This is a genomic window from Paracoccus limosus (assembly GCF_009711185.1).
GTDB classification, from domain to species: Bacteria; Pseudomonadota; Alphaproteobacteria; order Rhodobacterales; family Rhodobacteraceae; genus Paracoccus; species Paracoccus limosus.
In genome coordinates, this window is sequence record NZ_WMIF01000007.1 from 1 (window position 1) to 55,632 (window position 55,632).

Here is a 55,632-nt window from a genome sequence, read left to right on the forward strand (position 1 = left end):
AAGGTGACCAAGCAGAACAAGCCCGAGGCCGAGGCCCGCATCATGGCCGTGGTCGAGGATACCGGCGCCGAGCTGATCGTGCTGGCGCGCTACATGCAGGTGCTGTCGGACGAGATGTGCCGCAAGATGTCGGGGCGGATCATCAACATCCACCACTCGTTCCTGCCCAGCTTCAAGGGGGCGAACCCCTACAAGCAGGCCTATGAGCGCGGCGTGAAGCTGATCGGGGCGACCAGCCACTACGTCACCGCCGATCTGGACGAGGGCCCGATCATCGAGCAGGACACCATCCGCGTGACCCATGCCCAGTCGCCCGAGGATTACGTCAGCCTTGGCCGCGACGTGGAAAGCCAGGTGTTGGCACGGGCGATCCACGCCCATATCCACCGCCGCGTGTTCCTGAACGGCAACAAGACCGTGGTCTTCCCGGCCTCGCCCGGCAGCTACGCCAGCGAGCGCATGGGCTGAGCCACGACGGGGGCGCCCCTCGCGCCCCCTCATTCTTCCCGACGGGTGGCTTCTTTCGTGCCAAAATATCCCCGCCGGAGGCACCCAAGGCCCGTCCCGGGCGCCCCCCGCGCCGCCTAGGACAAAGGCCCCCGATCATCCCCGCAATGCGATAAGGCTGAACCAATGCTGTCGGCGTGGGCAAGGATCGCCACTAGTTGCATCAGCCAGAGTGGCCGGGCATCACCGGCTGCGGTTCACGCTTGATCCTGCGTAGAAATTGCATGTGTATGAGATGCATGCCGTTCTGACCCCAAAGGGCGCAGGAATATGGATATGCACGCCAGACAGGAACGTGATCCGCCACGACAAGCGGCCGGCCAATGGATCATGGCTGCCCAAACAAGGGCGTCATCATAACAGATCGATCCCGGCGCCATTCCCGTATCGCGGTATTTTCGCTGGTCGCGGCGGTTCTCATCGCTTTGGCCGGTGTCGTGGGCCATGCGCTGGGGCGTGCCAGAGCCACCGAGGCGCTGCGAGCAGATACCGCCCATCGGCTGGACCTGTTCACCAGCACTGCCGTTCTGATGATCAACCGGCTCGCCAGCATCCCCGGCACCATCGAGCTCAATCAGGACACCGTTGCCCTGCTGAGCGGCCGGGGCGACGTCACCACCTCGACCAACGTCAACCGCTTTCTGGCCCGGCTGAACGCGCAGCTTGGCAGCGATGCGATCTTTGTTGCCGACGAGCGCGGCGAGGTCATCGGCTCCAGCAATGCGGCCCAGCAGGACGACAGCCGGCTGGGCGAGGATATCGCCGCGCGCCCCTATTTTCAGGACGCGCTTTCGGGCTTTGTCGGGCGGCATTTTTCCTTGGGCGAGGCGCCGGATACGCCGGGGTATTTCGTCTCTTATCCCGTCCATGACGGCGACCGCGTCGTCGGAACCGCCACGACCAAGATCAGCCTCAGGCCGGTCGTCGAGGCGTTTTCGCTGCTGGGGAAACCGGCGCTGATCGCAGATCGGGACAATGTGGTGATCCTGTCGTCGCAACCCGAGTGGCTCTATACGTCACTGGCGCCGATCACCGTCGCGCAGCGGGTCGATCTGGAGCTGACCGGCGTTTACGGACACCACCGCGTGACCCAGTTCCCCTTGGCGATCCGCCTTGGCATCGACGATCCCGCGCTGGGGCTGGACCGGGTCGTGCCCGCGCAGCGCAGCGGCACGGTGACCCTGCCCGAGCGGCTGGTTCAGGGTCAGGTGCTGAACGGCATGGACTGGAAACTGCTGGTGTTTTCCGATCTTGCCGATGTGCGGCGTCAGGGCCTGATCGCGGCAGCGCTGGCCTCGCTGCTGACCGCCCTTGTGCTGACCTTGGCGCTGTACCTGATGCAGCGCCGCCGCGCCGCCCGGCTGATCCGCGCGGCAAGGGACGCGCTGGAACTGGCCAATGTCAGGCTGGAAATCACCGTGGCCAGACGGACGCAGGCGCTGACACAAACCAACGCCGACCTGCGCCGCGAGATGGATGAGCGGATCCGCACCGAGGCAACCTTGCGCGCGACCCAGGACGATCTGGTGCAGGCGGCCAAGCTGACCGCTCTGGGCGAGTTGGGCGCCGGGATCATGCACGAACTGGCCCAGCCGCTGGGCGCCTTGCAGACGCATGCGGGGAATGCGGAGGAATTCCTGCGCCGGGGCGATGTCGCCAGCGCGCAAGGCAATCTGGCGATCATCGGTGGAATCGTCGAAAAGATCGACGGCATTATCTTTCCGCTGCGCTCCTTCCTGCGCAAGTCCCCTGCCAAGTCCGAGGCGGTCGAGGTTGCGCAGGCGGTGCAAAACGCGCTGCTGCTGCTGGACGCCCGGCTGCGCGCCGCAGACATCACGGTCGAGAATGCCTGCGACGGCTTTGTCACGCCGGTCTGGTGCAACCCAAACCGGATCGAGCAGGTGCTGGTCAACCTGATCGCCAATGCCTGCGATGCGATGCAGGGCAGCGCGCGCCGGACCTTGGGCATTCGCGCCGAACTGCAGGCGGATGGCGATGTCGTCATCACGGTCGAGGACAGCGGCCCGGGCCTTGAGCCGCAGCAGATCGACAGGCTGTTCGTCCCCTTCAATACCAGCAAGCAGACCGGGCTGGGGTTGGGGCTTGCGATTTCGCGCGGCATCGCGCGGGAATATGGCGGCGACCTGATCGCGCAGAACCGCCCCGCAGGCGGCGCCGCCTTTCTGCTGCGGCTGCCGCAAGCGCAATCACGGAGGACCGCATGGACGAGCGGCTGACGGTCATCGTCATCGAGGACGATCCCAACCTGCGGCTGGGCTGCGTTCAGGCGATCCAGCTGGCCGGTATGGAGGTGTTTGGCTTTGACAATGCCGAAGAGGCGCTGCGCCTGATCAAGCCCGTCTTTACCGGGCTGGTCGTCACCGATCTGAAGCTGCCGGGCATGGATGGTCTGGCCGTGGTCCGCCATTGCGCCGAACTGGATTCCGGCCTGCCGGTGATCGTCATTTCGGGCCATGCCGATGTCGCCGTGGCCGTCGAGGCGATGCGCAGCGGCGCCTATGATTTCGTTACCAAACCCTTTGGCCCCGAGCGGCTGATCGAGGTGGTGCAGCGCGCAGCCGAAAAACGGCGGCTGACGCTGGAACTGTCCGATCTGCGCCAGCGGCTGGCGCGGCTGGAAAACGTCGAGCACAATCTGATCGGCGATTCCGCGCAGATCCGCAAGGTCCGCAGTCTGGTCGCCGATGTCGCCGATTCCAATGTCGATGTGCTGCTTTTGGGCGAAACCGGGGTCGGCAAGGAGCTGGTGGCGCGGATGCTGCACCGGCATTCGCGCCGGCGGAACGCGGCCTTCGTCTCGATCAATTGCACCGGCATTTCCGAAGACCTGCTTTACAGCGAATTGTTCGGCCATGAGGCGGGCGCATTCGCCGGGGCGCGCAAGCGCCGGATCGGCAAGACCGAGCACGCCGGCCGCGGCACCCTGTTTCTGGACGAGATGGACGCCATCCCGGCCAAGGTGCAGATCACGCTGTTCCGGCTGTTGCAGGATCGGGTAATCGAGCGGCTGGGCTCGAACCAGCGGATCGGGGTCGATTGCCGGATCGTGGCCGCTGCCGGTCCCGACCTTTTTGAACGGGTGCAAGCCGGCCGGTTCCGCAGCGATCTGTTCTATCGCCTGAACGCCGTCACCATCGAGCTGCCACCCCTGCGCGAGCGGCGCGAGGACATTCCGATCATGCTGGAACATTTCCTGCTGGCCGCCGCCGAGCGGTTCCGAAAGCCCCATCCCACCGTCACGGCCGAGCAGATGAACCGGCTGATGGCGCATGGCTGGCCGGGCAATATCCGCGAATTGCAGACCGTCGCCGAATGTCTGGTGCTGGGCGTCGCCAAGGACGGGCTGACCGGAGAGGCCCCCTCGGAACAAGGGCCGCCGCAATCCCTGGCCGAATGGGTCCGGGATTTCGAGCGCAACCTGATCGCCCGCGAGCTGCGCCGCCATGACGGCAGTCTGGCGCGCACCGCCGAGGCGCTGAACGTGCCCAAGACCACCCTGCATGACAAGATCCGCAAATATGGTCTGACCGAGGGCACACAGGGCTGAAGGCTGCGGCACGCGTCATTCGGTTTTCCGAACGTGAAAATCCCATGACGTTCGGATAACCGAATGGCCTGCCGCGCAGAAATCGACATTCCGGTAACCATTGCAAGGTGTTACCCGATCCCGCCCGTGATCCATTTTTGCTGATGCAATCCTGTCCGACCCCATGGCACAGTGATCGCAACAATAAAGACAACACAGGGGGTTTCCAAAATGCGGTAGGGCATCGCGTCCCGCCCGGCCCCGTGATGTCATCCGCAACAGCGAGGGATATGATGGGCAAATCGCACATGTCCGTTCTCATGGGCGCAGTGCTCGCCGGGCTGACATGGCCGGCATGGGGGCAGGACAGCGCGACTCTGGACCGGATCGCCGCCACTGCCACGATCCGGATCGGGCAGCGCGTGTCCTCGGTGCCGTTTTCCTATTACTCCGACGACCGCCGGGTCATCGGCTATTCTCAGGACATCATGATGCAGATCGTCGCTGCCGTCCGCGATCAGCTGAAGCTGCCGGCGCTGACGATCTCGCTGGCGCCGATCACCTCGCAGAACTGGATCCCGCTGCTGATCAACGGCAATCTGGACATGGAATGCAGCTCGACCAGCCATACCGTGGACCGCGAGAAAAAGGTCGCCTTTTCCAACACCATCTTCGTCATCGGCACCCGGCTGCTGACGCGCGCCGATGCCGGCATCCGCGATTTCGCCGATCTGGCGCAAAAGCAGGTCGTCGTCACCGCCGGCACCACGGCCGAACGCGCGCTGCACCGCTTCAACGAGGAACATGGGATCGGCATGACCATTCTGGCCGTCAAGGAACACGACCTTGCCTTTCAGGAGTTGCAGGCCGGCCGCGCCGCAGCCTTTGTCATGGATGATGCGCTGCTTTACGGCGCGCGGGCCGAGGCGCCCCGGCCCGAGGACTGGATCGTCACCGGAACGCCCCTGACGCGCGAGGCCTATGCCTGCACCATGCGCCGCGACGATCCCGCCTTCAAGGCGCTGGTGGACGCGGCCATTGCCCGGCTGATGACCTCGGGCGAGGCGCGGGCGCTTTACGACAAATGGTTCACGCAGCCGATCCCGCCCAATGGCATGAACCTCGACTGGCCGATCTCGGCGGCGCAGGCCGCGCTTTACGCCGCCCCCAACGATCGGCCGATCGAATGAGCCGGCGAATGCCGCCCCCCGCAGGGCCCGCCTGCCGGGCCGGCATCCGCAGCCGTCCGCCCGACGGCATTCCCTAGCCCCCCGGGCCGCGCCTGAAGGCGAGCCCGCAAACGAAACCAGCCCGGAACGATGATCTTGCCGCCCCGCCGACCCCGGCGCGGGTGCCGGGGAACTGTGCGGCCTCTGGCCGACAAGGATAAAGGAGAACCCATTGACGACGGTAAACACGGAACCCGCGGCAGAGGTCGCCGGACAGCTCGACAAAAGGCAATGGCTTGAATCGCATGAAGAGGGCTACCACAAGACGCTTGGCAATCGTCAGGTGCAGATGATCGCCATTGGCGGCGCCATCGGCACGGGGTTGTTTCTGGGCGCCGGCGCCCGGCTGCAGGTCGCGGGACCGTCGCTTGCCATCGTCTATCTGGTCTGCGGCGTCTTTGCCTTCCTGATCCTGCGTGCCTTGGGCGAGCTGGTGATGCACCGCCCAAGCAGCGGCAGCTTTGTGTCCTATGCCCGTGAATTTCTCGGTGAAAGGGCATCCTTTATCGCCGGCTGGATGTATTTCCTGAACTGGGCGATGACCGGGATCGTCGATATCACCGCCGTTGCCCTTTACATGCATTACTGGGACAGTTTCGCCCATCTGCCGCAATGGGTTTCAGCCCTTGGCGCGCTGGTGGTCGTCGGCTCGATGAACCTGATCGGCGTGAAATGGTTCGCCGAGATGGAGTTCTGGTTCGCGCTGATCAAGGTCGCGGCGATCTCGCTGTTTCTGGTGGTCGGCACCGCGCTGCTGGGCGGCGGTTTCGACGTTGCGGGCCGGGCCACGGGCCTGCATCTGGTCACCGAGAACGGCGGCCTGTTCCCCAATGGCCTGATGCCGGCGCTGGTGCTGGTGCAGGGCGTGGTCTTTGCCTTTGCCGGGGTCGAGCTGGTCGGCACGGCGGCGGGCGAATGCAAGGATGCGCGCAAGATCCTGCCGCGCGCGATCAACAGCGTGATCTGGCGGATCGCACTGTTCTATGTCGGCGCGGTGACGCTGCTGGTGCTGCTCTTGCCGTGGAACGCCTATAAATCCGGCGAAAGCCCCTTCGTGACCTTCTTTGGCGCGCTGGGTGTGCCGGGGATCGGCAGCGTCATGAACATCGTCGTGCTGACCGCCGCGCTGTCCAGCCTGAACTCGGGCCTCTATTCGACCGGGCGGGTGCTGCGTTCGCTGGCCCAAGGCGGTTCGGCGCCGCAATTCCTGTCAAGGATGAGCGCGCAGGCCGTGCCCTATGCCGGCATCCTCGTAACGCTGGCGATCTATGTCTTTGGCGTCCTGCTGAACTATCTGGTGCCCTCCAGCGTCTTCGAGATCGTGCTGAACATCGCCTCGCTGGGCATTCTCAGCACATGGGGCTTTATCGTGGTCTGCCAGATCATGTTCCGCCGGGCCGTCAAGCGCGGCGAGGTCGAGGATGTGCCCTTCAAGATGCCGGGCGCGCCGGTGACCTCGTGGCTGACGCTGGGGTTCCTTGTCGGCGTGCTGGTGCTGATGGCCTTTGACTATCCCAACGGCACCTACACGGTCGCGGCGATCCCGTTTGTCGCGCTGCTCTTGTGGGCAGGCTGGAAGTGGACGGCGAGGCACCGCCAGATGCTGATGCCGACCACCATCCCCTCGGTCGCGCTGACGCAGAACATTCTGGAGTGACGGCGATCTGGCCCGCATTCCAACATGGCGGATGAACCTGCACCATCTGCCTCGACACCGCCGGTCAGCCAACCGGCGGTGTTTCATTTTGACAGACCCGGCCACCGGGGCCGCCGTGTTGGGGCCCCTGCGGCGGGCTTGCAATCCACGGCGGATGTTTCTATCAGCCCCGCACCGGTCGCAGCCTACCCGGTCATCAAAACAAGGGTTCACATCATGAAGACGACACTGGTCTGCTCTGGCGGACTCGATTCCGTTTCGCTGGCGCATGTGCTGGCGGGGGACGGCGCGCTGGCGCGCGTGGTTTCCTTTGACTATGGCCAGCGCCACCGCAAGGAGCTGGGCTTTGCCCGCGCCTGCGCCGCGCGTCTGGGCGTGCCATTCCATCTGATCGACATGCGCAGCATCGGCGCCAGCCTGACCGGCTCGGCGCTGACCGACGACATCGACGTGCCGGACGGGCATTATGCGCAAGAGACCATGCGCATCACCGTGGTTCCGAACCGCAACGCGATCATGCTGGCCATCGCCTTTGGCGTGGCGGCGGCGCAGGGCGACACGGCGGTGGCCGCAGCCGTCCATGGCGGCGATCATTTCATCTATCCCGACTGCCGCCCCGGCTTTACCAAGGCCTTTGCCGAAATGCAGCGCCACGCCCTGCAGGGTCATGCCGATGTGGCGCTGCACGTGCCCTTCGTCCACCGGACCAAGGCCGATATCGTCACGGCTGGCGCCCGTGCCGGCACGCCATTCGCGGAAACATGGTCCTGCTACAAGGGCGGCGATCTGCATTGCGGCCGCTGCGGCACCTGCGTCGAGCGGCGCGAGGCCTTCGATCTGGCCGGGATCGCCGATCCCACCGCCTATGCCGACCCGGATTTCTGGCGCGCCGCCGTGGCCGGCGCTACCAAGCGGGGGCAGGCCTGATGTTTCGCATCTCCAAGGAATTCCATTTCTCGGCCTCGCACCAGCTGGAACATCTGCCCGCCGATCACCAATGCGCCCGGCTGCATGGGCATAATTACATCGTCGTGGTCGAACTGGCCGCCGTCGGGCTGAACCCCGATGGTTTCGTGCGCGATTACCACGATCTGGCCGCGCTCAAGGATCACATCGACCGCGATTTCGACCACCGGCACCTGAACGACGTGCTGGCCTGCCCGGCCACGGCAGAACATCTCGCGCATTATTTCTATCATTGGGCGCGAGAGCGCTGGCCCGAGGTGGCGGCGGCCAGCGTCTCGGAAACGCCGAAAACCTGGGCCGAGTATCGGCCATGAGCGGACTGCGCATCGCCGAGATCTTCGGCCCGACCATTCAGGGCGAGGGCGCGCTGATCGGCGAGCCCACGCTGTTCGTGCGCGCCGGCGGCTGCGATTATCGCTGTGTCTGGTGCGACAGCCCGCATGCCGTGGACAACCGCCATCGCCACGGCTGGGCCATGATGACGACCGCAGAGGTCATGGCGCAGCTGGTCGCGCTGTCGGGCGGGCAGCCGATGCTGGTGTCACTGTCGGGCGGCAATCCGGCGATTCAGGATTTCGGCCCGCTGATCGGGCTGGGCCATGGCCAAGGCTATCGCTTTGCCTGCGAGACGCAGGGCTCGGTCGCGCGCGACTGGTTCGCGGCGCTTGACATGCTGGTGCTGTCGCCCAAACCGCCCTCCAGCGGCGAAGTGGTGGACTGGGCGCGGTTCGATGCCTGTCTTGCGGCGGCGGGCGACGCGCCCAAAGGGCTGAAGATCGTGGTCTTTGACCAGACCGATCTGGACTGGGCGCGCGAGGTCGCCGGGCGCTATCCGCAGCTTGCTTTGTGCCTGCAGCCGGGCAATCCCGACAGCGATCCCGCCATGCCCGTCGATCCCGGCGCGCTGGCACAAAGGCTGGACTGGCTGGTCGCGGCGACCCTTGGCCGCGGCTGGCTGCGCCCGCGCATCCTGCCGCAACTGCATGTGCTGATCTGGGGCAACAAGCGCGGCGTCTAGCCCTGCCTTCCCTTTCCCGAAAGGACCACCGATGTCGGAAAATATCTATGCCGGGCTGCAACAGCTGGGCGCCACGACCGCGCTGCCGGACAGTCCCGAAACCGCCGTGCTGGAGCGCGTGCGCAATCCGCAGGCCGATGTGGATTACAACGTCCGCTTCACCGCACCCGAGTTCACCTCGCTTTGTCCGATGACCGGCCAGCCGGATTTCGCGCATCTGGTGATCGACTATGTGCCCGGCGAATGGCTGATCGAGTCGAAATCGCTGAAGCTGTTTCTGGGCGCCTTTCGCAACCACGGCGCCTTTCACGAGGATTGCACCATCTCGATTGCGCGGCGGCTGGTGGCGGTCCTGACGCCGCGCTGGCTGCGGATCGGCGGCTATTGGTATCCGCGCGGCGGCATGCCGATCGACGTGTTCTGGCAGACCGGCGCCATGCCCGGCAACGTCTGGATCCCCGATCAGGGCGTGCCGCCCTATCGCGGACGCGGCTAGGGCGCGGTCCGGGGCGGCGTCATATCTGGCGCAGGCGCGGATTGCGGCATATGCAACCGGCATGAGCACCCCCTCCGACGCCAGCGGCGATTCCCCCCGTGGCCTGACCCTTGTGATCCTGGCCTATGTCCTCTGGGGCTTTCTGCCCCTTTACATGAAGGCGCTGGCCCATGTGCCGCCGGTCGAGGTGGTCGCACACCGCGTGATCTGGTCGCTGCCGATCGCGGCGGCGGTGCTGATCTGGCAGCGCCGCACGACCGAGGTGGTCGCCGCCCTGCGCAATCCGCGCCTGCTGGCGATGGCGGCGCTGACGGCGGCGCTGATCTCGGCCAACTGGATGATCTATGTCTGGGCCATCGCCAATGGTCACGCGATGGAGGCGGCGCTGGGGTATTACATCAACCCGCTGTTCAGCGTCTTCCTTGGCGCGGTGCTGCTGAAGGAACGGCTGGGGCGGCTGCAACTTGTGGCCATCGCGCTGGCGGCGGTGGCGGTCGTGATCATGACCGTGCAGGCGGGCCGGCTGCCGCTGGTGGCACTGGGGCTGACCTTCAGCTGGGGCTTTTACGCCTATTGCAAGAAAAGCCTGCCGCTGGGCCCCAATCAGGGCTTCACGCTGGAGGTGCTGGTGCTGTGCCCCTTTGCGCTTGGCACGCTGCTGTGGCTGGCGCTCAGCGGGCAGTCGCATTTCGGCCCGGGCGCCGGGCCCGACACGCTGCTGCTGCTGGGCTGCGGCGCGGTCACTGCGGTGCCGCTGATGCTTTATGCCAATGGCGCCAAGCTGGTGCGCCTGTCCACTGTCGGCATCCTGCAATATATCGCGCCGACGCTGATATTCCTGTGCGCGGTGCTGGTCTTTGGCGAGCCCTTCGACCAGTCGCGCCGGATCGCATTCCCGCTGATCTGGGCGGCGCTGGCGCTGTTCTCGCTGGGCCTGTGGCGGCAATACGGCGCCGCCCGGCGCCGGCCCGCCACGCCGGGGCGGGCACGATAGGCGCCGCAACGGCGCGTGCGCGACGGCCGGTTTACAGCAGGAAATCGCCGGCACCCAGCCGCGCGGCGCCGTTGACCTGAATCTCGAAATCAAAGACGGCATCGCCGTTGGTATCGCCCCGGATCAGGGTCACGGCGCCGCTTTGAACTTGCCAGACGGCATGCGCCCGCGCCGTGCTTCCCGAAAATTGCAGCGCCTGCTGGCCCGCGACGGCGGCATTGGCGTCGATCCCGCGCAGGTCCAGATCGTCGATGCCGCGTTGAAAATCGGTGATCTGGTCGCGATAGATGCCCCTGCCGGTGGTTCCGGTGGCAAAGACGAACAGATCGGCGCCGGCCCCGCCAGCCATGGTATCGGCACCAAATCCGCCGTCGAGCGTGTCATTGCCGTTGCCCCCGAAAAGGCGGTCGGCCCCGATCCGGCCCAGCAAAAGGTCGTTGCCGTCCTGACCATACAACATGTCATTGTCGGCGCCGCCGTCCAATGTGTCATGCCCGCCGCCACCAAACAGCGTGTCATTGCCGAAATTGCTGGTGATCCGGTTGGCGAGATGGTTGCCCGTGATATGGTCGTCCAGTCCCAAATAGGCCGCAACCCCCTCGATGTCGCGCAGCACGATGCCGGTGCGGCCATTGATATCCTGCGGGCCGGTCTGCGCAAGATTGACCCGGCCGTCGGCATAGCTCGTATCAAAGCCGGGGCCGCCGTCCAGGATCAGGTTGGACGCCGAGGCGCCCAGAGAGTCATTGCCAGCGCCGCCGCGCAGGATCTGGCCGTCTTGGCCGCCAATCAGGACGTCGTCTCCGCCCATGCCCTCGATCACCTCGATCGAGGTGATCTTGCTGCCGTCGAATGTGTTCCTGCCGTTGTCGCCGCGCAGCGTATCTATCCCCGCTCCACCGTCGACAATATCGCGGTGGAGCGCATAATTGCCTCCCATAATCAGCAGGTCGTTTCCGGCCCCGCCCTGCAGGAAATCCAGATCGCCGCCGCTGATCAGCGTGTCATTGCCGCTGCCGCCCTGCAGGGTTTCGCTGATGCCCCGGCTGCCGCGAATCCAGAAATTCGCCGTCCCGACGGCCTTGACCACTTCAAAGCCGATGATCACATCCCGGCCCTGTCCGGTATCCTGCCGCTGCGTGCTCGACAGATCGATGCGGTAGGTGCCCTGATCCGCCCGGATCAGCAATGTGTCCACCTGCGAGCCGCCATAAAGATCGTCATCGCCCGGCCCGCCCGAGATGGTATCGCGCCCCTCGCCGCCATAGATCGTGTCATTGCCCGGCCCGCCATAAATCAGGTCAAGCCCGCTCAGCCCGTAGATCAGGTCGTTGCCGGCAAAGCCGTTGATCGTTTCGCGGTGGCCCTCGTCGCCCCAGATGTCACGGATGACATCATCGCCGGCGGTTCCATTCAGGGGCATGGTGTATCCTTTCGTCATCGAAAGGGAATAGATGTCCGGGCAGGCCGGCCCATGCAATGTGAAATGGCCAGAACGCGGCATTTTCCGGCCGGCTGTTGCCCATCGTGACAGCCACCCGGCCATTTCCCCGTCGCCATCGTGCAAATCACCCGCCCGGATCGTTCAAGACCCGCCGGGTCGCGCGCCCCTACCCTTGCCCGGCTTCGGGTCATTCCGACGCCACGGAGAGGAGGACTCCGTGCAGGTCTCACAAGGGAGGAAGACATGGAAACAGCGGTCGCTCGGGCACAACGTCAACGGGCAGGCGGACAGCCCGTGGTGCTGGATGCCCTGGTCATCGGTGCCGGTGTGGCGGGGCTTTACGAGCTTTACCAGCTGCGGCGCGACGGGCTGACGGTCGCGGCGGTCGATACCGCCAGCGATGTCGGCGGGACATGGTATTGGAACCGCTATCCCGGTGCGAAATTCGACAGCGAAAGCTATATCTACCAGTATCTCTTCGATGAAGAGCTCTACAAAGGCTGGACCTGGTCCGAACGCTTTCCCGCCCAGCCCGAGATCGAGCGCTGGATGCATTACATCGCCGACCGGCTGGACCTGCGCAAGGATATCCTGTTCTCGACCACCGTGACCTCGGCCGAATATGATGCCGGGCGCGGACGCTGGACGGTGCGCACCAAGGAAGGCGACGTTTTCGACACGCAATTCCTGATCGGCTGCACCGGGATGCACCGCTGGAAGACCGCTTTCCGGGGCAGGCCAGCTTTCACGGCCCGATCTTTCACACCGCCCGCTGGCCGCGCGGCCCGCTGCAATTGCAGGGCAAGCGCGTCGGCGTCGTCGGCATCGGCGCGACGGGGATTCAGGTCATCCAGACCATCGCCGATCAGGTGGGCGAGCTGAAGGTCTTTGTCCGCACGCCGCAATATGTGCTGCCGATGAAGAACCCGAAATACGGCCCCGACGAGGAGCGCCGCTACAAGGCACGTTTCGACGAGCTGAAATCGAACCTGCCCCATACCTTCACCGGCTTCGAATATGATTTCCAACACCAATGGGCGGCGCTGACCCCCGAGCGGCGCCTGGAAATCCTTGAGGAAATCCACGCCGACGGCTCGCTGAAACTGTGGCTTGCGTCCTTTGCCGAGATGTTCTTCGACGAGGCGGTCAGCGAGGAAATCTCGGAATTCGTTCGTGGCAAGATGCGCGCCCGGCTGAATGATCCGGCGCTGATCGACCTGCTGGTGCCCAAGCCCGGCGATTACGGCTTTGGCACCCATCGCGTGCCGCTGGAGACGAATTACCTTGAGGTCTATCACCGTCCGAACGTCACGGCGGTCAGCCTGCGCGACAACCCCATCGCCGAGATCGTCGAGCAAGGCATCAAACTGGCCGATGGCACCGTGCACGAGCTGGACGTCATCATCCTTGCAACCGGCTTTGACGCAGGATCGGGAGCGCTGTCGCGCATCGACATCCGCGGCCGCGACGGGCGCAGTCTGGCCGAGGAATGGCGCCGCGACATCCGCACCACCTATGGTCTGGCCAAAGAGGGCTTTCCGAACCTGTTCATGACCGGCGCGCCGCTCGCGCCTTCGGCGGCGCTGTGCAACATGACCACCTGCCTGCAACAGCAGACCGAATGGATCAGCCGCTGCATCCGCGACCTGCGCGCGACCGGCAAATCGGTGATCGAGCCCACGCCCGAGGGCGAGGCGGATTGGGTCCGCCACCATGACGAGGTCGCCGGCCAGAACCTGATCTCGCGCACCAACAGCTGGTATGTCGGCGCGAACGTGCCGGGCAAGCCGCGCCGGGTGCTGTCCTATACCGGCGGCGTCGGCACCTATCGCCAGAAATGCGACGAGGCCGCGAATGACGGCTATCGCGGTTTCCGCATGGGCTGATGCCGGGGACCGGGGGCTGCGCATCGCGGCCCCCGATGCCGCCGCTCAGTTCAGGGCGCGGCGATAGGCAGCGGGCGTCACGCCGGTTTCGCGCGCGAACAGCCGCGTCAGATGCGCCTGATCGGCAAAGCCGCAATCCACGGCGATCGCCTTGATCGAGGCGCCGGTTTCGCCCAGCAGCCGCCGGGCGCGTTCCAGCCGGCGCGCGGTCACCCAGGCATAGGCCGGAAGGCCAAAGCTGATGCGGAAGCGGCGCGCGAACAGACAGGGCGTCATCCCCAGCTGCGCCGCCATCCCGGCAAGGTCCAGCCGCTCGGCCAGATTGGCGTCGATATGTTCGCGGATGATCCGGCATTGCGCCGGGCTCAGCCCCGAGGACGGCACGGGCCTGTCGCGCGTGATCGCGGCATAGCGGCGCAGCAGATGGATGATCAGCCCGCGCGCCACGGTTTCCACATAAAGCGGCCCGCCCATCGCCTGCTGCGCGGCCTCGTGCCGGATCGCGGCCATCGCGGCGGTCATCACCGGATCGTCGGTGCGCAGCACATCGGCCAGACAGACCTCGGTCACCAGACAATCCATCACCTCGCTGGCGACCTCGGCCATCAGCGCCGCCGACAGATAGACATGGGTGACGTCAATCGGTTCGTTCCACGTCCAATGCGCCTTTTGCGCCCGCGTCAGCAGCGAGGCGGCGCCGGGCGACATCTGTTCGCGCGTCCAGCGCCCGTCGAAGCGCCGCCGCATCGGGGTGATGCCGCTTTGATAGCCGACCAGCATGAAATCGCGCATCGCGGGCACGATCACCTCTTGGCCGGGATAGTGATAGGACCGCAGGCCGACATGGCGCCAGCCCAGATCGTCGCTGGACAGCAGCACGCGGCCCGGCACCCAATGCGGCAGGTCTTCGGGGGGACAAAGCGCGGTCATGGTCTTTCTCCGGTTGGCTGCGGGCGGGAAAGACATCCCCGCCCGCGCTGTCCTGCAACGGGTCACAGGCCGCCGCCGCACCCGCCATGGCGCGGCAAACGGCGGTTTCGAACTGCATGTAGCCCGTGAACGAGACCGGATCGCCAAAGGGCAGGATCTGCGTCGCCCAATAGCCGCCGATGCCATTGCGGCGGTCGATCCAGTAAAACAGGTTCGCAAGCCCCGCCCAGCCAAGGGCGCCGGCAGGCCGGCCGGTGGGGGCGTCGTCCTCGACGGTCATGAAGCTGTAGGACCAGCCCTTTTCCAGCCCCGGAAAGAACTCGGCATCATTCGACAGCGCCGGGATGACGCCCGGCAGCATCCCCACCTTTTGATGCGGCTCCAGCTTGTTCGTTACCGCCATGGCGACGGTTTCGGGCCGCAGCACCCGGCCTTGCGGACCGGCGCCGTCGTTCAGCCACATGCGGATGAATTTCATATATTCCGGCACGGTCGCATAAAGCCCATGCCCACCGCAGTCGATCTCGGGCGCGTCGGGCAGGAAAAATCCCATGTCGGTCAGGCCGCCATCCGCCCCCCGGGCATGGACCGCCGCCGTGCGTTCGCGCATCGAGGCCGTGCGGGTAAAACCAATGTCGACCATGCCCAAAGGATCAAAGACGCGCTCGCGCAGCACCTCGCCCAGACGCTTGCCGCGGATGCCCTCGACTACCTGCCCGACCCAGTCGATATTGGTGCCATATTCCCATTTCGTGCCGGGATCGAACAGCAGCGGGGTTTCCAGCGCGGCGCGCGAACAGGTGACGACGCTGGGCTGGCCATGTTCCTCGGCCAGACGCCGGTAGTTCTCGTTGAAGAAATCATAGCCGAAGCCGGCAGTATGGGTCAGCAGCTGGCGCGTGGTGATGTCGGATTTCGGCGCCCGCAGGATCGGATCGCCCGCGGCGTCGAACCCGTCCAGCACCTGCAAGCCGCCGATGGCCGGGGCATAGTCGCGGGCCGGCGCGTCCAGATCCAGAAGCCCCTCCTCGACGCATTGCAGCGCGGCCGTGCCGGCAATGGCCTTGGTGGTGGAAAAGATGGCAAAGACGGTGTCCTCGGTCATCGGCGCCCCGCCAAGGACGCGCGCGCCGGCCGCGCCGGAATAGATGTCGCGCTGGTGGTCCGTCACCATGGCAACGACCCCCGGCACGCGCGGATTGCCCGAAACGACGCCGTTCAGCACCCCGTCCAGAGTGGTCTTCAAGTCGGTCATGACGTTCCTCCCTTGGTCAGACGACAGGGAAAACATGCGCGGCGGCGATGCCTGCCGCCATTCGGGATCGGCAGGGGCCGTTCGGGATCGGCGGCGAAAGCACGGGTCAACGCCCGACCCGGCCGGCGGCCAGCGTCCGGGCCGGCGTCTCGCCAAAGCGGTCGCGATAGACCTGCGCCAGCGCGCCCAGATTGACATAGCCCCAATCCGCCGCGACCGAGGTCACGCTGTCGCCCGGCCCCGCGCCCTGCAAGGCCGCGCGCAGGCCATCAAGCCGGCGGGCGCGCAGAAACTCGCGCGGTGTCATGCCGCGAAAGCGCCGGAACCCTTCGGAGAGGGTGCGGACCGAAACACCGATGCGCGCGGCGATCTCGGCCATGCTGGGCGGGTCGAGGGCCTCGCTGGTCATGATTTCCTCGGCCTCGCGGACATGGCGGGGGGCGGCCATGCGCGCGCCGTCGCGCAGGCAGATCCCCGCACCCTCGGCCCAGATCTGCAACAGGTCCATGCAGACCAGCTCCTCCAGATGCCGCGCCATCGGGGCCGCACCGCGCACGCGGCCGCTGGCCTCAAGCGCATGCACCACATAGGCCAGCAGCGCCTGCCAGCGCGAGCCGTTGCCGCCAAAGGCCAGCCGCCGCGTCCACAGCCGGTCATCGGGCACGAAGCCCAGCCAGCGCATGGCGATCTCGGCCATGGCATCATGGGGGATGGTCAGGTTCAGCTGCAGGTGATCGCGGTCGCCGTCCAGCCAGTAATCGGTGCGCGAGCAATCGACGACGAAACTGTCGCCGGCGCGGGTGGTCGCCGTTCTGGTGCCGTCCTGCTGGTGGCGCAGCGCGCCGCGCAGGGTGTTCAGCACAAGGATATTGCCGGCCTCGGGGTCGAAGCGGTCCAGATGGATCGGCACGCCATAGGAAAACCGCGTCAGCGTGATGCGCCCGATCTGCGCCATCCGCATGGTCGCCGCCGGCAAAAGCCGCGGCGCGCCGGGGCGGACGCGATAGGGCATGTAAACCTTGCGGCAAAAGGCCTGAACCTCGTCCCAATCGCGAGACGAGGTCGGGCCGCTTTGCCTGATGGGACGGCCTTGGCCATCCGTCAGCAATGCCCGGTCAAGTATCGTGGCGTCCTCCCAGCGCAACAATGCTTGCGCCATGATGACAGGCCCGGCGGCGAATGACAGCACTGCTTTCGTCGCGGTCGGGGGTCGCGGCGATGCCGCCTCGGCCGGTGCCTTCAGGCGTGCCCGGTCCGGCCATCGTCGGGCACGGGCGCATCGCGCGCCCTGCCCCCGCCTCAGCGGAAATGCAGCGCGCCGCCGGCGTCCTGCTGGCGCGACACCGCGATGCCATAAAGCTGCGACAGATTGGCGGCGGTCATCGTTCCGTCCACCGTGCCGCTGGCGATGACGCCATGGCGGCCCATGAGCAGCACCTGATCGGCCAGCGCGGCGGCATGGTCGGGGTCGTGGCTGGACAGGATGATGCCGTGGCCGGCCCCGGCCAGATCGCGGATCGCCTGACCGACCCGGCGGCGGTTGGCAAAGTCCAGACTGGCGGTGGGCTCGTCCATGATCAGGGCGGCGGCCTGTTGCGCCAGAGCGCGGGCGATCAGCACCAGCTGGCGCTGGCCGCCCGACAGCTGGCCGATCCGGGCCTGAGCCAGATCGGCGATGCCCAGCCGTTGCAGCGCGGCCATGGCGCGGGCGGTCTCGGGCGGGCCGGGGCGGGCCAGCGGCCCCAGCCGCGCCGCCGCCCCCATCAGCACGATGTCCAGCGCGGCAAAGGCAAAGGGATTGGCCAGCGCCTGCGGCACATGCGCCAGCCGCGCCGCGATCCGGCGCCGCGACAATTGCGCCAGCGGCGCACCCGCCAGCAGCACCTCGCCCGCGACGGGCGGGATCAGGCCCAGAAGCGTGCGGAACAGCGTCGTCTTGCCGGCACCGTTCGGGCCCAGCACGCAGAGCACCTGCCCCGGCGGCAGCCGCAACTCCAGCCCGGCGATCAGCGCCCGGCCGCCATGGCCGACCGCCAGCCCCCGCGTGGCCAGCAGCGGCGTCATGCCGCCCAGCCGGCGCGGGCGCCCCGCCCCAAGAGACCGATAAAGACCGGCGCGCCCAGCACGGCGGTCAGGATGCCCAATGGCAGCTCGATGCCGGCGATGCTGCGCGCGGCGGTATCGACCAGCACCATGAACCCCGCCCCGATCAGCAGCGCCGCCGGCAGCAGCCGGTCGAAACGCGGCCCGGTCATAAGCCGCGCCATATGCGGCACCATCAGCCCGACCCAGCCGATCACCCCGGCCATGGACACGGCCGCCGAGGTCATCAGCGTGGCGCAGGCGATCACCAGCAGCCGCAGCGCCCGCGCATTGACGCCCATGGCCTGCGCCTCGTCCTCGCCCATGGCGAGCAGGCCGATGCGCCAGCGCAGCACGATCAGCGGCGCAAGCCCGACCAGCACCGCCGGCAGCGCCAGCGCAATGTCGGCGCGCTTGATCCCCGCCAGACTGCCCATCAGCCAGAAGGTGATCGCCGGCAATTGCTGCTCGGGGTCGGCCAGAAGCTTGACCAGCGAAATGCCCGCCCCTGCCAGCGCGCCGATGGCGATGCCGCACAGCACCATGACCAGCACCTGACCGCCGCCGCGCAGCACAAGGCCCAAAGCCAGCACCAGCCCGACGGTGACCAGCCCGGTGGCAAAGCCCAGCAATTGGATGGCGATGACCGGCAGGCCCAGCAGGATGCCCAGCACCGCGCCAAAGCCCGCCCCGGCCGAGACGCCCAGAATATCTGGCGACACCAGCGGGTTGCGGAACACGGTCTGATAGGCCGCCCCGGCCGAGGCCAGCGCCGCGCCCAGAACCGCCGCCGCCAGCACCCGCGGCAGGCGGATGTTGATCAGCACCGTCGCCGCCTGCGGATCGCTGCGATCGCCCGTCAGGATGGCAAGGATCTGGCCGGGCGACAGCCCATAGGGCCCGCTCGCCACCGCCAGAAGCAGCGCCAGCCCCAGCGCCGCCGCCAGCACCGGGGTCAGCACCGGCGGGGTCAGCCCACGCTCAGCCACCCAGCAGGGCCCGGACGGTGGCCTCATCGGGACGCGGGCCATAGAACAGCTCGTAGAAATCGGCGATCTGGCGGTGCAGATCGCCCTTGGCCGCCTGCGGATACAGCTTGTGCGACAGCCAGATCACCCCGGCCAGCCGGTTGACCGAGGGCGGCGCGTCGATAAAACCGAAGGGGGCGGCGGGCGCCAGATAGACCCGGCCGCGTTCGACCGCCGGGATGCCGCGCCATTCCGGCATCTGCCCGACATTGGCGGCAAAATCGCGGTCCAGCGTGATGATCACCTCGGGCGCCCAGGCCTGCACCTGTTCGGGCGAGACATTGGCCAGCCCGTCGCCGGGCGCCTCGACCACATTGCGCGCGCCGACGCGGGCGATGATCTCGGCATTGATCGAGCCGGGGCCGGCGGTCTCGGTCCCCTCGGGGCCGCGCGCCAGATAGACGCCGGGCCGCTCGGCCTTGGGAATAGTCGCCAGCATGGCGTCCAGATCAGCCAGCGTGGTCTCGGCATGGCGGGCCAGTTTCTCGCCACGTTCGGGCACGTCCAGCACGCGGGCCATCTGCCGGATCGCCTGCGGCATGGCGGCAAAGCTGCCATCCACCAGCACATAGGGCACGCCGGCCTGTTCCTGCACGCGGGCGGCCAGATCGGCATAGGTGGCATTGACGCTGCCATAATCGACGATCAGGTCGGGCTTGGCCGCCAGCAGCACCTCAAGGTTCAAGGTATCGCCCTTGCCGGTCAGGCGGCCCAGAACCGGCAGCTTGACCACCTCGGGGCGCAGAAAGGGCAGATCTGCAGGTTTAGGCGCGCGCACCCAGCCGACCATCGCCTGCGGCTTCAGCGCATAAAGCAGCGTCGCAGCCGGGGGCCCGGCGGCAAAGACGCGGCGGGGATCGGCGGGCAGGCGCAACAGCCGCCCGGTGGCATCGGCAAAGGGCGCGCCCTCCTGCGCCAGCGCAGGCGCTGCGGCCAGAGCCGCCAGCAGCAGGCCGGCGAATTGCCGGCGGGTCGGGTGCATCATGCGAGGGCTCCGAAGGCGGCCTTGATGTCGATCAGCGGCGTGCCGTCCAGACAGTCCAGCCCGCGCACGGTCAGGACCGTCCCCTCGACCGCCAGAAGCCGCACCACCGACGAGGCGACGGGATTGGGCCGCACCGGCGATCGCAGGGCAAAGGTGCCGGTGGCGCCCGCGCCGAATTTCGGGTTTTGCAGCACTAGATCGCGGCGCGCCTGATCCATCCAGTAAAGGATCTGCAGGCGCTCATGCGCCTCGATGCCGGTCAGCGCCACCTGCCAGCGGGGCGACAGCTCGATCCGGCAATCGGGGCCGGCCTCGGCATCGCCGCGATGCGGGCAATCGCCGCGCCGGGTCCATGGCGTGCGGATGCGCCCGATGAACCACAACCCGGCGTCGAAGCCCTGCGGCGTCTCGACAGCCAGCTCATGCGGCCGCAGGGCATCGGCGGTCTCACTCATCCACGCCGACCATCACATCCGAGGCCTTGATCACCGCCGAGGCTTTGCTGCCGACTTTCAGCCCCAGCTCCTTGACCGCCTCATTGGTGATCGAGGCCGTGACGGTGCTGCCGCCCAGATCAATGCGGACATGGCTGGTGACGGCGCCGGTCACGATTTCGGTCACGGTGCCGGGAAGCACGTTTCTTGCACTCAGTTTCATGGGATTTCCTTTGCGTTCGGTTGAGGATGTCAGATGCGGGCAAGACAGCTCTGGCGCAGCCAGTCCAGGGCCAGCCCCGCGTCATCGGGCAATGGCAGGGCGGCATCGCCGGCAAAGCCCAGAAAGGCCTCGCGCCATTGCGGGGCGACACCGACCAGCACCGGCAGGCCGCGCGCGCAGGCCTCGCCGATGACCGGCACCAGCGCGCGCCCGGCTGCCTCTTGTTTGCCGAATTTGTTGACCAGCAGCGCCTGCGCGCCCTCCAGCCGGGACTGCACCTCGGCCACCACCTGCTCCAGCGCCCCGGCATCCAGCCGGCACCCGACCGTGCCCGGCGGCAATTCAAGGCTGATGCTGCGGCGCTGGAAATCGGGCAGCAGCGCCAGCACGATGTCGCAATGTCCGGCATCGGGCCGGTCGACCGGCTGCACCGTGCCGCAGAGCCGCAGGCCCAAATCCTCCGCGCCTTCGGCGACGGCGCTCAGCACGGCATCGGTCCTGCGTTCCTCATCGGAACAGATGTAACGGATCTGCATGCGATTCCTCTGGCTGCGGGGCGCGTTCGATGTGAATGATGGAGCATATCGAGGGGCGCTGGCAAGCCGGCTTCGACGCAGTCGCACCGCAGTGCGACGTTTTGCGGCGGGGCGTGAGAAGCATCTTGAAAGGTGGGATTGGGGCGCAGGCCGGGCGGGATCATGCCCCGAGCCCTGTCCCCGGCCTCCGGCAGCGGGCCGCCGAAGGCCAGTGCCGTTACTTTTCGGCGATGCCCTTGATGCCGGCAAGGCCGTCGTCGATGAACTTCTCCATCGCGGCGACAGCGGCCTCGTCATTATATTCCTCGGCCGGCTCGTTGGTGGTGTCGGCGCGGTAAAGGCTCGCGTGCCATGTCACCTCTGACCCGCCATCCTTGGGCGCCACGGTGATGTCATTGGTGTAGAAGCTTGCCGGGAACACGGCGATGTCCTCTTTCGACAGGCGCCAGCGGATGTTCATCTTGCCGGCGTCGATCTTGTCGATGCCATCGACGATGCTGCCGCCTGTCTTGAACTCGACCGTGCGCTTGGCGCCGCGTCCTTCGCCCTGCATGGTGACCTTGGCGATCTCGGGTTGCCACTCGGGCATGCGGGCCGGATCAGAGAGCACGGCCCAGACCTTGTCGGGCGGGGCCGCGATCTGGACCACCTTGGTCAGTTGCTGCGGCGTCGGGCCATGCGCCAGTGCCGCTGTGGCGGCGAGCGTGGCGAAAGCGGTGGCGAGAAATGCTCTGCGGATCATCTCCAGATCTCCTTTCCTGCTGAGCGAGGGGCGGGGGCGCGCCAGCCGGCAAGCCAGGCGGCGGCCAAAAGGATCAGGGCCAGCGCCGCCAGAACAGGCGCAAGGCTGCGGCGGGCGGTGGTTTCGCGCGCGGGCACATGCTGCGCCAGCGCCGCATTCAGCGCCGGCGCGCCATCGGTCAGGCGCTGGAACCCCATGCCGCGCGCCCCGGCCAGCGTGGTCAGATAGTCCGCGCGCAGCGCCGACAGGTGCTCGTTGCCGGTCAGGTCGGATTCGCCATAGGGATTGTTGCGCGGGTTGTAGCCCGGGCGGCTTTCGGCATCTGCGGGCGGCGGGCCGATGCGGGCGGGGGCGTTCTGCACGTCGCCTGCCTCGTAAAAGCCCACCTCGCGGCCCAGATCGTCGAATTTCGGGATCGGTGCCGGGGTGTCGCCGCCGACGCCCAGGATGACCCCGCCGGGGCTGGTGCCGCGCAGCGCATCGGGGCCGGAATAGGGCAGCGGCGGCGCCTCTTGCCCGTCGGTGACAAAGACCAGACCGGCGTGCAGATCGGCGGCGCGGCGCAGGGCGTGGTTCAATCCCTTCGAGATCATGCTGTCGCCTTCCCATGCCATGCGCCAGTCCAGCGCATCCAGCGTGCCGGCAAGGGCGGCGTAATCGGTGCAGATCTCGACCGGGTCGAGCAGGGTCAGGCTGCGCCGCTCGGTGAAAAAGCCAAGGCCGACACGGCTGCCGCAGGGCAGGCCTGCAATCCAGCCTTTCAGCATGGCGCGCGCCGCATCCAGCCGCGAGGCGCTGTCCATGTCGCGCACATTCATCGAGCGGCTGATGTCAACGACGACCAGCACATCGCGCAGCGCCTGCCGGCTGGTCACACCGGGGCCGATCGCCGCCAGCAGGGCCAGCGCGCTGGCCGCCAGCGGCAGGATCAGGCGCAACTTCATGGCGCGCCCCTCATGGTGCACCCCGCGGCAGGCCCGGCAGGTCGGTCCACAGCCGCTGCGGCTGGACCTCGGGGTCTTCCTCGCCGTTGCCCTCGCGCGGGAGATCGCGCACCAGCCGCATCGCAAGATCGAGGTTGACCTTGCTGTCGTAATGCCCGGGCAGCGCGTCCAGCGCCTGACGATAGGCGGTCTTGGCGAGGTTCACCTCGGTCGTGGCATCGTCGATGCGGTTGGCTTCGAGCTGATCAAAGGCGCGGCGCATGCGGGCATTGCCGATGGCATAGTGGAATTCCGCCTGCAAAAGCGGGCTGGCGCGGTCCAGTCCCCCAGCCTGCGCCTCGGCCTCGGGGATGCGGCCGCGCCATGCAAGGTAAAGCGCGCGCGCCTCATGGGCGCGGGGGTCGGCGCCCGCACGCAGCGGCAGGTCGGTGCCGGCGGCAAGGCTGCGGATGGCGCGGTTGTCCTGCACCTGTCCCCAAAGCATCAGCCCGGCCTGCGCCAGTGCCGCAAGGCCCGCCAGAACCCAGATCAGCAACAGGGCAGGGAGAAGCCGTCTCATGGCAGCACCAGCAGGGGTTTCACCCGCGCCTCGGCCCAAGGGCGTTCCAGCGCGCGGGCGGCGGTCAGGCCGGCGGCGGCCAATGCGGCGATCAGGTAGCACAGCCAGCCCAGCTCGCGGCGCGGCACCGGGCGGCGGGTCAGGATCGGGCGCGATTCCATGCGGCCTATTTCCGCGACGGCGGCCTCGACTGCGCCGGGGCTGTCGGCCTCGAAAGCGTGATAGGGCAGGCGCAGGCTTTGCAGAAAGATGTGCAGATGCCGTTCGGGGCGCAGTTGCGGGGTGTCGGCCTCGCCCGGCTGCGGCTGCTCGAAAATGCCTTTCGAGCCCTTGCTGCGCAGGTAAAGCCAGTAAAGGTTCATCGGCTGCTGCGCGGCAAGGTTGCGCAGCATGACCTGTACCTCGGGCGAGATCACGGCAGCGCCGTCGCTGACCAGCACCACCGCCCGCGCGCCGGTCGCGGCTTCCTGCGCGGCCATCCCCATGGCCAGCGTCAGCCCGCGCCCGACATCGGTCTGCGACAGGCCGGGCTCGGCCAGCGCCGAGACGGCAGAGGCGATGGCGCTGCGGCTTTCGGTCATCGGCAGCACCAGCATGGGTGCGGTCGAAAAGGCGGCGATGCCGATGCGGTCATCTGGCCGCCCAGCAATGAAATCCATCAGGATGCGCCGGGCCGCGCTGGCCTTGCTTTCCTCGGCCCCCGAGGGCGAGCGGCCGGCGAACGTGTCATCCATGCTGGACGAGCGGTCGATCAGCAGCACGAGATTGGTGCCGATGCCGCGATGCACCACGCTGCCCCCGCGCAGATAGGGCTGCGCCAGCCCCAGGACCAGCGCGCCGAGACCAAGGATGCCGAGCGCCTTCAGCCCGTGATCGACCGCGCGCGAGGCGCCGTCCACCGGGCGCAGGTCCAGCCGCGGCACCGCCGAGGCGCGCAGCCAGCGCAGAAACAGCGGCAGCGCCGCCAAGGGCAGCAGCGCCAGAGCCCATGGCTGTGTGAGGCCGATCATCGCCGCCCCCGCTCGATGGCGCCAAGGTCGCGGGCCAGCGCGGCAATGTCCTGATCGGGCGCGCTGCCCGCGCCGAAGAACCGCGCGTCCGAGGCGGCAAAAAAGCCGCGCAGCCGTTCGGCCAGGGGTGCGAATTGCGGCTTTTGTGCCAGAAACCTGTCCAGATCGGCGCCGATCAGCACCCGGCCAAAGGCCGCGTCAAAGGCGCGGTGCAGGCTGCGGCGGGCCTCGGGTTCGGGCAGGCGGCGCAGGCGGCGGGCGGCCCGGGTAAAGGGGCGCGCTGCGCGGGCATGGAACGGGAACCAGCCCTGATGCCGGCTGAGCATCAGAAGCCCGGCCAGCAGGGCCACGCCCGAGAGCGCCAGCCGCATCAGCGTCGGGCGGCTGTCGATCAGGTGATAGGGCGGATCGGGCTGCAACTGATCGGGCCTTGAGGGCGCAAGGATCGGTCGCAGCGGCGAGGTCACATAGCTGAACCCCGGCAAGTCCAGCCGGCTGCCATCCATCAGCCGCATCGGAAAGTGCGGCACCTGACGCGTGCTGGGCTCGAGCGCCGCATAGAAGTTCTGATAGCGCAGGGTCAGGCTGATGCGGTTGCCGTCGTCCTGCCGCTCGACCGCGCGCAGGTCCAGCCAGTAATCGACCGCGCGGGCACGCGGCAGCGAGGCCGGGTCCAGCGCCGCGCCGGGCGGCAGGGTGACCTGCACCTGCTGCACCAGCTCGTCGCCCAGCCACCAGCCATAGGCGCGCGGGTTCTGCACGCTGATGTCTTGCGCCATGGCGGGCGCGGCCAGCAGCAGGATCGGCAGCGCGCGGATCACAGCGGCGCCTCGTCCAGACGCGCGGCAAGCTCCGCCACCTCGATGCTGTCGGCGATCTCGACCGGGCGCAGGCCATGTTCGGAAAAGACGGCGCGCAGGGCGGCGCGGGCGGCGGTGGCGGCTGCGGCCTGTCGCGCAGCCCAGCGTCGGGCGGCCAGCTGCGTGCGGCGGCGGCCGGTTTCGGGATCCTGCGCGTCGATCAGGCCAAAGCGCGGCGCGGGCTGTTCCAGCGCCCGGTCGCGCAGCCAGATCGGCAGCACCGGGCGCGGGCGCAGTGCGGTCAGGATCTGTTGCAGCTCGGCGGGCGTCAGTTCGAAATCCGACACCAGCACCACAAGGATACGCTCGGTCGGCAGTTCTGCCGTCGCGGCCAGCAGGGCGTCGATGCCGCGCCCCTGCGGGTGCAGGCCGGAAAGCGTCGCCAGCAGCTCTTGCGCCAGACCGGGGCGGCGGCTTGGCGGTTCCTGATGGGCGATGCCCGCGCCGCAGCACAGGCTTGCCGCGCACAGATCCTGACCGCGCCGCGCGGCCTGCGCAAAGCCCGCCGCCAGAAGCCGCATCAGCCCCCAGCGGTCGGCGCTGCCCGATGCGGCAAGCGAGGCCGAGCCGTCCAGCAGCAGATGCAGCCGCAGATCGGTGCGGGCCTGAAAACGGCGGGTGCTGAGCGTGCCGAACGGGTCGCTGATCGAGCGGCGCAGGTCCAGCCGCCGGGGATCGGGATGCGCCAGAAGCGGGGCCACATCGGCAAAGATCTCGCCCGCGCCGCGCATCCGGCCCAGATGCCCGCCCGAGCGCAGCCCCGGCAGCGCCCGCGCCAGACGCCAGGCCAGCACATCGAAAAGATGCAGCCCGGCGGCGTCCAGAGGCGCGTCAAAGCTCATGCCGCAGGCACCGGAACTCGGGCGAAGGCCGCCTCGATCAGCGCGGGCACCAGCGTGTCGCGGCGTGGCTCATGCGCCGGGGTCAGAAAGATGCGATGCGCCATGACCGGCACAAACACCGCGCGCACATCCTGCGGCAGCACGGCATCGCGTCCCTCGGCCCAGGCGCAGGCGCGGGCGGCGCGCACCAGATATTGCATGCCGCGCGGGCTGAGCCCGCCCCGGATCAGTCGCGCGGTATCGGCGCCCTCGATCTTCAGATCGTGCGGGTCACGGATAATCTGGCACAGATCGTAGACATAGCGTTGCAGCGCCGGGCTGGTATGGGTGCCGGTCTGGATCGCCTGCGCCAGATCGTTCAGCCCGCGATAGGGCAGGACGCCCGGCACCACGTCCGAGATCAGCCGGGTGGTGTCGTGAAAGCGCGGGTCAAAGGCCAGCGCCATGCGGTCATCGGCCGTCTCGGGCGCCTCGACGCTGATTTCCATCAGGAAACGGTCGCGGGCGGCGGCGGGCAGCTCGAATGTCTCGTCGCGCTCGATCTGGTTGCGGTCGGCAAAGACCTGAAGATGCGGGAAATGCCATTCGCGCCGGAATGCGGTCAGGCTGCGTTCGGCCATCAGCCGCAACAGCAGCGCATGGACCTGCGGGCGGGCGCGGTTGATCTCGTTGAAAAAGAACACCGCCAGATCCTCGCCCTGCTCCAGCACGGGGCCGGGTTCGATGCGCGGGCGGCCATCCTCGGCGATATGGGCGGCGTAGATCAGATCGGTCGGCAGCAGGTCCACCGTGCCCTCGACCCGGGCATAGGGGCCGCCAAGGGCACGGGCCATGGCGCGCAAAAGCGTGGTCTTGCCGGTGCCCACATCGCCCGCCAGCAGCACATGGCCCCGGCACAGCGCCGAAAGCAGCAGCAGGCGGATGGTGCGGGACTGGCCCAGCACGACGTCATTCAGCCGGGCTTCGGCCTCGGCAAGGCGCGCGCGCCAATCGGAAAGGGGCAGGTCAGTCATGATCTGGTCCGGGCTGGTGCGCTGCGCGTGGTCTGGAGTGCACGCGCAGCGCCTCGCGACCACCCTTAAAGGGCGGGCGGAGCCTTGGTTTCGTCGTAGCCGTCGATCTTTTTCACGTCATATTCGAACGTGCCGGTCTTTTTGAAATTATAGGCGCGCCAGGCGTTGCGGGCTTCCATCGCGGTCAGGGACTCGCCTTGTTTCGACAGCTCGGCCGGATCGTGCTGCGGGTCGTATTGCGAGCCCTCGACCTTTTCGGGGTAGCCGGGCTTGGGTTCCCAGCAATTGCCGGGCGCCTTGCAGTTGGTGCCGTCATAGGCCAGCGCCGGGCTTGCCAGCGCCAGGGCGGCGATCGTCAGGGTCAGGATGCGTTTCATGGTTCCTCCTCCACTCGCTCCCAGCCGGGGGGCCGGCTGTGTCCTTGCCGGCGGACCGGCGAACGCTAGGGCCGGGGCAGTCGCACCGCCCCGGCCGGTCTTGTCACGACGGGTCCGGGTCCTTGGCCGCATGGACCGGCGGGGCAAAGGGCTTGAACCGTGCCTGCTGGTCCTTGGTCAGCCAGACCGCGTCCTTGGGATCGCCGGTGTACAGGTGCCGCACCCAGGCCATCGTTTTCAGCATCTCGTCCATGGTCAGGCTGCCGGTCATCGGGCCCATCTGGCCGGTCGCGCCGCCAAACAGCGTCGAGAACAGGCCGACATCGTTTTCGTTGCTGGGATAGGTCCAGTAGCTGTCGTTGAGCCCCGGCCCGATCTTGCCCTCGCCGTAATGGCCATGGCAGCCCGAGCACATGCCGGCGAAAAGCTCCTCGCCCTCTTTCAGCGCGGCCGGGTCCTCGACATAGATGTTCTCGCCGGTGTCGAGGAAGTGCTTCACCGCCTCGGTATCGCGGCCCTCTTCCATGGCGTCGTCGAAATTCAGGGGCGAGCCGTCGATGGTGTTGTAGAATTGCGGGGCGGCCATCGCCGTCAGCGGCACCAGCGTCAGCGCCAGCACGGCGAGGATTTGGGGCTTCGTCATTCCATTTCCTTCAGTTCAGCGGCAGGACCGGGATGCCTTCCTCGGCAAGGATGGCGTCGATTTTGGTCTTGCCGGATTTCAGCGCCGCATTGATCGGCGCGACCAGCTCGGGGTGGGTCTTGGCGATGCCGACCGACTGGTCGTATTGCAGCGGGATGATGACCCCGTCCGAGCGTTCCAGTTCGTTCGAGATCAGCGTCATCTTCAGCGGCTCGCGGGAATCGCGGACATAGCGCGCCGCCTCGGGGGCGAAGATGATGCCCAGATCGGCATTGCCCGCCGCCACCTCGGACACCACGCGGTCGGCATCGACCTGGGTGTATTTGTTGCGGCGTTCCTCGAAATTGGTCAGCGAGGCCTGATAGATCAGGTTGTATTCGTAGCGGCCGGTATATTTCAGGATGGTTTCGGCCGGGGAATACAGCCGATAGGCAAAGGTGTTGAAACCGTCCTGATCGACGTCCTGCCACTTGTCGCCGTTGAACCCGCGCGAGGCCTTGCTGATGAAGGCATAGCCGGTGCGGTAATAGGGGGTGCTGGTCAGCAGGCGGTTGTCGCCGTCATCGACGCCCACCAGCACGTCGCACAGGTTCTTGTCGATGCCGTCGCGCACCAGATAGATCGCCTCTTTCGGGATCATCACCAGTTCCAGCTTGCGGCCGGTTTCCTCGGCCAGAACCCTGGCGATCTTGTTTTCAAAGCCGGTGCCGTCCTGGCTGGAATAGGGGGCGTCCTTGGTCGAGGCGCAGATGCGCAGCGTGTCGGAGTTTGCTTCCTGATTGGTGGCGGCCAGCGCAGGGGTGGCTACGGCAAGGGCGGCGCCCAGCGAGGCGAGCCGCAGCAGGGAATGGGTCATTTTCATGTCTCCAGACAGAAAGGGGGTGTCGGCTGGCCCGCGAGGGGGCCCGTGGCCAGCCGATCTGCGTCAGGCGGGATCGCCCGGCGCATATTCGCCAAGGTTCGGGTCCGAATACGGGCCGTCGCCATCCAGCGAGAACACCATTACGCCGCCACCCATCTGGGTGTATTCCTGCAGCCGCTTGAAGGCGCCCACCGAGCCCAGACCGGCGGTCGGGTCGGCGAGGTCAAAGACCAGACCCACGCCCGGCCAGCCGCCGACGCCGTAGTTGATGGCGATATACTGGCGTCCGTCATGCTTGTAGGTCATCGGGTGCCCGATCACGCCCGAGGGCAGCTTGAACTTCCACAGCAGATCGCCGGTGTCGCTGTCGCGCGCCTTCAGGAAGCCGTCGAGCGTGCCGTAGAAGGTGACGCCGCCCGCCGTGGCCATGGTGCCGCCCCAGACGGCGAACCGCTCCATGTGTTCCCATTTCATCTGGCCGGTGATGGCGTCATAGGCCTTGATCTGACCCAGACCCAGCGCGTTCTGCCGATCGCCTTTGGGGCCGGGATACATGGTCAGCGTGGCGCCGACAAAGAACTGGCCCGCGCGATAGGGCAGCATGAAGGGTTCCCAATCCATACAGATATGGTTGATACCCATCATGAACAGCCGGCGCTCCGGATCGTAGCTGTCGTGGCCCTGGTTGTGATAACCCATGGCCGAGGGGCAGATGTCGCGGCCCTTGTGGTCCATGCGGGTGCCGAATTCCGGGTCACGCTGCGGCAGGCCGGTTTTCAGGTCCACCTGCTTTACCCAGTTGACGGTGTCGTCCATCTTGTCGGCCGAGATCAGATCGCCGTTCGAGCGGTCCAGCGTATAGACGATGCCGTTGCGGTCGGGGTGGGTCAAAAGCTTGCGCTCTTTGCCCTCTTTGTCCTTTTGCACCGACAGCATCATCACGTTGACGCCGGCATAGTCCCATTCGTCATGCGGGGTTTTCTGATAGGCGAACTTGGCCTTGCCGGTCGATGCCTCGCGGCCCCAGATCGACATAGTCCATTTGTTGTCGCCCGGCCGCATTGTCTCGTTCCAGGGCGCCGGGTTGCCCGAGCCGTAATAGAACATGTCCAGATCCGGGTCATAGGCATACCAGCCCCAGTTGGTGCCGCCGCCGATCTTCCAGGCGTCGCCTTCCCAGGTTTCGGTGCCAAGGTTCTTCTGGCCGTATTGCGGGTTCGGTGCGTTGAAGTCATCGGCCAGCAGCAGCTCTTCGTCCGGGCCGGTGGCGAATGCGCGCCATTTCTTCTCGCCGGTCTTGACGTCATAGGCGGTGACATAGCCGCGCACGCCCAGTTCCGCCCCCGAGCTGCCGACCAGCACCATGTCCTTGATGACATAGGGCGCGATGGTCAGGGTCGAGCCGACCTTGATGTCCGAGTTCTCCATCATCCAGCGCGTCTGGCCGGTGTCGGCATCCATGGCGACGATATTGCCTTCAAGCTGGGTGCGAAAGATCAGCGGCTTGACCTGATCGTCGCCCGGCCAATAGGCCAGACCACGGTTGACCACGTCGCAGCAGGCGACCGTGCGCGCGGTCGGGTTCTGCTTGGGCTTGTTCTGCCACAGGATATGGCCGGGCTCGTTCAGGTCCAGCGCAAAGGTGGTGTTCGGGAACGGAGTGTGGACGAACATCTTGTCGCCGACGACCAGGGGCGTGCCCTCGTGCCCGTGCAAGACCCCGGTCGAGAAGGACCAGGCCGGGCGCAGGCGCTTGACCGTTTCCTTGTTGATGTCCGTCATCTCGGAGTAGTTCTGTTCGTTGTAGTCGCGCCCGGTCATGACCCAGTTCGCCGGATCCTTGGCCAGTTCGACCAGCTTGTCATTGGCCACCGCCGGCGCGGCGGTCAGAATGGCTGTGCCCATGGCCACGGCCATGGCAAGGGCCGATGCGCCCCTTGCACTTGGGGTGTTCGTTATCATGGCGATCTCGCTCCCTCTCGCTGTCTTGCGCGGATCGCAGCGGCCTGATGGCGGGCTGCGGTCTCGGCTCGCTGCGGCTGGGCCTCCACTCCCGTCGCCGCTGCAACACTGATTAAGGCACCCCGGAATCGGCTTGTCTGCGGGCGCTCGGTCCCGACTTTCCCGGGACAATTCCCCCGACGCGGACGGGGGTAAGCACATGCGTTTGCGCAAAGCGCCAGACCAATGTCGCAAGCCGCGCCGGTTGTCCCATACCTAAGGCGGGCCTAGTCTGACGATGAGGGAAGCCGCCGCGTCCGAATCAGCGCAGCGCAGCAATTTTCGAGGAGGAGCATGCCGCAGCGCCGAACCGCCCCGTGGCTTTGCCGCGCCTTGGCCGTGGCGGCTGTGCTGTGTCTGGCCGCCTGCTATGAGGAAGAGGACGAGACGATTTCCCAAGCCGATTCAACGGCCGGCGCACAGGTTCAGCCCGGCGCCCCCGCAGGCGGTCAGGATGCCGGCAAGGTGGCGGGGACCGGGATCGAATGGCTTCAGGTCGATGACACGCGCGACCCGGTCGCGGTGGTGGCCGGTGCCTCGGGTGTGGCGCCCGATCTGCTGGCGCAGCGGCTGGAGGCGCTTTCGGCGCGCTACCGCGAAAGCCCGCGCATGATCGCAAACCGCCTCCTGCAACTGTGGCAGGATCATCCCGAGGTCGCGCTGACGCAGATGATAGCCGATCTGGTGCCGCACACCCCCGGCGACGAGCACAGCCTTGGACCCGTCGCGCAGCAATATCGCGTGCTGCGCGATCAGGGCCGCAGCCATGCCGAGGCGGTGGCGGCGGTGATCGGGTCCGGTCCATGACCGCGCCGGCCGAGGGCCTTGGCTATGCCGCGCACACCCGCGCCGATGCCGGGTCGGGGGCGGGCTGGCTGCCGCGCCGCCTGCCGATGCGGCGGCTGGCGCTGGCGCTGGCCTGCACCGTCAGCATGGCGCTGTGTCTGGTCGTCGCTGCGGTGCTGATCCTGAACGCCGGCAATGCCGTGCGCGAGGAAACCGAATCCTCGTTCCGCATCGCCAGCGATACGGTGCGCCAGCGCATGCCGCCCAGCTTTGGCGGGCGCGACACCATGGGGGACGCGATCCGCCTGACCGAGGAAATCGACGGGCTGCGGCATGTCTCGGCGCAGATCCTCGACAGCAACGGCCAACCGCTGCAACTGCGCGCGCATGGCCATCAGCGGGCCGAGCCGGCGGCGCCGCGCTGGTTTTCGGCGCTGATCACGCCCGAGCCCCTGCAAGAGCTGGTGCCGATCACGCATTACCCGAACGTGCTCGGCATGTTGCGCGTGGCCTCGGACCCGACCGACGAGATCGCCGAGGTCTGGGAGGATTTCAGCATCATCCTGCCGGTGCTGTTTCTGACCGGGCTTGCCATGGTGCTGCTGACGCTGGGGCTGATCTCGGTCGTCAGCCACCGGCTGCGGCTGGTGCAAGAGGCCATGGACCGGATGCGGCAGGGTGAGCTGTCGGTGCGCGCGCCGGGTGCCCGGCTGACGGAACTGGCCGAGCTGGCCGAGGGGGTCAACGCGCTCGCCTCGCATCTGCAGGCCGAGCGGGCCGAGAACGACCTGTTGCAGACCCGGCTGATCGGCAGCTCCGAGGCCGAGCGCTCGCGCATCGCGCTGGACCTGCATGACGAGATGGGCCCCGAACTGTTTGCCCTGCGCGCCGCCGTCAGCCACGCGCAAAGCATGGCGGCCGAGGTCGAGGCGCCGATGGGCCCGGCGCTTGCCGACACGCTGGAGGCCATTGCCCGCCACGCGGGCGCGGTGCAGAAAAGCGCCCGCACCGCCATCAACGACCTGCGCCCGATGCTTCTGGGCGAGGCCACGCTGACCGAACTGCTGGCCGAACTGGTCGCGGGCTTTCGCGATGTCTCGCCGCAGACGCGCGTCGTGCTGGATCTGGACCCCGATACGGATATCGCCAGTCCCGGCGAGCTGGCCGAGCTGTCGATCTATCGCTTCGTGCGCGAAAGCGTGCTGAATGCCATGCGCCATGGCCGCGCCGGTCTGGTCCGCATCAGTCTGGAAACCGCGCCCGGCACTGCGTCCGGTGCTGGGCCCGAAATCGTGGTGCGGGTAACCGACAACGGCGGCGGTCCCAAACCCGCGCCGGATCAGGATCGGGTGATGCCGAGCTTTGGCCAGATCGGCATGCAGGACCGTGCCCGCGCGCTGGGGGCCACCTATCTGCCGCTGTGGCGGGAAAACCGTCTGACCCACACCGAACTGAGGATGCCGCTGCCATGACCGCTGCCATGAAATCCGCCCCCGCTGCCGCCCGGCCCAAGGTCCAGATCCTGATCGTTGACGACCACCCGGTCGTGGCCGAGGGCTGGGGCCGCATCATCCGCGCGCGCGTGGATTGCGAGATCAGCTCGGCGGCCTCGGCCTCGGAAGGCTGGCGGCAATGGCGGCAGGCCCGGCCGGCGATGATGGTCATCGACCTGAGCATCGGGCGCAACAAGATCGCCGGCATCCGCCTGATCGAGCGCCTGCGCCGGGTCGATCCCGACCTGCCGATCCTTGTCTTTACCATGCACCGCAGCCCGGTGCTGGCGCGGCGCGCGCTGCTGTCGGGCGCAAATGGCATCATCAACAAGGACAGTCCGCCCGCCGAGATCTGCGACGCCTTCGCCGAGGTTGCCAAGGGCGGAAACTATGTCGACACGCGGCTGGCGATGCAGATCGCGCTGCTGAACGTGCCGCGTCCCGGTTCCAGCGCCGTGCGCCTGACCGGGCGCGAGGAAGAGATCCTTGGCATGATCGCCGAGGGCATGTCCTATCGCGACATCGCCGACCGCGCCTGCATCAGCTACAAGACGGTGTCGAATGTCAGTCTGGTCCTGAAGGACAAGCTGGGCGCCGGCAATCTGGCCGATCTGGTGGTCAAGGGCATCCGCTATTTCGACGGCGAATAGGCCGGGCCGGCCAGCGTCCGGGCGAATTGGTCGGCGGTGATCCCGATCACCTCGGCCGCCGATGACCGGCTGGGCTGGTAGACGTTGAACATGTGGTCACCGCCCGGAATGACCAGCGCGCGCTTGTCCTGACCCGCAGCCGCCTGCAACAGCGCCGGCGCATATTTCAGATAGGGGTCGTCGCTGCCGTTGATGGTCAGAAAGGCCCCCGGATAGCGCGCCAACGCCGCCGGCAGGTCGTGGCGGTCCAGACTGTCGAAAAACGCCTGCTTCAGCGCCAGCGTCCGCCAGCCAAGGTCGATGCCCACGATCCCGTCACGCGCCGCACGCCGAAAGATGGCGGGCCCCATGCTGTCCAGCATATCGGCGCGATAATCACCGACCGGCGCCCATGTCACCAGCGCCCCGATCCGGTCCGGCTGCGCGCCCGCCAGCTCGATCGCCGCCGCCGCGCCAAAGGAAAACCCCATGACGCCGATCCGCTTGGCATCCACGCCGGGGGTCGCGGCCAGCGCCTCCAGCGCGGTCAGCGCGTCCTGGTTCTGCCGCTCCAGCGTAAAGGCGCCGGTATCGCCGTCGGATTTGCCAAAGCCCCGGAAATCGAACCGAAGCGAGGCGATGCCGCGTTCCGCCAAGGCGTCGGCAGCATCCAGAAACAGGTTTCCGACCTCGTCCCGGTTGGAGCCCAGCCCGTGCAGCATGATGACCGCCGGGAACGGGCGCGGCGCATCGGGTGTGACCAGCGTGGCGGCGATGCCGCCATCCAGCGTCAGGGCGGTCTCGGCCGCAGCTGCGGGAAAGGCGGAGAAGGCCGCGATGAGGGCGATGACGACGGCGGCGGTCATGATCTGCATGCCGGATCCTGTGCTTGCAGGGATGCCCTGCGCATTATCGCGATGACCGGCTCCGAAACCATAGGCCTTTGGGACCAGCCCTGCCCCGCAGCCCGCAGGCGCTGCAACCGTGCACCGAGGCCCCTAGGATCGGCCCCGCTTTTCACGATATGTTCATGCAAACATAACGATTCGTGAGAGGGACGGATGGCATTTCGAGGGATGATGGGGATATTCGCGCTGGCCTTGGCCGGGCTGGTGCCGGGGGCGGGTCAGGCGCAGGACGCGGCGGCCGAGCCCGGCCGCGCATTCACGCTGGGCACGGTGGTGATCAAAAGCCGCGCCGATGCGCAGGGCGGCACCGCCAGCACGGTCGATGCCGAACAGATCGCCCGGCAGAACCGGCAGACGCTGGATGATGCGCTGGCCGTGGTGCCGGGGGTCGCGATCGGCAACACCGGCGGCAGCCGCAATGAGCGGCTGGTCTATGTGCGCGGCTTTGACCGCTTTCAGGTGCCGCTGTCGATCGATGGCATCCGGGTCTATCTGCCCGCCGACAACCGGCTGGATTATGGCCGCTTCCTGACGCCCGATCTGGCCGAAATCCAGATTCAGAAAGGCTATGTTTCGGTGCTGAACGGGCCGGGTGGCATGGGCGGCGCGATCAACCTGGTCACCCGCCAGCCCACGCAACCCTTCGAAGGCGAGGCCCGGCTGGGCGTCGAGGCCGGCAATCGCGGCGACATCACCGCGCGCACCGGCTATCTGTCGCTGGGCATGAAGCGCGACCAGTTCTGGCTGCAGGGCAGCTATCTGAAGCGCGACAACGACGGTTTTTACCTGTCGCGTGATTACCAGCCTCGCCCGCAACAGGGCGCGGGCCTGCGCGATTATTCCGACAGCGACGATTCCCGTCTGAACCTGAAAGCGGGCTGGACGCCGAATGCCACCGACGAATATGTCCTCAGCTATACCCGCCAGACCGGCCAGAAGAACGCGCCCTATAACGTCGACCAACCGATCCGCGGCCTGACCGAACCCCCGGCCGAGGGGCAAAGCTGGCAGCGCGACTGGACCTGGCCGGAATGGGACATCGACAGCCTTGCCTTCTATTCGCATACCGATCTGGGCGGCGGCTATCTGAAGACCAAGGCCTACTACAACCGCTTCGACAACCTGCTGTCGGCCTGGGATGATTATACCCATTCCGCCCAGACCGAACGGCGCAGCTTTGACAGCCGCTACAAGGACCGGTCATGGGGCCTGAGCCTCGAGGCGGGGGCCGATCTGGGCGATCACACCCTGCGCAGCGCAGCGCATTTCCGCCGCGACCGGCACGAATCCATCCAGTTCTCGCAGCCGGGACTTGGCGGCAGTGCCGATCCGGCCGAGATCAGCAAAGAGGAAACCTGGTCCGTCGCGCTGGAGGATACCTGGCGGCTGCGCGAGGATCTGCGCGTCGTCGCCGGCCTCAGCTATGACAAGGCGCGTGTGCTGGACGCCGACCGGACCGAGGATGACGCCGGCCTGCCGACCGGCAGCTCGGATGCGGTGAACTGGCAGCTGGCGGCGATCTGGCAGCCGGGCGACCTTGGCGAATACCATGCCAGCCTGTCGTCGCGTACGCGGTTCCCGACGCTCTTTGACCGCTACAGCACCCGCTTTGGCACCGCCGTGCCAAACCCGGACCTGAAATCGGAACGCGCACTGAATGCCGAGTTGGGCTATAGCGGCGATCTTGGCCCCGCAACCATCGAGGCGGCGCTGTTCTACAGCAAGGTCCGCGACATGATCCAATCGGTGCCGACCGGCGCGCTGGATGACGAAGGCGACCAGATCACCCAGAACCGCAATGTCGGCGATGGCGTCTATAAAGGTCTTGAACTGGCCGCGAACTGGCAGCTGACCGATGGCCTGACGCTGATGGCAAATTACACCTGGCTGCACCGCACGATCACCGATCCGCTGCGGGCCGATTACCGCCCGACCAACACGCCGCGCCACAATGCCTATCTGCGGCTGGACTGGCAGGCGATGCCCGCGCTGACCGTCTCGCCCTCGTTGCAGGTCGCCAGCTCGCGGCTATCGGAAAGTGCCATCCAGCCCGAGGATCCCGCCGCCATCGCCTATAGCCGCATGGGCGGCTTTACGCTGGCAAATCTGGATTTCGCATGGACGATCAGCGACCAGGCCGAGGTGCTGTTCGGGGTCCGCAACGTCTTTGACCGGGATTACGCGCTGGTCGAGGGCTATCCCGAACCCGGCCGCAGCTTTTTCCTGACCACCAGCCTGCGGTTCTGACCAAGGCTCCGGGGCGCCGCGCGGCGGCGTCCCGGGACATGATCCTGACCGGTGCCTGCTGGTCTGGTTGCAGATTCTGCGCCGGCCTGCTGACGCTCCCCGGTCCTGTTCACCGCCTCCTGTCGGGACCCGGCGGGTGCCGCCAGCACGAGGGTGATTCCCGCCCGACATCCCGGCCCGAACCGGGTCTGCCTTTGGACTGCGACACCATTCGCGCGTTGCGCAATGCTGTCCCCCCGAACTCCGTCCGGGTCACCAGCCCCGCGCGCTGATCCCGCTGCGCTAGAATTCCCGGGAAATCCGACGGTTCTGAACCCTGCCTCCGGCGTCGATTGCTGCGCCAGACCACGCGCACCGCTGCAACTGCAGCGGATAAATTTCTTGACAGAAAGCCGTGCACGATTTTCCATCAGGAAAATAAGTTGTCGGATAAGAAACTAAAGCTTGGTCCGGGCGCGCTATCCGACTCAAGAATCGGACCTCTAGGGGAGGAAGTAACGTGTCGGATCTGGCTTGCCGGATCGAGGTCATGCATCGTCGCGACATGGCGGTTGCCTGGGCCTTTGTCCTGGGACTCTGGTTTTCAATCATCTTCGTCGCATGGGCCACCTGGTCGCTGGCCCCCAGCGGCACCGCGCGGACCGTGCTTTTGGTCGGGGGCAGCGTGGTGCTGTTGTTCAACACCGCGGCGATCATGGCCATGCTGCGCCATTACCGCGAGGACCGCGACTTCATGTATGGGCTCGATATCCAGTTTCTGGATGCAGCGCGGGCCCTGAAACAGGAGCGCCGGCCATGACACGCTATCGTCCGCCCGTGCAGGGCAAGCTGGGGCAGGTGATCGATGTCATCGTGCTGCTGATCATGGCGATCGGCGCGCTCTATATCCCGCTTTGGATGGGCATGGCCGGCTCGTCCAAGGTGCCGCAGCCGAGGGCCGGGACCAGCTGGGAAAGCCTTGGGCAGAACCCGGTCATGGTCGAGCAATGGCAAAAGCTGGGCTTTTCCGATCCGGCCTCGGCCAGCGAGATGATCACCGCCCGTTTCGACTACAGCTTTTCGATCGGGGCGCTGATTGCCATGATCGTCGTCATCGTCGGCTATTACGCGATCCTGCTGCGCTTTTCCGAAAAGGAATATCGCGAGGTGATCGCCGAGCGGTTCGGAGGATAGGGCCGTCATGGACCTTTGGGATTACCTCGAACTCGCGGCCTGGGCAGCCTCGGCGGCTTTCGGCCTTTTCATCGCCATCGACTGGTTTCGGACGGACAGGGCCTATGACGAGGAGTTCCTGACCTCGTCGCGCGAAGGCGAGCTGGAAGCCCTGACCGAAGAACAGCATCGGGGATAACATGGCACAAGCAGAAAATCACGAGCACGTCGGGCTGGCCCGCGTGCTGGGCCCGGCGCATGTCTGGGCGCTGGGGGTCGGCATCGTTCTGGTCGGCGAATATATGGGCTGGAACTTTGCCGTGGGAAAGGGCGGCGCCTATGCCGCGCTGATCGCCTGCTGGTTCGCGGGCATCCTTTATACCTGTGTTGCGATGATCGATTCCGAGGTGACATCGACGGTCGCCGCAGCGGGTGGGCAATACACGCAGGCCAAGCATATCGTCGGACCGCTGATGGCCTTCAACGTCGGCCTGTATCTGGTCTTTGCCTATACGATGCTGGAGGCGGCCAATGCGATCACCGTGGGCTTTCTGGTCGATACCGTGGCCACGATGACCGGGCATCAGGGCGGCGTCGATCAGCGGCCCTTCATCATCCTTGCCATCATGTTCCTGGCCTGACTGAACTATCGCGGCGTTCTGGCGACGCTGACCTTCAATCTGGTCATCACCGCCATCGCCTTCACGGCGGTCGTGGTGTTGTTTCTGACCACGGCGGGGATCTTTGGCGCCGGACCGCTGCGCCATGCCGATCTGCTGGCTGCCGAGGCGGCGCTGCCCTATGGCTGGCTGGGCGTCTTGGCGGCGATGCATTTCGGGCTGTGGTTCTATCTGGGCATCGAGGGCACGACCCAAGCCGCCGAAGAGGTGCGCAGCCCCGCCCGCGCCTTGCCCTTTGGCACGCTGGCCGGTGTGATGACCTTGGCCATTGCCGCCACGCTGACATGGTATGTCTGCGCCGGGCTGATGCCGTGGGAGTATCTGGGCCAGTCGGGCGTGCCGCTGTTTGACGCCGCGCGGCTGTCAGGCTCGCCTGCGCTGATGGTGTTTCTGGGCATCGGCACGCTGTTTGCAACGCTCGCCTCGGCCAATGGCTGCATCAACGACGCCAGCCGGGCGTGGTTCGCCATGGGGCGCGACCGCTACCTGCCGGGCTGGTTCGGGGCGGTGCATCCGAAATACCGCACGCCCTATCGCTCGATCATATTCCTGGTGCCGATCGCGCTGATCTTTGCGCTGGGGGCGCCACTGGATCAGGTGGTGACCTTCTCGATCCTGTCGGGGCTGCTGGAATACACCTTCATGCCGCTGAACATCATCCTGTTCCGCCGCAAATGGCCGCTCGACACCATCAAGCGCGGCTATGAGCATCCGTTCCACCCGCTACCCGCCATCGTCCTCTTGGGACTCTGCGGTCTGGCCTTCTTTGCGGTGTTTCTGGGCTATGGCACACAGCTGGTCGCGATGATCACCTTCTATATCGTCGTCTCTCTGTGGTTCCATTTCTGGCGCTACCGCTTTGTGAACCGGGGCGCGCAGTTCACCATGCCTTGGCCCAAACCGCGCGGGTATTGAGACAATGATCCCGCTGTTGATGACGGCGACGGGCGCAGGACTGGCATGGCTGGCCCTGCGCCTCATCGCCGATGACCGGGACCGGCGCAGGGCGCGGGCCGGATGGCTTGACCACATCGAGTTGCAGGATCGGCAGCAGGCGGTGGCGGCGACAGGCTTTGCCCGCGCCTCGGGCCGCAGGGCGGGGCTGAAACTGGATCTGCAGGCCGTGCCCGACACGCTGACATGGCGCAAACTGCCCGTGCTGTGGCTGCTCGTCACGCTGCCCGAGCCCCTGCCCCTGCGCCAGCGTATCAACCTGATGATGCGTCCGACCGGGATCGAGCCCTTTTCCAGCTTTGATCGCCTGCCGCATCAGACTGCACTGACCGCCGCATTTCCCCCCGATGCCGCCCTGCGCAGCGAGCACCCGCTGACGCTGGCCGAAGCCGCGCTGCTGGCCCGCCATGCCACGCTGTTTCAGGATGCGCGCGTCAAGGAACTGGTGCTTTCGCCCCGGGGGTTGCGTATCACCTGGCTGGCCGAAGAGGCCGACCGCGCCCGCTATCTGCTGTTTCGCGAATCCGACATGGGGCGGCGGGCCATGGATCCGGCAGATCTGGATCCTCTGGTGCTGGCCCTGCGTGCCATGCGCGCGGATATTCTGGGGGCCACCGCATGAAGGCACCGCCCAATCCTTATCTCGTGCTGGCTTCGGCCATCCTGCTGCCCTGCTCGGGGCAGGTCTGGAACGGCCAACCACTGCGCGGCCTGACCTTCCTGTTCTTCATCGGCCTGTTGGGCGGGTTCACCCTGCTGACCGCAGCGCCGGGGGTGTCGCTGGTCGGGCGACATGCCGGCGGCATCTTCGTCTGGGCCATGGCCGTTTTCGACGCCTACAAACAGGCCCGCATCCGCCACGCCATCTGGCGGCACAGCATGGGCTAGCCGCCATTGCCGGGCCAGCGGATCAGGTCCTGGGCGAGCTGGAACCGAATGGATCGCCGAGGCCAAGGCCGACGGCACCATGAAGCGCCTGCCGGAACGATGGTTCGTCTTTGACGCGACCGTCTATCGCCCCCGCAGTACGCCCCCCGCCCCGCCGGGCGGCAGATCACCCGTCCAGATTGAATTTGCCCCGGCGCCATGCAAGGCTGCGTGGACTTTCCTGCGAAAGGACCATCCTTGCCCGATCCGAAACCACGGACGCCGCTGGCCGATCAGCAGTTCTTTCTGTCGCCCGAGCTCAGCGACGGCCGGGGTTCGGATGATGACATCGACCTCGACATCATCGCCAGCACCTATCGCTCGATCCTCGACGAGAATGCCTTCGAGGAGATGATGGCGAATTGGGAAACCAAGCTGGCGCTGCCCGGCGCGGGTCCTGAACATCCCAAAGTGTCGAGCCGCCTCTTTGGCCAGCTTCTGACCTTTCGCGACACGCTGGAAAAGCTGGACCTGCCGGCGGGCAGCGACCCGCTGAAGCTGGCGGTCTCGGAGGTGCCGGGGCCGGCGATGGTGCTGTCGCCGAACGGCAATATCGCGGTCATCAACATCGCCGGCGAGCACGCCTTTGGCGGGCGGCAGGGCGGTTTCCTCGACACCTCCGTCATCGCCGCCGATTCCCTTGACGATTATCGCGCGCTGCTGCGGGCCGCCACGGGCCAGGGCAATGCGGCGCAGGCGATCCTGACCATCCTGCCAGCCAATGGCGATCACGGCGCCTCGTTTCTGGCCGAGGGCTATCTGATCCGCATGCCGGGGCAAAGCGGCGCCCATGTCGCCATCCGCTCGCTGGAAATCGCCTGGGGCGCGCGCATCGCCGACCGGCTGCAGCAGGCCTTCGGCCTGACCCCGGCCGAGGCCGAGGTCGCCCACCAGTTCTTTCGCCTGCGCAACATCGATTCCATCGCGGCGCAGCGCGGCGTGTCGCGGCTGACCGTGCGCACCCAGATCAAGACGATCATGGCCAAGATGGGCGCGCCCACGAACATCGACCTGATGCGGCTTCTGGCGATGATCGCCAGCCGCGAACATGTCGGGCTGCGCGGCGAGGCGCCGGTCTGGCACGATCCGCTGGGCCGCGAAAGGCGCATCACGCTGGCCGACGGGCGCCAGATCGCCTGGACCTGGATGGGGGCGCGGCAGGGCACGCCAGTGCTGTTCCTGCGCGGCCTGCCCATGGCCTATCTGTTGCCGCGCGAGGGCGAGGCCCGCCTGCGCGAGGCCGACATCTGCCTTTATGTCCCGTCGCGGCCCGGTTACGGCAACAGCAGCATGGACCCGGGGCTGGACGTGGTCAGCGACAATCTGGTCGCCCTGCGCGCCTTTCTGGATCAGGTCGTGGGCGGGCCCTGTCTGGGCGTCGGGCTGGCCAGCGGTGCCGTGCCGCTGGTGATCGAGGCGGTGGCCAATCCCGCACGCTTTTACCAGATCATCGCGGTGGGCTATTCCAGCAGCATCGACCCCTCGGGCATTCCACAGCTGCCCGGCATCCAGCACACGATGCTGCAACTGGCAGGCAGCACGCCCTGGGTGGTCGAGCTTCTGGCCAAGTCCGGGCACCGCATGATGCGCCAGCACGGGCTGGACTGGTATCTGGACCGCGCCTATCGCAACACGCCGATCAATCAGCAGACCGTGCGCAACCCCGACTGGTCGGCCCTGATCCGCAACGCCTGCGAGCATCTGCTGAAACAGGGCCATGTCACCTTTGTCCGGGAATTGCAGATGTCGCGCCATCCGCTGGCGGCGCTGCTGCGCGCTCTGCCCATTCCGATGCGCTATATGGCGCCGCTCGGGGATCCCGGTGTCGATCCGGCCTCATGCCGCCAGCTGGAGCGGGCGAACCCGATGCTGACAGTCGAGCCGGTGGCCGATGCGGGCGAGCTGGTGTTTTACCAGCGCAGCGACCTGATCCTGGACCGCATCATTGCGGCCGTGCATGAAAACCGGGCTACATACGCCAATCGGAGTATGACGGAGCCAACCGGCATGTCCTAGACCCGAGACTGGGGGCATGCGAATACCCGGATCGGTTGCATGCCGACCCGCTTCGTCGTGAGGATTTTATGACCTGTCACCCTAGCGATTCAGGGAGGGATTGATGAGCGAGCCATCCACGATGCGGTCACACCGCCGGGCTCTGGAATATGTGGCAAATCCCGATATGGCGGCCTTTACCGTCGGCCAGATCGCCATTGCCGCCCTGCGGCAGGACGGCACGCTGTCCGTCGAAACCCTGCGCCGCCATCTGGCCCGCATCGCCTCGGGCCGCGAGGCCGAGGGTGCCGGGGCAACCCGCGTGAACCCGGACATGGCCCTGGCCGCGCTGCGCTATATCGAGGCGCTGCTGCAGAACGAGGCGGCCTGACCGCGACAGTCAGGCGCCCTTCACATCGGCATCTCGCCGGTCACCGCGACGGCCGCGCCCGAGACAGAGCTCGACATCGGCTCGGCCAGCATGACATGGGCCGAGGCCAGCTCGACCGGCCGCTGCATCGGATCGCGCCAAATAGCTGACCTTGTCGCAGGGCATGCTGTCCGGGATCAGCGGCGTCCAGATCGCGCCCGGAGCCACCGTTTTGACACGAATGCCGCGCGGGCTTGGTCTCGGCATAGGCCACAAGCCGGGGATTGGGATTTTCCGAATTGCTCACGGCTATGTTGATGATCGCACGGCAGATGGGCTCGGCCACAACATGGCGGAAATGCGAGGTCCTGGCCAGATCCTCCCGAAAAGCAGGCACTTGCATCCGACATCGCGCACCGGGGCTGCAATATCCTTGGCATCGGAATGTTCGTCCAGATAGGCCATCGCCACCTCCGCGCCTTCGCGCTTATCGGCGCTGGCGACCGCCAAACCGATGCGGCTGAACCACCGGCGCGGGAATGCTTCCGCGCCGCCCCGTCGATGTGTCGTTGCGACCCGTCATCATTCCCTCCGCTGCAACGGGATCGGGAAACTTGCGTAGGGCGGTTCCGCCCGGCCTCGCGCCCGCCTAAATTTTCGCAGCTGAGGAACAATCGCACCGCCGCGCGAGTAGCCCTGCAAGAGGGACCAGCAACCGCCACGAAAGGAACAGCGAGATGACCGAACGGATCGACCCGACCGAGGCGCACGCCATCGCCTGCGCGAAACTGCTGGCTGCCCTGCCCCACCTGCTGGACAGGCCGGGCCTGCAACGGGTGTTGGACTGGCTGGACGAACGCCGGGTGCTGCAGGACGGGCAAGAGGATCCCGGCGCCGTCGAGGCCGAGGGGCTGGCGCTGGAACTGGCCATCGCCGACAGCTTTGGCCAGCTGGCCCGGACCCTGCGCGAGACGGTGGCCGATTAGCAAGGCCAGAGCGGTGGTTGTGACGCGCCTGCTCTCCCCTCCGCCTTTGCGCAATGCGGCGTGGGGCATGCGAACCTGAGAGGCGGGGAATGTTTCTGAAATCGCGACCGGAGCGGCGCTAAAGCTCGGGCTCCAGCACCCGGCGCAGCATCTGCCGCGCCCGGTTCACGCGGCTTTTGATGGTGCCAATGTCGCAATCCAGCACGCGCGCCGCCTCAAGATAGCTTTCGCCCAAGGCGCCAACCAGCACGATGGCATCGCGGTAATGCGCCGGCATCTCGCGCAGGGCGGAATGCAGCTCCAGCGTCTGCATGTGCCAGTCCTGCCCCGCCGGAACCCCCGGCTGCTCCGAAACGCAATCCGCGCGCCCGGTCCGTTCGCGGGCACTCTTGCGGCAATTGGTATAAAAGCGGTTGCGCATGATGGTAAACAGCCAGGCGCGCAGGTTGCTGCCCGGCCGGAAGCTGTCGGCATATTCGATGGCGCGCAGCAAGGTGTCCTGAACCAGATCCTCGGCATCCGGAGCGGACCGGCACAGGACGCGCGCATAGGCCCGCAATCCCGGGATCTGTTCGAGGATTTCCTCCCTCATGGAATGCCTCCCCGCTCTCCATGAAGAAAGAACCGGCGGCGGGTCAGGGTTCCGTTCTTTTCCCGCTGGCGGCGAATTGGCGCGGTGGGATCAGGTGCGGCCCTTGCCGATGGCCTTGGCCAATTGCTCGGCCAGTTCGCGCAGGCGCGGCGAGATCGCCTCCTTGCGGGTCTGCTCCAGAAGCTTGGCCAAGGCCTTGTCCAGTTCGGCGCCCGTGCCGGGATCTTCGCTCTGGTCGTGCATCACCTGTCCCACTCGCTGCGGTGCCTTTCGCGCGCTGAACCACGCCTCGGCGGAGGCGTTACAGGCATCTTGAGGCAATTTCCCTAACGAACATGAGAAGCTTAGCGCAACGATCCGACATTTCCAAACCCGCTCGCACCGGGTCGCGTGCCGAAGCTATCGGCCTGCGGAACATTGGCCGGGGACATCTAGGCGACATGCCGCAAGCGCGACAGAAGAGGCTCGTCAGAAGGAGATCACGCCGAGGAATTCCTGCATGCCCGAGCGCGACGATCGCAGCGCGCGGGCCGCCGCATGAAAGCGCATCAGGGGCAGGATCACGGGCAGCACTTTGGCGACCAAAGGCGCACGCCATGGTCGGCCCCGCCCGGTCGGGCGCATCCCCCTGCCGTCAGGCCTGCGGGCCGTCGCCGGACGGCTGGCCCGATGCGCTGCGCACACGCAGGTTGTTCTGCAGATGGCTGACACCGACCGCAGCCTCGGCGCAATCCTCGGCCCGGCGCTTGGCCGCACGACTGTCGACATGCCCCTGCAAGGTGACCTCGCCCTTTTCCACGCTGACCTCGATCTCCGAGGCGTCAAGCTGATCGTCGTCCATCAGCCGGTCGCAGACGTCCTCGCGCAGGCGCTCGTCGCTGCGGACATAGCCTTTGGGGCCCTTGCCGCGATGCGCGCCCATGGCGGGCTGGCCCGTCCCCTCGGGCCGGCCGGCGTCGCGCCAATTGCCGCGTTCATCGCCATAGGCAGCAGGGCGACCCGAGGTCTCGGCCTGACGCGAATAGCGCGCATCGTCGCGATAACCCGCGTCCCACCCGTCCCAATCGCCGGGGTGACGGCGGTCGTCGTCAAGGGCGCGGGCCTCCGCGTCCCGGTAGCCGCGATCCCGGTGCGAGACATAGGCCGGATCGCGGTCATAGCCCCAGCCGCCGCGCCCGCTGGGGCGGTCATCGCCATAGGCCGAGCTGCGGCCACGGTCGTCATAACTTCGGTTTGGCATCTTTTCCTCCTCCTGCTCTGGGCCATGCCATAAGCGCGAGATGGAACCGGCGGCTGCGGCGGATGTTCCAGCGCCCGGCGCGGTTTCGGCCCTTGCGATTGGGGCAGGCGCAAGTTTTTTGCGAACTTTCCCCGCCCTGCGCGGTTGATTCCGAATAGCGCCCCCACCCAGGAGGAGAAGCGATGCAGACCACCCCCAAGGACGCAAGGCCCCCGCCCCGGCAGCCGCCACAGGAACGCGGCACCTATCCCGCCGGGATGGAGCGCGAGCGGCGTGAACCCGCCGCTGCGCAGGACAAGCCCAGACCCGCCGAGCCACAAGCCCGCAACCCCCATCATCAACGGAGTCCGTCATGAAAGGTCTGATCGCCTGGTTTTTAGGCGTGCCCATCGTCGTCATCATCCTGCTTTATGTAACCGGGATCTTTTGACGGCTGCAGAAAGGAGATCCGTCATGTCCTTCAACACCGATCCCAAGCGCGCCGCGCGCCGCCATCCGGCCGCGATCACCGGCATCATCGTCGCTCTGGCCGTGGCCGTGATCGCGCTGGTCTGGTGGATGGGCGCCGACCCGGTCAAGGAAAGCGATGTCGGCCGCATCGAATCCCCCGCCGCGCCCGAAACCAAGGCCGGGGGTATCGCCGAACCGGTCCCGACCACGACGACACCCGCCCCGGACAGCTCCTACAGCCAGTGACGCCGCAAGGCGTGGGTCTTGGGTCGGCATCCGAGGCCCGAGGCGGCGCGCCCGGCACGGAATGTTTGGGCTCTGTCGCGGTCCATAAAAGGGATTGAGCCGTGTAAATGACTGCCGACGCCTCCCGTTAAAACGGAGCGCGTTACTGCACCAGATATGCGGATCGCCGGAAACGCCGGATCATGACGCCCCACGGCCTTCAGCCAAAGGGGCGAAGCGTCCGCTCCACCCCTTCGATCGCGAGATCACCCGCCGGTATAGGTATTTCAGGATCGCGCCGCGCGCCTTGCCGGCCTGAAGCAGATTAACCGCTCATCCTTCTTGCCCCCGCCCGCTGCTGTCGCCTTGCGCCGGAGACCGGCGCAAGGAAACCCTCTGCCCCAGCATGGCCTTCGATCCCGCCGATCAATCAGGCGCGCACCATCGGAGAGCCAGCTTCAGAACCGCGCTTCGGCAGAAGCCATCGGATCATAATCGGCTGCCTTGAACTTAGTGTGCAATTGCCGCCGGCGCACGCCCATGTTTCCACCGTCATAAAGCGGGAAACACAGCGCATCCTGCATCAGCCCCGGCAGGGGCGACAGGTCGCAATAGCTGTTCACGCCCACCAGCCGCATGGCATCGTAAACCACCTGCACGCAAAGTTCCGAGGAATAGATCTTGGTCATGATCGCCAGCTCGTCGCTTTTGGTCTCGCTGATGTCGAACTGATGACACGCCTTCCATGTAAGATAGCGCGCAGCCTCGATCCGCGTCTTGATGTCGGCCAGCATGTAGCCGGCATTCTGATGCTCGATCACCGGAACCGTGCCCGAGCGCTTGTCGGTTCTGGCGAAATCATAGGCGATGTCAAAGGCCGCACGCATGACCCCGGTGCAGGCCGCGCCGATCACCGCCGCCGTCCATGAGAACGAGGTATTGCAGATCGCCTGACCGTCACCGGGCCTGCCGATGATGTTTTCGACCGGAACCCGCACCTCGTTGAAGTGGACGCGCGGCGAGATCACCGCCCGATGGCCCATCATGTCCAGATGGCCGACCGTTTCGACGCCCGGCGTGTTGCCCGGAACAATGATGACCGCCAGAGACTCGGAGGGCGGTTTGCTCATGTCGGTCCGGCATACGACCGTCAGCAGATGGGCGCCCTTGCCATCCCAGCCGCTGCCATTGGTGATGTGATGCTTGGCGCCGTTGATCACCCATTCATCGCCTTCGCGACGTGCAAAGGTCTGCACGCCCGCAGCAGGATCGGGGCAGTCGAAATTGGCGCCGCCGCCGACTTCCGTGAAGGCAAAGCAGGCTAGCCGCTCGGCCGGGTCTGCGAGGATCTCGCCGATCCATTTGCGCTTTTGCGCATCGGTGCCGTAATGCAGGATCGGCTCAATGCCCAGCCCGGTCGCAAGCAGCGTCGTGGGGACGTTGATGTCCACCGACGCAAGCTCTTCTGCGGCCAGCGCGAAATCCAATGTGCTCATGCCCGTGCCACCGTATTCGGTCGGGAAAAGGGCATGGACGAAGCCCGCCTCGGCCATCTTGGCATAGAACGGCTTGGTCGCAAGGCAGCGGTCCTCAGGCTTTTGCAGCGGCCTGATGGTTTCGGCAACCTGGCTCAGCACGTCCCGGGCAAAGGCGCGCGCGCCTTGTTGCAGCGCGGTTTGGTCCGCGCTTGGGCGGAAATCGATCGACATTTTTATACTCCCTGAGACGGGGATCTTTGCCCCGATAACCCGAAGCCTAATCAGAGTGGCTGCGCCATACTCGGCCTGACGTGCATGACAAATCGGCCTATCGCGCAATGCGTCCGAAGCCGCTGGCCGCGCCGGTATCCGTCCGGGCCGACCCGCGGGCGGCAGATGCCCGGCCCATGGCAACGCCCTGCTGACGCGAGAACATGCATCCTCACGGCACCGCGCCGGCACGCCCAGAAAAAGATTGATGCAAACACTGGACTGTTACAATCTTGCCGATGCGCCTGTCCTGCCCCCTGCACCAACAAGGGCCGTTGCCGTGAAAACGTGGGAGACTCATTCGCTGTCGCATGAGGATCGCTTCGCCTACTGGCGCGAGGTGCTGTGCGAGGCATTCACCGCCCTGTCCACGCGCCCGTCCGAATCCGGCGACAATGGCAGCAAGGTTGTGCTGCATGAGCTGGCGGATGTGAACGCCGCCAACCTGCGCTCGTTTGCCCAGACGATCACCCGTGGCAAGAATGAGATCAGGCGCCGCGACGACACCTATTTCTTTGCCAATATGCAGGTCTCCGGCAAATGCCATGTCGAGCAGGATGGCAGATATCTGACGGCCGAGCCCGGGAACTTCTATCTGGTCGATACGACCCGGCCCTATCGCCTGGATTTCGTGGACCCGTTCCAGACCTTGTCTTTCCGCATTCCGGTATCGCTGATGTCGCCGCTGATCGGCGATCCCCGATCCGTGACCGCACGGCAGATCAGCGGCCGCGCGCCATTCGGAGAGCTTGCGATCAGCCATATGCGCGCGCTCATGCGCTGCACGCAGGATGCGTCGCCGCAAGCGTCGCTGACGCTTTCCGAAACGCTGGCGCAACTCATCGGCCTTGCGGTCTCTGATGCGACACCCGCAGATGGCGCTGGCGATGAACGCGCTCACCGAGCGTTTCAGGACGCGATCGTGCGCTATGTCGCCAAAAGAAGTCTGGACCCCAATCTTTCCGTCAAGTGTGTCGCGGCCCGTTTCCGTATCTCACCCCGCACCATCCAGTCGATTTTTGCCGAGCGGGGAACGACTTTCTCCAAGACGGTCCTCGAACAGCGGCTGAAAGGAGCAGCCAGCGCCTTGGCCCAACGTAACGCTACGGTCACGCAAGCCGCGCTCGATAACGGATTTGGGGATCTGACTTATTTCGGCAGGGCCTTCCGGGCCCGATACGGATGCACGTCAAGAGAATGGATGAAGGAACAGAAAGCGCAGTTTCCCCTGCCCAGCTGATCGCCTGGCGTTCCAGCGCCTTTCCCTAGAATTAAATAAGCGTATTCAATGAGCAGCGCTTGAACTGGCGGGCATGAGCGTAACGATTACCCGCGCCGCGCGAGCTGGATCTATACCTTCAAGTTGGGCGGCACACCGAACCGGTCAGCCGCCCCCGCCGTGCCACCATGGCCGGGGGCAAACCGGAGCGCGGTAGCGGCCTGTCCGTCCTGCCATGTGCAAAAGCCAGATGCGCGAAGGACAGCTTCGCGGGCCGGACCGACTACCGACCAAATCCCTTATCCCCGCGCCTCGAAATCAAAGATCGCCAGGCTGCGCTCGCGTTCATTCACGCGCAGGCGGCGGTTGATCGGGGCATGGGCGCGGGCTGCGCAGTCGGGGCGTTCGCACAGATAGCAGTTCAAGCCGATGTCCACCGGCACCGTCCGGTCCAGATCCACGCCGTCGGCATAGACAAGGCGCGGGGCATAGGCCACGTCGCAGCCCAATCCGATGGCGTGGCGTTGCGCCGGCTGGCCATAGGTGCCACCCGAACGCGTCACCGTCCGCGCGATCGAGAAATAGCTAGCGCCTTCGGGCATGCGGATGACCTGTGTCTGCACCCGGTCGGGCGCCTCGAAGGCGGCGTGGATGTTCCACAGCGGGCAGCTGCCGCCAAAGCGCGAGAACGGAAAGCGCCCGGCGCTGAAGCGTTTGGACATGTTCCCCGCCCGATCCACGCGCACGAAAAAGAACGGAATGCCGCGCGCCCCGTCGCGTTGCAGCGTCGACATGCGATGCGCGCATTGCTCGAAACTGGCGCCAAAGCGGTGGCCCAGCAATTCGACATCGTAGCGCGCGGATTCGCAGGCGGCCAGAAAGCGGCCATAGGGCATCATCAACGCGGCCGCGAAATAGTTGGCAAAGCTGACCCGCATCAGGGCCGCAGCGTCGTCGTGCAGCCCTGCCTCATCGACCAATGCGGCGATCAGCGGCTCTTGCTCCAGCCGGGCCAGCAGCACACCGATCTGGAAACGGCGGCTGGATTGGCTCAGCAATTCGGACAGCAATAGCTCATGCCGGTCGGGGTCAAAGCGGCGCAGCCGGTCACCCATCACCGGCGCGGGCCGGATACGCACGGCGACGCCATGGGCGGCCAGCCGTGCGGTCAGCGCCAGATGTGGCTCGGTGCGGTGCAGGTCCAGCTCGTCAGCCAAAGCCTCGGCGGCGCGGTCAAGCGGGTCGATATGGTTGCGGCGCTGATAGAACCATTGCCGCACCGCCTCGACCGGGCGCGAGGTCTGGCCCAGAACCTCGACCTTGTCGCGGTCGGTCATCGGATTGTCTTCGGCCTGGGGGCGCAAAAGCGCCTCGCGGTGGCGGTCGTGCAGCTGCAGGAACGCCTTGGCAATGCGCGGCGAAGCTTGCAGCACCGCCTCGATCTCAGTGCGCGGCACTGCGGCGTCCAGCGACGGATCCTTTAGCGCGGCGGCGAAATCAGCGGCCAGCTGCGCATCGGTCGAAGGCGCCAGCTCGCTGATGTTCAGATCATAGACCTCGGCCAGTTTCATCAGGAACCGGGCCGAGGCCGGGCGCTGGTCGGCCTCGATCAGAGTGACATAGCTGGGCGACACGCCCAGTTCGGCCGCCATCTGCGCCTGGGTCAGGCCCAGCGACTGGCGCAGCACGCGCAGACGTTGCCCGATGATCAGCTTTTCCGAACGTCCCATGTGACAAACCTTACAAATTTCGCCGATGCAGCATGACATGACGGACAGGCACACCCAATGCCTGCAAGAACATGATGCATGTGCAGCATGACATTACTAATCTGACATTACACCAGATCACAGGAGATCGCCATGCCGCTCGACCGCCCTGCACCCCTGCTTTCGCCCGTCGTCCTGCGCCATGTCGCGGGCGCCGATCATGTCCTGACGGCCGAGGCTTTGGCCTTTCTGTCGGCCTTGCAGGCGCGCTTTGGCCTGCGCCTGCACGCTCTGATGGTGGCGCGCGCCCGGCGGCAGGAACGTATCGACCGGGGCGAGCTGCCCGATTACCTGCCCCACACCCGCGAGATCCGGCAGGGCATCTGGCAGGCAGCCCCGATCCCGTCCGCGCTGGAAGATCGCCGCGTCGAGATCACCGGCCCGGTCGAGCGCAAGATGATGATCAATGCCCTGAACTCGGGCGCGCGGGTGTTCATGGCCGATTTCGAGGACGCCACCGCGCCCAGCTTTGCCAATATCATCGCGGGTCATGCCAATCTGATCGACTATCGCGATGGCACCCTGGAGCATGCGGTCGATGGAAAGCACTATCGGGTCGGCCCGAATCCCGCACTGCTGATCGTGCGCCCGCGCGGGCTGCACATGGCCGAAGCCAATGTGCTGATCGCCGGCAACCCGGTCTCGGCGGCGCTGTTCGATTTCGGTCTGTCGCTGTTTCATTGCGGGCGGGCCTTGGCCGCCACCGGGCGCGGGCCGTTCTATTACCTACCCAAGCTGGAAAGCCACGCCGAAGCGCGGTTCTGGAACGATGTGTTCCTGTTTGCGCAGGACCGCATGGGCATCGCACCCGGCACGATCAAGGCGACGGTGCTGATCGAGACCCTGCCCGCCGCCTTCGAAATAGATGAGATCATCTGGGAATTGCGCGATCACATCGCCGGGCTCAATTGCGGGCGCTGGGACTATATCTTCAGCTATATCAAGACGCTGCGCAATCATCCGGCCTATATCCTGCCCGACCGCGCACAGGTCGGGATGGAGGACGCCTTTCTGGCGACCTATGCCGCGCGGCTGGTCAAGGTCTGTCACCGGCGCGGCATCCACGCCATGGGCGGCATGTCGGCGGCAATCCCGGTCCGGGGCGACGAAACCGCCAATGCCGCAGCCTTTGCCCGCGTCCGCGCCGACAAGCAGCGCGAGGTCGGCATGGGCTTTGACGGCGCCTGGGTCGCGCATCCCGATCTGGTGCCGGTCGCGAAAGCTGTCTTTGACGCCGAAATGACGGGCCCGAACCAGATCCGCAAACCGCGTCAGGAATGGCGGATCGAACCCGCGATGCTGCTGAAGCCGCATCAGGGCCGGATCACCGAAGCGGGCGTGCGGCTGAACATCGAGGTCGCGGTCGAATATCTGGCGCATTGGCTGCAAGGGCGCGGCGCGGTGCCGATCCACAACATGATGGAGGACGCGGCCACCGCCGAGATCAGCCGGGCGCAACTCTGGCAATGGATCCGCCACGGCGCCGAGGTCGAAACCGCGACCGGCCCGCGAACTCTGACCGTCGCATGGCTGGGTGAACTGATGCAGGCCGAGATCGTGCGCATCCTCGACCGGCTGGGTCCAACCGGCTTTCACCGCGGCCATTACGCCAGCGCCGCCCGCATCGTGCAAAACGCGGCCACGGCCGAGATCCTGCCCGATTTCATCACCTTGCCCGCCTATGCGGTGCTGAACGCGCTGGACTGATCCGCATGGACGAAATCCGCACGCTGTCCCCCTTTGGCGGCCCCTGTGGCCCAATCGAAACCCCCCATCCCGACGAAAGGAAAACCCATGTCGAACCGCAAGACTTTTTCGGAAATCCATGCCGAGTTGATGTCGCGCTACCCCTCCGGTCAGACGCCCGGTGGCGTTTCGGTCGATGATATCGCGCAGCTTCGGCTGCAAAACACCTATGACACGCATCTGGACATCGCCCGCGAGACGGCCGGCGTCATGCGCGCCGACATGGCGGCCTATGATGCCGATCCGTCGAAATTCACCCAAAGCCTTGGTTGCTGGTCGGGTTTTCACGCCCAGCAAATGATCAAGGCGGTCAAGCGCCTGCGCGGCACGGCCAAGGGCACCTACATCTATCTGTCGGGCTGGATGGTCGCCGGTCTGCGCAATCGCTGGGGCCATCTGCCCGACCAGTCGATGCATGAAAAGACCGCCGTCGCCGATCTGATCCAGGAAATCTATGTCTCGCTGCGGCAGGCCGATGAGGTGGCGATCAATGATCTGTTCAAGGACCTGAAGGCCGCAACCACCGAGGATCAGCGCGCCCGCGCCATTGCCGCCATCGACAGTTTCGAAAGCCATGTCGTGCCGATCATCGCCGATATCGATGCCGGTTTCGGCAATGAACATGCCACCTATCTGCTGGCCAAAGAGCTGATCAAGGCGGGCGCCTGCGCGCTGCAGATTGAAAATCAGGTCTCGGACGCCAAGCAATGCGGCCATCAGGACGGCAAGGTCACCGTCCCGCGCGAGGATTTCATCGAAAAGCTGCGCGCCTGCCGTCTGGCGTTCGAGGAACTGGGGGTCGATCAGGGCGTGATCGTGGCGCGCACCGACAGCCTTGGTGCGGGGCTGACGCAAAAGGTGCCGGTCAGCCAGCAGCCGGGCGATCTGGCCAGCGAGTATATCAAATGGCTGAAAACCGAGCAGATCACCGAAGACAACCCCATCCGCGAGGGGGAACTGGCGATCTATCAGGGCGGCGAATTCGTGAAACCCGCGCGGCTGCCCAACGGCCTGTTCCCGTTCCGCGAGGGCACCGGCCGGCAGCGCGTGATCGAGGATTGCATCGCCAGCCTGAACGACGGCGGGGCGGACCTGCTCTGGATCGAAACCGACACCCCGAATGTCGATGAGATCGCCGGCATGGTCGCCGAGATCCGCAAGGCAGCCCCCAAAGCCAAGCTGACCTATAACAATTCGCCCAGCTTCAACTGGACGCTGAACCTGCGCAAACAGGTCCGCGCGCAGTGGCTGGCCGAGGGGCGGATCAAGCCCGCCGACTTTCCAGACGGGAATGAGTTGATGCGTGCCGATTACGACGCGACCGATCTGGGCCACGAGGCAGACGCCCGTCTGCAACGCTTCCAGACCGATATCGCGGCGCGCGCGGGAGTGTTCCACAACCTGATCACGTTGCCGACGTTCCATCTGACCGCGAAATCGGTCGACGAGCTGTCGCGCGGCTACTTCGGCGAGGACAAGATGCTGGCCTATGTCAAAACCGTGCAGCGCGAAGAAATCCGGCGCGGCATCAGCGCGGTCAAGCACCAGCACGAGGTCGGCTCGGATCTGGGCGATACGTTCAAGGAAATGGTTGCCGGGGATCGCGCGCTGAAGGCGGGTGGTCACGCCAATACCATGAACCAGTTCGCCGCCGAGTAAGCAGCAAAGGGCCGAAAGGATTCGGCAAATCCCGGCCCCTCGCGCGCCGCCCCTGACCACACCGTCTCGGGCGCGCGCACCCTGCGGACTGGTCGAGACCATAAGGACGATGGCCAGCGGCAGAGCCGCAGACAAGAGGGGAAGCTGGGCGGCCTCTGGATTCGGACGACAAGCGGCACCCCTCTGGAGCGGCAACAGACTGATCCGGTAGGACTATGGCCGCGCCCAGCCTGAACAGGGCCCGGCTTTGAGGCCGGGCCGTTGCGACATTCGCCGGCAGCATCGGCGTCCGGCAGTTGCAGCGCCTTTCGCCGGCTCCTGCATCAGCGTCGGCTGAAACTGGCGCAAGAGATCATCACCTCGGCGCCGCAGCCGCTGCGCATTTCCGAAGGCGCCCATCGCTGCGGCTTCGGCGCCCCGAACTGGTTCTCACGTGCCAACTGCCGCCATCAGCGTGCGAGCCAACCCCCGTCGACCGGCAGCACGACACCATCAACGTAATCCGAGGCCCTTGAGGCCAGAAACACCGCCGCCCCACCCAGATCACCGGGCTTGCCCCAGCGCCCTGCCGGGATGCGCTCCAGAATCTGAGTGCGGCGCGTTTCGTCCTGATGCAGAGCCTCGGTGTTGTTGGTCTCGATATAGCCCGGCGCGATGGCGTTGACGTTCACGCCCTTGGCCGCCCATTCGCAGGCCAGAAGCCGGGTCAGCCCGGCCACGCCGCTTTTCGCCGCCGTATAGGCCGGGATGCGGATGCCGCCCTGAAAGGACAGGAGCGAGGCGGTGT

At 66.3% G+C, this 55,632-nt stretch carries 57 protein-coding genes and 1 pseudogene (1 of these 58 only partly in view); 30 read left to right on the forward strand and 28 right to left on the reverse strand.

Annotated features, from left to right (window positions below; all coding sequences use genetic code 11):
- The 10 genes from GL279_RS06640 to rarD form a co-directional block, all read left to right on the forward strand.
- Positions 1-468, forward strand: a 468-nt coding sequence (locus tag GL279_RS06640; protein WP_155063847.1) for a formyltetrahydrofolate deformylase, incomplete at its 5' end; no start/stop codon positions are given.
- Positions 469-830: 362 nt separating this feature from the next.
- Entirely contained in the window at positions 831-2,744 is a 1,914-nt protein-coding gene (locus GL279_RS06645; protein WP_155063848.1) for a sensor histidine kinase, read from the forward strand.
- Entirely contained in the window at positions 2,729-4,075 is a 1,347-nt protein-coding gene (locus tag GL279_RS06650; protein ID WP_155063849.1) for a sigma-54-dependent transcriptional regulator, read from the forward strand. The genes GL279_RS06645 and GL279_RS06650 overlap by 16 nt, the downstream gene beginning before the upstream one ends.
- A 287-nt stretch (positions 4,076-4,362) precedes the next feature.
- Positions 4,363-5,244: a transporter substrate-binding domain-containing protein gene (locus GL279_RS06655; RefSeq protein WP_211371266.1), complete on the forward strand. Its 882-nt coding sequence runs from the start codon at positions 4,363-4,365 to the stop codon at positions 5,242-5,244.
- A gap of 211 nt (positions 5,245-5,455) precedes the next feature.
- On the forward strand, positions 5,456-6,940 hold the full coding sequence (gene ansP / locus GL279_RS06660) for an L-asparagine permease (RefSeq protein ID WP_155063851.1): 1,485 nt from the start codon (positions 5,456-5,458) through the stop codon (positions 6,938-6,940).
- Between the two features lie 216 nt (positions 6,941-7,156).
- A complete protein-coding gene (gene queC / locus GL279_RS06665; RefSeq protein ID WP_155063852.1) occupies positions 7,157-7,867 on the forward strand; it encodes a 7-cyano-7-deazaguanine synthase QueC in 711 nt (236 codons plus the stop codon).
- Positions 7,867-8,220 (forward strand): 6-pyruvoyl trahydropterin synthase family protein, encoded by a 354-nt coding sequence (locus GL279_RS06670; protein ID WP_155063853.1) that lies wholly within the window; start codon positions 7,867-7,869, stop codon positions 8,218-8,220. The genes queC and GL279_RS06670 overlap by 1 nt, the downstream gene beginning before the upstream one ends.
- The gene (gene queE, locus GL279_RS06675; protein ID WP_155063854.1) at positions 8,217-8,924 is read left to right on the forward strand and encodes a 7-carboxy-7-deazaguanine synthase QueE; all 708 of its coding nucleotides are present in this window, start codon (positions 8,217-8,219) and stop codon (positions 8,922-8,924) included. Before GL279_RS06670 ends, queE begins: the two co-directional genes overlap by 4 nt.
- Before the next feature lie 31 nt (positions 8,925-8,955).
- The gene (gene queF / locus GL279_RS06680) at positions 8,956-9,420 is read left to right on the forward strand and encodes a preQ(1) synthase (protein ID WP_155063855.1); all 465 of its coding nucleotides are present in this window, start codon (positions 8,956-8,958) and stop codon (positions 9,418-9,420) included.
- Positions 9,421-9,481: 61 nt separating this feature from the next.
- Complete coding sequence (rarD, locus tag GL279_RS06685; RefSeq protein WP_155063856.1) at positions 9,482-10,414, forward strand: EamA family transporter RarD; 933 nt, start codon at positions 9,482-9,484, stop codon at positions 10,412-10,414.
- Positions 10,415-10,445: 31 nt separating this feature from the next.
- On the opposite strand, the gene GL279_RS06690 is transcribed toward rarD, so the two are convergent.
- Positions 10,446-11,837 carry a calcium-binding protein gene (locus GL279_RS06690; protein WP_170293931.1) on the reverse strand — a complete coding sequence of 464 codons (1,392 nt, stop codon included), beginning with the start codon at positions 11,835-11,837 and terminating at the stop codon, positions 10,446-10,448.
- 264 nt (positions 11,838-12,101) lie between these two features.
- On the opposite strand from GL279_RS06690, the pseudogene GL279_RS19570 reads away from it, so the two are divergent.
- A pseudogene (locus tag GL279_RS19570) lies at positions 12,102-12,512 on the forward strand (NAD(P)-binding protein); the annotation flags it as partial.
- 101 nt (positions 12,513-12,613) lie between these two features.
- On the forward strand, positions 12,614-13,744 hold the full coding sequence (locus GL279_RS06695; RefSeq protein ID WP_343039735.1) for a flavin-containing monooxygenase: 1,131 nt from the start codon (positions 12,614-12,616) through the stop codon (positions 13,742-13,744).
- 45 nt (positions 13,745-13,789) lie between these two features.
- Here GL279_RS06695 and GL279_RS06700 read toward each other — a convergent pair whose 3' ends face one another.
- The 20 genes from GL279_RS06700 to GL279_RS06795 all read right to left on the reverse strand — a co-directional run bounded on the left by GL279_RS06700 (position 13,790) and on the right by GL279_RS06795 (position 30,974).
- Entirely contained in the window at positions 13,790-14,452 is a 663-nt protein-coding gene (locus GL279_RS06700; protein ID WP_246175206.1) for a helix-turn-helix domain-containing protein, read from the reverse strand.
- Positions 14,382-15,929 carry a methyl acetate hydrolase AcmB gene (gene acmB, locus GL279_RS06705; RefSeq protein ID WP_246175209.1) on the reverse strand — a complete coding sequence of 516 codons (1,548 nt, stop codon included), beginning with the start codon at positions 15,927-15,929 and terminating at the stop codon, positions 14,382-14,384. The genes GL279_RS06700 and acmB overlap by 71 nt, the downstream gene beginning before the upstream one ends.
- A 106-nt stretch (positions 15,930-16,035) precedes the next feature.
- Complete coding sequence (locus GL279_RS06710) at positions 16,036-17,088, reverse strand: AraC family transcriptional regulator (protein WP_155063859.1); 1,053 nt, start codon at positions 17,086-17,088, stop codon at positions 16,036-16,038.
- A gap of 140 nt (positions 17,089-17,228) precedes the next feature.
- Positions 17,229-17,993 carry an ABC transporter ATP-binding protein gene (locus GL279_RS06715; protein ID WP_155063860.1) on the reverse strand — a complete coding sequence of 255 codons (765 nt, stop codon included), beginning with the start codon at positions 17,991-17,993 and terminating at the stop codon, positions 17,229-17,231.
- Positions 17,990-19,000 (reverse strand): FecCD family ABC transporter permease, encoded by a 1,011-nt coding sequence (locus tag GL279_RS06720; RefSeq protein WP_343039729.1) that lies wholly within the window; start codon positions 18,998-19,000, stop codon positions 17,990-17,992. The genes GL279_RS06715 and GL279_RS06720 overlap by 4 nt, the downstream gene beginning before the upstream one ends.
- The gene (locus GL279_RS06725) at positions 18,993-20,024 is read right to left on the reverse strand and encodes an iron ABC transporter substrate-binding protein (RefSeq protein WP_155063862.1); all 1,032 of its coding nucleotides are present in this window, start codon (positions 20,022-20,024) and stop codon (positions 18,993-18,995) included. Before GL279_RS06725 ends, GL279_RS06720 begins: the two co-directional genes overlap by 8 nt.
- The gene (locus tag GL279_RS06730; protein WP_155063863.1) at positions 20,021-20,479 is read right to left on the reverse strand and encodes an SAM-dependent methyltransferase; all 459 of its coding nucleotides are present in this window, start codon (positions 20,477-20,479) and stop codon (positions 20,021-20,023) included. The genes GL279_RS06725 and GL279_RS06730 overlap by 4 nt, the downstream gene beginning before the upstream one ends.
- A complete protein-coding gene (locus GL279_RS06735) occupies positions 20,472-20,681 on the reverse strand; it encodes a TOBE domain-containing protein (protein ID WP_155063864.1) in 210 nt (69 codons plus the stop codon). Before GL279_RS06735 ends, GL279_RS06730 begins: the two co-directional genes overlap by 8 nt.
- Positions 20,682-20,710: 29 nt before the next feature.
- The gene (locus GL279_RS06740) at positions 20,711-21,217 is read right to left on the reverse strand and encodes a DUF2478 domain-containing protein (protein ID WP_155063865.1); all 507 of its coding nucleotides are present in this window, start codon (positions 21,215-21,217) and stop codon (positions 20,711-20,713) included.
- A 217-nt stretch (positions 21,218-21,434) separates the two neighbouring features.
- Positions 21,435-21,959, reverse strand: a complete 525-nt coding sequence (locus tag GL279_RS06745; protein ID WP_155063866.1) for an SRPBCC family protein — start codon at positions 21,957-21,959, stop codon at positions 21,435-21,437.
- Complete coding sequence (locus GL279_RS06750; RefSeq protein ID WP_155063867.1) at positions 21,956-22,903, reverse strand: vWA domain-containing protein; 948 nt, start codon at positions 22,901-22,903, stop codon at positions 21,956-21,958. Before GL279_RS06750 ends, GL279_RS06745 begins: the two co-directional genes overlap by 4 nt.
- Before the next feature lie 10 nt (positions 22,904-22,913).
- Positions 22,914-23,462, reverse strand: coding sequence for a hypothetical protein (locus tag GL279_RS06755; protein ID WP_155063868.1), 549 nt, complete (start codon positions 23,460-23,462; stop codon positions 22,914-22,916).
- A complete protein-coding gene (locus tag GL279_RS06760; RefSeq protein WP_155063869.1) occupies positions 23,459-24,472 on the reverse strand; it encodes a vWA domain-containing protein in 1,014 nt (337 codons plus the stop codon). The genes GL279_RS06755 and GL279_RS06760 overlap by 4 nt, the downstream gene beginning before the upstream one ends.
- Complete coding sequence (locus tag GL279_RS06765; RefSeq protein ID WP_343039730.1) at positions 24,469-25,293, reverse strand: nonribosomal peptide synthetase MxaA; 825 nt, start codon at positions 25,291-25,293, stop codon at positions 24,469-24,471. The genes GL279_RS06760 and GL279_RS06765 overlap by 4 nt, the downstream gene beginning before the upstream one ends.
- The gene (locus tag GL279_RS06770; protein WP_155063870.1) at positions 25,290-26,174 is read right to left on the reverse strand and encodes a DUF58 domain-containing protein; all 885 of its coding nucleotides are present in this window, start codon (positions 26,172-26,174) and stop codon (positions 25,290-25,292) included. Before GL279_RS06770 ends, GL279_RS06765 begins: the two co-directional genes overlap by 4 nt.
- Entirely contained in the window at positions 26,171-27,187 is a 1,017-nt protein-coding gene (locus GL279_RS06775) for an AAA family ATPase (protein ID WP_155063871.1), read from the reverse strand. The genes GL279_RS06770 and GL279_RS06775 overlap by 4 nt, the downstream gene beginning before the upstream one ends.
- A gap of 65 nt (positions 27,188-27,252) precedes the next feature.
- Positions 27,253-27,564 carry a methanol dehydrogenase [cytochrome c] subunit gene (locus GL279_RS06780; protein WP_155063872.1) on the reverse strand — a complete coding sequence of 104 codons (312 nt, stop codon included), beginning with the start codon at positions 27,562-27,564 and terminating at the stop codon, positions 27,253-27,255.
- A gap of 103 nt (positions 27,565-27,667) precedes the next feature.
- Positions 27,668-28,207 (reverse strand): cytochrome c(L), periplasmic, encoded by a 540-nt coding sequence (gene moxG / locus GL279_RS06785; protein WP_155063873.1) that lies wholly within the window; start codon positions 28,205-28,207, stop codon positions 27,668-27,670.
- Positions 28,208-28,217: 10 nt separating this feature from the next.
- Positions 28,218-29,063, reverse strand: coding sequence for a methanol oxidation system protein MoxJ (gene moxJ / locus GL279_RS06790; protein WP_211371267.1), 846 nt, complete (start codon positions 29,061-29,063; stop codon positions 28,218-28,220).
- 69 nt (positions 29,064-29,132) lie between these two features.
- Positions 29,133-30,974: a methanol/ethanol family PQQ-dependent dehydrogenase gene (locus tag GL279_RS06795; protein ID WP_246175212.1), complete on the reverse strand. Its 1,842-nt coding sequence runs from the start codon at positions 30,972-30,974 to the stop codon at positions 29,133-29,135.
- 390 nt (positions 30,975-31,364) lie between these two features.
- Here GL279_RS06795 and GL279_RS06800 point away from each other — a divergent pair, with 390 nt between their 5' ends.
- The 3 genes from GL279_RS06800 to GL279_RS06810 are packed head-to-tail and all read left to right on the forward strand — an operon-like array spanning position 31,365 to position 33,999.
- Positions 31,365-31,877 carry a protein moxZ gene (locus GL279_RS06800; protein WP_155063876.1) on the forward strand — a complete coding sequence of 171 codons (513 nt, stop codon included), beginning with the start codon at positions 31,365-31,367 and terminating at the stop codon, positions 31,875-31,877.
- Complete coding sequence (locus GL279_RS06805; RefSeq protein ID WP_155063877.1) at positions 31,874-33,328, forward strand: LapD/MoxY N-terminal periplasmic domain-containing protein; 1,455 nt, start codon at positions 31,874-31,876, stop codon at positions 33,326-33,328. Before GL279_RS06800 ends, GL279_RS06805 begins: the two co-directional genes overlap by 4 nt.
- The gene (locus tag GL279_RS06810) at positions 33,325-33,999 is read left to right on the forward strand and encodes a response regulator transcription factor (protein WP_155063878.1); all 675 of its coding nucleotides are present in this window, start codon (positions 33,325-33,327) and stop codon (positions 33,997-33,999) included. Before GL279_RS06805 ends, GL279_RS06810 begins: the two co-directional genes overlap by 4 nt.
- Here the strand turns inward: GL279_RS06810 and GL279_RS06815 are convergent.
- Positions 33,981-34,853 carry an alpha/beta hydrolase family protein gene (locus GL279_RS06815; RefSeq protein ID WP_246175214.1) on the reverse strand — a complete coding sequence of 291 codons (873 nt, stop codon included), beginning with the start codon at positions 34,851-34,853 and terminating at the stop codon, positions 33,981-33,983. The genes GL279_RS06810 and GL279_RS06815 overlap by 19 nt on opposite strands.
- Before the next feature lie 201 nt (positions 34,854-35,054).
- Between GL279_RS06815 and GL279_RS06820 the strand changes: the two genes are divergently transcribed.
- From GL279_RS06820 to GL279_RS06860, 11 genes are all read left to right on the forward strand, one after another.
- On the forward strand, positions 35,055-37,133 hold the full coding sequence (locus GL279_RS06820) for a TonB-dependent receptor plug domain-containing protein (RefSeq protein ID WP_155063879.1): 2,079 nt from the start codon (positions 35,055-35,057) through the stop codon (positions 37,131-37,133).
- Between the two features lie 499 nt (positions 37,134-37,632).
- On the forward strand, positions 37,633-37,932 hold the full coding sequence (locus tag GL279_RS06825) for a hypothetical protein (RefSeq protein ID WP_343039731.1): 300 nt from the start codon (positions 37,633-37,635) through the stop codon (positions 37,930-37,932).
- Positions 37,929-38,306, forward strand: a complete 378-nt coding sequence (locus GL279_RS06830) for a hypothetical protein (protein WP_155063880.1) — start codon at positions 37,929-37,931, stop codon at positions 38,304-38,306. The genes GL279_RS06825 and GL279_RS06830 overlap by 4 nt, the downstream gene beginning before the upstream one ends.
- A gap of 7 nt (positions 38,307-38,313) precedes the next feature.
- Positions 38,314-38,484 carry a hypothetical protein gene (locus tag GL279_RS19135; RefSeq protein ID WP_170293932.1) on the forward strand — a complete coding sequence of 57 codons (171 nt, stop codon included), beginning with the start codon at positions 38,314-38,316 and terminating at the stop codon, positions 38,482-38,484.
- Between the two features lies 1 nt (position 38,485).
- On the forward strand, positions 38,486-38,926 hold the full coding sequence (locus GL279_RS19390; RefSeq protein ID WP_246175215.1) for a permease: 441 nt from the start codon (positions 38,486-38,488) through the stop codon (positions 38,924-38,926).
- Positions 38,927-39,880, forward strand: coding sequence for an APC family permease (locus GL279_RS06835; RefSeq protein ID WP_281348970.1), 954 nt, complete (start codon positions 38,927-38,929; stop codon positions 39,878-39,880).
- 4 nt (positions 39,881-39,884) lie between these two features.
- Positions 39,885-40,541, forward strand: coding sequence for a hypothetical protein (locus tag GL279_RS06840; protein WP_155063881.1), 657 nt, complete (start codon positions 39,885-39,887; stop codon positions 40,539-40,541).
- A complete protein-coding gene (locus GL279_RS06845) occupies positions 40,538-40,807 on the forward strand; it encodes a hypothetical protein (protein WP_155063882.1) in 270 nt (89 codons plus the stop codon). Before GL279_RS06840 ends, GL279_RS06845 begins: the two co-directional genes overlap by 4 nt.
- 237 nt (positions 40,808-41,044) lie before the next feature.
- A complete protein-coding gene (locus tag GL279_RS06850) occupies positions 41,045-42,862 on the forward strand; it encodes a bifunctional helix-turn-helix transcriptional regulator/alpha/beta hydrolase (RefSeq protein WP_155063883.1) in 1,818 nt (605 codons plus the stop codon).
- Positions 42,863-42,965: 103 nt separating this feature from the next.
- A complete protein-coding gene (locus GL279_RS06855) occupies positions 42,966-43,232 on the forward strand; it encodes a hypothetical protein (RefSeq protein ID WP_155063884.1) in 267 nt (88 codons plus the stop codon).
- Positions 43,233-43,948: 716 nt separating this feature from the next.
- Positions 43,949-44,197, forward strand: coding sequence for a hypothetical protein (locus GL279_RS06860; RefSeq protein ID WP_155063885.1), 249 nt, complete (start codon positions 43,949-43,951; stop codon positions 44,195-44,197).
- Between the two features lie 118 nt (positions 44,198-44,315).
- Here GL279_RS06860 and GL279_RS06865 read toward each other — a convergent pair whose 3' ends face one another.
- The 3 genes from GL279_RS06865 to GL279_RS06875 all read right to left on the reverse strand — a co-directional run bounded on the left by GL279_RS06865 (position 44,316) and on the right by GL279_RS06875 (position 46,029).
- On the reverse strand, positions 44,316-44,789 hold the full coding sequence (locus GL279_RS06865; protein ID WP_155063886.1) for a sigma-70 family RNA polymerase sigma factor: 474 nt from the start codon (positions 44,787-44,789) through the stop codon (positions 44,316-44,318).
- Between the two features lie 90 nt (positions 44,790-44,879).
- Positions 44,880-45,032 carry a hypothetical protein gene (locus GL279_RS06870; RefSeq protein ID WP_155063887.1) on the reverse strand — a complete coding sequence of 51 codons (153 nt, stop codon included), beginning with the start codon at positions 45,030-45,032 and terminating at the stop codon, positions 44,880-44,882.
- Between the two features lie 391 nt (positions 45,033-45,423).
- Positions 45,424-46,029, reverse strand: a complete 606-nt coding sequence (locus tag GL279_RS06875; protein ID WP_155063888.1) for a BON domain-containing protein — start codon at positions 46,027-46,029, stop codon at positions 45,424-45,426.
- A gap of 453 nt (positions 46,030-46,482) precedes the next feature.
- Here GL279_RS06875 and GL279_RS06880 point away from each other — a divergent pair, with 453 nt between their 5' ends.
- Complete coding sequence (locus GL279_RS06880; protein WP_155063889.1) at positions 46,483-46,725, forward strand: hypothetical protein; 243 nt, start codon at positions 46,483-46,485, stop codon at positions 46,723-46,725.
- A 437-nt stretch (positions 46,726-47,162) separates the two neighbouring features.
- Here the strand turns inward: GL279_RS06880 and GL279_RS06885 are convergent, their stop codons facing one another.
- Positions 47,163-48,413 (reverse strand): acyl-CoA dehydrogenase family protein, encoded by a 1,251-nt coding sequence (locus GL279_RS06885; protein WP_155063890.1) that lies wholly within the window; start codon positions 48,411-48,413, stop codon positions 47,163-47,165.
- A gap of 247 nt (positions 48,414-48,660) precedes the next feature.
- Between GL279_RS06885 and GL279_RS06890 the strand changes: the two genes are divergently transcribed.
- Positions 48,661-49,692 (forward strand): AraC-like ligand-binding domain-containing protein, encoded by a 1,032-nt coding sequence (locus GL279_RS06890; protein ID WP_155063891.1) that lies wholly within the window; start codon positions 48,661-48,663, stop codon positions 49,690-49,692.
- Positions 49,693-49,970: 278 nt separating this feature from the next.
- On the opposite strand, the gene GL279_RS06895 is transcribed toward GL279_RS06890, so the two are convergent.
- Positions 49,971-51,401 carry a helix-turn-helix domain-containing protein gene (locus GL279_RS06895; RefSeq protein ID WP_155063892.1) on the reverse strand — a complete coding sequence of 477 codons (1,431 nt, stop codon included), beginning with the start codon at positions 51,399-51,401 and terminating at the stop codon, positions 49,971-49,973.
- A 132-nt stretch (positions 51,402-51,533) separates the two neighbouring features.
- Here GL279_RS06895 and aceB point away from each other — a divergent pair, with 132 nt between their 5' ends.
- Positions 51,534-53,147 carry a malate synthase A gene (aceB, locus tag GL279_RS06900; protein ID WP_155063893.1) on the forward strand — a complete coding sequence of 538 codons (1,614 nt, stop codon included), beginning with the start codon at positions 51,534-51,536 and terminating at the stop codon, positions 53,145-53,147.
- A gap of 87 nt (positions 53,148-53,234) precedes the next feature.
- A complete protein-coding gene (locus GL279_RS06905; RefSeq protein WP_155063894.1) occupies positions 53,235-54,845 on the forward strand; it encodes an isocitrate lyase in 1,611 nt (536 codons plus the stop codon).
- Positions 54,846-55,294: 449 nt separating this feature from the next.
- Here the strand turns inward: GL279_RS06905 and kduD are convergent, their stop codons facing one another.
- Positions 55,295-55,632: the final stretch of a 2-dehydro-3-deoxy-D-gluconate 5-dehydrogenase KduD gene (kduD, locus tag GL279_RS06910; protein ID WP_155063895.1), read on the reverse strand. It continues 418 nt past the right edge of the window; 338 of the gene's 756 nt are visible here — the last part of the coding sequence; its start codon lies beyond the right edge, outside the window; its stop codon occupies positions 55,295-55,297.

Coding starts and splice junctions, on each gene's coding strand:
- GL279_RS06645 (WP_155063848.1), top strand. CDS start 831: ATGGATCATGGCTGCCCAAACAAGGGCGTCATCATAACAGATCGATCC.
- GL279_RS06650 (WP_155063849.1), top strand. CDS start 2,729: ATGGACGAGCGGCTGACGGTCATCGTCATCGAGGACGATCCCAACCTG.
- GL279_RS06655 (WP_211371266.1), top strand. CDS start 4,363: ATGTCCGTTCTCATGGGCGCAGTGCTCGCCGGGCTGACATGGCCGGCA.
- queC (WP_155063852.1), top strand. CDS start 7,157: ATGAAGACGACACTGGTCTGCTCTGGCGGACTCGATTCCGTTTCGCTG.
- GL279_RS06670 (WP_155063853.1), top strand. CDS start 7,867: ATGTTTCGCATCTCCAAGGAATTCCATTTCTCGGCCTCGCACCAGCTG.
- queE (WP_155063854.1), top strand. CDS start 8,217: ATGAGCGGACTGCGCATCGCCGAGATCTTCGGCCCGACCATTCAGGGC.
- queF (WP_155063855.1), top strand. CDS start 8,956: ATGTCGGAAAATATCTATGCCGGGCTGCAACAGCTGGGCGCCACGACC.
- rarD (WP_155063856.1), top strand. CDS start 9,482: ATGAGCACCCCCTCCGACGCCAGCGGCGATTCCCCCCGTGGCCTGACC.
- GL279_RS06690 (WP_170293931.1), bottom strand. CDS start 11,837: ATGCCCCTGAATGGAACCGCCGGCGATGATGTCATCCGTGACATCTGG.
- GL279_RS06700 (WP_246175206.1), bottom strand. CDS start 14,452: ATGTCGCCCGGCGCCGCCTCGCTGCTGACGCGGGCGCAAAAGGCGCAT.
- acmB (WP_246175209.1), bottom strand. CDS start 15,929: ATGACCGACTTGAAGACCACTCTGGACGGGGTGCTGAACGGCGTCGTT.
- GL279_RS06710 (WP_155063859.1), bottom strand. CDS start 17,088: ATGGCGCAAGCATTGTTGCGCTGGGAGGACGCCACGATACTTGACCGG.
- GL279_RS06715 (WP_155063860.1), bottom strand. CDS start 17,993: ATGACGCCGCTGCTGGCCACGCGGGGGCTGGCGGTCGGCCATGGCGGC.
- GL279_RS06725 (WP_155063862.1), bottom strand. CDS start 20,024: ATGATGCACCCGACCCGCCGGCAATTCGCCGGCCTGCTGCTGGCGGCT.
- GL279_RS06730 (WP_155063863.1), bottom strand. CDS start 20,479: ATGAGTGAGACCGCCGATGCCCTGCGGCCGCATGAGCTGGCTGTCGAG.
- GL279_RS06735 (WP_155063864.1), bottom strand. CDS start 20,681: ATGAAACTGAGTGCAAGAAACGTGCTTCCCGGCACCGTGACCGAAATC.
- GL279_RS06740 (WP_155063865.1), bottom strand. CDS start 21,217: ATGCAGATCCGTTACATCTGTTCCGATGAGGAACGCAGGACCGATGCC.
- GL279_RS06745 (WP_155063866.1), bottom strand. CDS start 21,959: ATGATCCGCAGAGCATTTCTCGCCACCGCTTTCGCCACGCTCGCCGCC.
- GL279_RS06750 (WP_155063867.1), bottom strand. CDS start 22,903: ATGAAGTTGCGCCTGATCCTGCCGCTGGCGGCCAGCGCGCTGGCCCTG.
- GL279_RS06755 (WP_155063868.1), bottom strand. CDS start 23,462: ATGAGACGGCTTCTCCCTGCCCTGTTGCTGATCTGGGTTCTGGCGGGC.
- GL279_RS06760 (WP_155063869.1), bottom strand. CDS start 24,472: ATGATCGGCCTCACACAGCCATGGGCTCTGGCGCTGCTGCCCTTGGCG.
- GL279_RS06770 (WP_155063870.1), bottom strand. CDS start 26,174: ATGAGCTTTGACGCGCCTCTGGACGCCGCCGGGCTGCATCTTTTCGAT.
- GL279_RS06775 (WP_155063871.1), bottom strand. CDS start 27,187: ATGACTGACCTGCCCCTTTCCGATTGGCGCGCGCGCCTTGCCGAGGCC.
- GL279_RS06780 (WP_155063872.1), bottom strand. CDS start 27,564: ATGAAACGCATCCTGACCCTGACGATCGCCGCCCTGGCGCTGGCAAGC.
- moxG (WP_155063873.1), bottom strand. CDS start 28,207: ATGACGAAGCCCCAAATCCTCGCCGTGCTGGCGCTGACGCTGGTGCCG.
- moxJ (WP_211371267.1), bottom strand. CDS start 29,063: ATGACCCATTCCCTGCTGCGGCTCGCCTCGCTGGGCGCCGCCCTTGCC.
- GL279_RS06795 (WP_246175212.1), bottom strand. CDS start 30,974: ATGGGCACAGCCATTCTGACCGCCGCGCCGGCGGTGGCCAATGACAAG.
- GL279_RS06800 (WP_155063876.1), top strand. CDS start 31,365: ATGCCGCAGCGCCGAACCGCCCCGTGGCTTTGCCGCGCCTTGGCCGTG.
- GL279_RS06805 (WP_155063877.1), top strand. CDS start 31,874: ATGACCGCGCCGGCCGAGGGCCTTGGCTATGCCGCGCACACCCGCGCC.
- GL279_RS06810 (WP_155063878.1), top strand. CDS start 33,325: ATGACCGCTGCCATGAAATCCGCCCCCGCTGCCGCCCGGCCCAAGGTC.
- GL279_RS06815 (WP_246175214.1), bottom strand. CDS start 34,853: ATGCAGATCATGACCGCCGCCGTCGTCATCGCCCTCATCGCGGCCTTC.
- GL279_RS06820 (WP_155063879.1), top strand. CDS start 35,055: ATGATGGGGATATTCGCGCTGGCCTTGGCCGGGCTGGTGCCGGGGGCG.
- GL279_RS06830 (WP_155063880.1), top strand. CDS start 37,929: ATGACACGCTATCGTCCGCCCGTGCAGGGCAAGCTGGGGCAGGTGATC.
- GL279_RS19135 (WP_170293932.1), top strand. CDS start 38,314: ATGGACCTTTGGGATTACCTCGAACTCGCGGCCTGGGCAGCCTCGGCG.
- GL279_RS19390 (WP_246175215.1), top strand. CDS start 38,486: ATGGCACAAGCAGAAAATCACGAGCACGTCGGGCTGGCCCGCGTGCTG.
- GL279_RS06840 (WP_155063881.1), top strand. CDS start 39,885: ATGATCCCGCTGTTGATGACGGCGACGGGCGCAGGACTGGCATGGCTG.
- GL279_RS06845 (WP_155063882.1), top strand. CDS start 40,538: ATGAAGGCACCGCCCAATCCTTATCTCGTGCTGGCTTCGGCCATCCTG.
- GL279_RS06855 (WP_155063884.1), top strand. CDS start 42,966: ATGAGCGAGCCATCCACGATGCGGTCACACCGCCGGGCTCTGGAATAT.
- GL279_RS06860 (WP_155063885.1), top strand. CDS start 43,949: ATGACCGAACGGATCGACCCGACCGAGGCGCACGCCATCGCCTGCGCG.
- GL279_RS06865 (WP_155063886.1), bottom strand. CDS start 44,789: ATGAGGGAGGAAATCCTCGAACAGATCCCGGGATTGCGGGCCTATGCG.
- GL279_RS06870 (WP_155063887.1), bottom strand. CDS start 45,032: ATGCACGACCAGAGCGAAGATCCCGGCACGGGCGCCGAACTGGACAAG.
- GL279_RS06875 (WP_155063888.1), bottom strand. CDS start 46,029: ATGCCAAACCGAAGTTATGACGACCGTGGCCGCAGCTCGGCCTATGGC.
- GL279_RS06880 (WP_155063889.1), top strand. CDS start 46,483: ATGTCCTTCAACACCGATCCCAAGCGCGCCGCGCGCCGCCATCCGGCC.
- GL279_RS06885 (WP_155063890.1), bottom strand. CDS start 48,413: ATGTCGATCGATTTCCGCCCAAGCGCGGACCAAACCGCGCTGCAACAA.
- GL279_RS06890 (WP_155063891.1), top strand. CDS start 48,661: ATGCAAACACTGGACTGTTACAATCTTGCCGATGCGCCTGTCCTGCCC.
- GL279_RS06895 (WP_155063892.1), bottom strand. CDS start 51,401: ATGGGACGTTCGGAAAAGCTGATCATCGGGCAACGTCTGCGCGTGCTG.
- aceB (WP_155063893.1), top strand. CDS start 51,534: ATGCCGCTCGACCGCCCTGCACCCCTGCTTTCGCCCGTCGTCCTGCGC.
- GL279_RS06905 (WP_155063894.1), top strand. CDS start 53,235: ATGTCGAACCGCAAGACTTTTTCGGAAATCCATGCCGAGTTGATGTCG.